Consider the following 57,671-nt stretch of genomic DNA (forward strand, 5'->3'; position numbering starts at 1 on the left):
ACAGGAGTCTGGACTTGACTAGAAAATGATTAATGTTTGTTAATTGTGTGTAATGTAATTATTAAGATTTATAATTTGATTGTAAATTCTATTTACAAGTATATTGAATCATCTTATACTTGGTGTTCTGTCTGATTTGAATTTAGGGGGACGTACGTGTATGAAGTATTATGATGAGGTACCGATAATAAGATCTGTTGCCGCTATGTTAGTTGTGGCGATACATACAATTAATAGTATAGCTTTGTCAGGAGGGACATTTACATCAGATGGCTTAGGTTACGTTAACCAAATAGCAAGGTTAGGAACGCCTATATTTGCTGTAATAAGTGCGTTTTTATTAACAATCTCAGTAGTGAATAAAGGGTTTAATTTAGATTATTTTGTTAAATCACGTTTTAGTAAAATATTTATTCCTTATATCATTTGGACAGTATTTTACTTATTATATAGAGCCTTTTATTTACATAATCTTGAAGATGATGGGAAATTATTGAATTACTTTGTGTATGGAAAAGCAAATTTCCACTTGTATTTTATTTTGACTGTTATTCAGTTTTACTTTTTATTTCCGTTATTACAGAAAATCAAAAAAGGTTGGCCTATTATTATAGTGTATATATTAGCGACAATCGCTAATATCATTTGGATTAGAATGGGGCCAGTTTCATTAGGTGGCGGTGGTGTCGAACGTTTTGTGAATGATAAATTATTCATTATGAATTGGATATCATTCTTTATGTTAGGTATTGTATATGCTAAATTTTACAATGAAATTAGAATCCTCATCTTTAAGCACAAAGCCATATTATCTACTATTTTAGGTATATTATTTATCGATTTCCTATTGAGTATTGATTTGGATCATTTACAAAGTTCAATTACTGTGTCGAATATGATTTATATTCCATTTTTCATTGTGTTTCTAAATTATTTATATGAACATGTTAAAAAGAATCACACCATTTTAAAAACCTTAACCTTAATTGGTAATTATTCTATGGGAATTTATTTAGTGCATTACGTTGCAATTCAATTCGTAAAACGTTTGCCTATAATTGAAGATATAGTGCCACAAAGTAAATTTATGGGCGTATTTATATTAACAGTAGCAGTATCTGTATTGATTGTTTATCTAATAGGTAAAATCCCCTATGGTAACTATATTGTTCCAATTCCAAAGAAAAAAGCAACGCAAACCACAGATGTAGACAAAAAGAAAGTTACTCAAAGCAAAAACACACCTAATTATAATTTATGAGCATATTATAAAATAAAGTCTGAAGCATTGATGATAAATGTTTCAGGCTTTTTTATGCGAAAAAGGGTATGACAATGGTTTTATATTATTGGGGATATATTTAAACTAGAATTATTAAGACGTATGAATTAGGGTACATATATGTTATAAAAATAGATATGTGAAATGTTAATAATGTGATATGATGAGGATTAGTAATTAAGACGATTAAAGCATTCTATGATATAATTTTGTACAGTATTTTTTATCTGGTAGATTATATGATTATAATTTTTAAGAATTAAGTTAAGGTATGGTGAGTTATATATGTCGAATGAAGACAATGTTAGACAAGAAACAAAAAATAAAAAAGAAAAATTGAGACTTAGTTTTCCAGAGACCCGCTTCATGAAATTTATGGGAGGCAAAGATTTATTATTCGCCTTAATCATGCTGATACTCATTGGTATTGCGATATTTATATTTGATCAAGTATCCTATATATTTAAACCATTTATCATTGTATTTAATACGATTGTAGCACCGATTATTGTATCCATCATTCTATACTATTTATTCAATCCATTAGTCAATTTGATGGAACGCTATAATATATCACGTCTTTGGGGCGTTATTATTTTATTCCTAGTTATTATTGGGGTTATCGCGTTAGCAATTAATTTATTGATACCAGTCATTGGTACTCAATTTAAAAGTTTCGGTAATAATTTTCCGCATTATGTAGATAAAGTGAATCAATTTATTGATAATCTTACTAGAAATTCCTTGATTTCTAACTTTTATGGACAAATACAAGAACAATTAGATGCTTTAGCTAACAAGGTACCATCAATGGTTTCTGATTATTTTAATGGTTTCGGTTCAAAAGTGAAAAACTTTGCTGAAGCTATTGTAAATGTAGGGGTAGTCATTGCCACAACACCATTTGTCTTATTCTTTATGTTAAAAGATGGCCATCATTTCAAAGAATATTCTACGAAATTAATGCCACCAAAATTCAGAAAAGATTATCATGATTTATTAGACAAAATGAGTGTACAAGTTGGATCTTATATCCAAGGACAGATTATTGTTTCATTTTGTATCGGTATTTTACTATTTATTGGTTATAGTATTATCGGATTAGATTATAGTTTAATTTTAGCATCTATAGCTGCTGTGACGAGTGTTGTACCATATTTAGGGCCTACAATTGCAATTTCTCCTGCTATCATTATTGCTTTAATTACTTCTCCAATTATGCTCTTGAAATTAATCATAGTATGGACTGCAGTTCAATTTATAGAAGGTCACTTCATATCGCCTAATATTATGGGTAAAACGCTGAAGATCCACCCACTCACAATTATCTTTATCTTATTGAGTGCAGGTAATCTTTTAGGTGTTGTTGGTGTCATCTTAGGTATTCCAGCCTACGCTATATTAAAAGTGTTAGTGTCACATTTATATTCAATGTATAAACGCAGATATAATAAATATTATGGCGATGATGCAGGTGAATATGAAATTACAAACGATGAACAAATACGCTAGAATTTACAACTGAATACTTCATTATTCATCATACATGTAAGAGATTGATAAATGAGTCTGGGACAAAAATAGGTGTCTCGGACTCTTTTTCGTTTTAAAGAAACGATTTTTCATTTTTACGGGCCTAACAATTATGTTAGAAGTTATTATTAAAATTTTATTTCTTATATATTATTATTGTGCTATATTTTTTATTGAGCTTAGATTATTAAAAAGTGAAGTGAAAACATGTCTAAAGAAATGAGAAGTAGATTATTTTCTATTTTAAAAGTTGTGTTTGCGGTGGCCTTATTTAGTATCGTAGTGTTTACTTTATATAAGGAATTGTCGCATATTAATATTAAAGAAACGATTCAGTCGTTTGGAAAAATTAATCGTGTATGGTTAGTCGCCTTATTTGTAATTGGCGGGGCATCCATTGTTGTACTTTCGATGTATGATGTCATATTAGCGAAATCATTAAATTTAAAGATTTCTTTATTAAAAACGATACGTGTTGGGTATATTGTCAATGCGCTTAATGCTGTCGTAGGTTTTGGTGGTTTTATTGGCGCAAGCGTGCGTTTTTTATTTTACAAAAATGCCACCGATGATAAAAGAGCGTTACTGCACACGATTTCTATTGTATTGATTTCTATGTTAACAGGGTTAAGTTTATTATCCATTTTAGTAGTCATCCATGTATTTGATGTATCACATCTATTTACACCATACCCATGGATTAAATGGCTAATGTATGTTGTAGCCTTGTTCTTACCGGTGTTTGTAATTTTTACGATTTTACGACCATTACAAGAAAATCAAAAGTTATTAGGTGTTTATTGTACGATTGTATCAAGTGTTGAATGGCTTGTTGCGGCACTCGTTTTATATATGGCTTTAACAATGGTAGGCGTTCATGTACCAATCTCAATATTTATGGGCATATTTATCATTGCAGCTTTATCAGGACTTATCAGTTTTATACCTGGTGGATTTGGTACATTTGATTTAGTAGTATTACTTGGGCTTAAGCATTTGAATATAGATGAAGAATCTATAGTTTTAGGGTTATTACTTTATCGTTTTGCGTATTATCTATTTCCTGTGCTCGTTGCTTTAATTTTATCTACATTTGAATTTCGTGGTACAGCTAAACACTACTGGGAAGATGCAAGAATACTTGTTCCGGTGAGAGATATGACATCATTATTATCATCTTACCAAAAGGATATTATTGCACGTGCACCCTCGTTTTCAATTGCTATTTTATTAATGTTTACGAGTCTATTATTTTTCTTGAATAATCTAACTATTATCTACGATGGCCTATATGATCCGAATCACTATATCTATTACATTATCGTATCGGTTCACACATGTGCATGCTTATTATTACTTTTAAATGTGGTAGGTGTATATCGCTTATCTAAACGTGCCATCTTATTTTCGATTATTTCTATTATATTAATTTTTATTGTAACAGCCTATACGTATGCTTCATTTATATTACTTAGTTGGCTTGTTGTAATGTTAATTTTATTGTTCATTTTTTACAGAAGAGCACGAGTTATAAAACGTCCATTTAGATATTTAAAATTATGCTTAAGTTTTATAATGGGTGCGCTCGTACTTTATATTAATCATATTGTTATTGCGAGTACGTTTTATACATTAGACATTTATCATATTGAGATAGACACCTCTATTTTGAGATATTATTTCTGGTTTACTATCTTATTGGTAGCGGTTATTGTTGGTCTGATTGTTTGGTGGTTTGAATATCGTTATAGAATATCTAATACACGAGAAGATACTAAAATATGTGCGTCTATTGTAAAACAATACGGTGGTAATTATTTAAGTCATCTCATGTATAGTGGCGATAAAAAATTTTTTATTAATGAAAATGAAGATGCCTTTATAATGTATCGTTATCAACGCAATGCATACATTGTACTTGGAGATCCTATAGGTAATCCCCAATCTTTCTATAGTTTACTAGAGTCTTTCTATCAAGAAGCAGAGTATCTTGGCTATGATATTATTTTTTATCAAGTAACGGATAGAAATATGTCTCTTTATCACAGTTTCGGTAATCAATTCTTTAAATTAGGTGAAGAAGCGGTTATCGATTTGAATGAATTTACGATTTCTGGTAAGAAAAAACGTGGTTTACGGGCAACTTTAAATAAGTTAGATGATTTAAAATATACTTTTGAAGTTATAGAACCTCCATTTACACAAGCTTTAATTACGGATTTGAAAACAATTAGTGATGAATGGCTCGCCGATAAAAAAGAAATGCATTTTTCAGTAGGTAGTTTCAATGAATCGTACTTATCAAAAGCACCCATTGCAATTATAAAAGACAGTGATGGACTTATTATTGCATTTTGTACGTTGATGCCAACTTATTATAAAGGAACGATTTCTGTTGATCTCATACGTTGGAAACCAGATTGCACATTGCCATTAATGGATGGTTTATATTTAAATATGTTGTTATGGTCACAAAAACAAAATTATCAACATTTTAATATGGGAATGGCTACGTTATCGAATGTAGGTCAATTACCTTATTCATTTTATGGAGAACGTATTGCAGGTCGTGTTTTCGAACATTTTAATGGTTTATATAGATTTCAAGGTTTGAGAAAATATAAAGAGAAATTTAATCCAAATTGGGAACCAAGGTTTCTTGTTTATAGAAAACGTCATTCCTTATGGCTTAGTATGATAAAAGTAATGCGTGTCATTAGAAAACATAAATAATATGAATGACAAAACACCCCACATGTGCTCAGCATGTGGGGTGTTTTTAGGAGTTGATAGTGCTTAATGGTTTTGGTGTAATTAATTACTGGAGAAGTTATTAATTACATTAATAAACTAACTATAAAATTTCTAAATATCATTTTGACTCTAACTATGAATTTAACATTACCTTGTTACTTAAGGTATAACCATAATATACCACCAATAGAAAACGCTTTCAACAAGGTATTACCATATTATTTCTTTTCTTTTTAACATATTATCTCTATATATTCTTTTTAAATATTAAAGGTATTATTACACTATGAATCTAATGTTATCTATTCGAAATGATTTTTATTGTAGCTAAATAGCTATCCTAATTATTTATGTTATATCAATAATAACAATTTTAAGCATTATAATTATAGTGTGAAAAAATAATTAAATAACAAGTTTATGAAAATAGACTATTAAATAGTAAAATCTTATGTTAACATGAAAACGGTTACATAAAAGAGGTGAAACATGGCAACGATTAAAGATGTAGCGACTTTAGCAGGATGTTCTGTAGCAACTGTCTCAAGGGCAATTAATAACAATGGTTATGTTAAGGCAAAAACACGACTTCATATAGAAGAAGCAATTGCCGAATTAAACTACCAACCAAATGAAGCAGCACGCACATTATATAAAAGAAAGTCTAAACTAATAGGTTTATTACTGCCGGATATGAGTAATCCTTTTTTTACACTTATCGCTCGTGGCGTTGAAGATGTTGCTTTAGCACATGGTTACCAAGTACTTATTGGTAATAGTGAAAATGATATAAAAAAAGCACAAGACTACTTAGCAACATTCGTATCACACAATTGTACAGGCATGATATCTACAGCATTTAATGAAAATATTATCGAGAACACACTGACTGATCATCACATTCCATTTGTTTTTATAGATCGTATTAATAATGAGCATAATGGGATTTCAACGAATCACTTTAAAGGTGGTCAACTTCAGGCAGAGGTAGTACGAAAAGGTAAGGGTAAAAACGTTTTAATCGTACATGAAAATTTATTAATCGATGCATTTCATCAACGCGTCCAAGGTATTAAGTACATATTAGATCAACAGCGTATCGATTATAAAATGTTAGAAGCAACGTTATTAGATAATGATAAAAAATTTATTGACTTAATTAAGGAACTTAGCATCGACAGTATTATTTGTAGTAATGATTTATTAGCGATAAACGTTTTAGGCATTGTACAAAGATATCATTTTAAAGTTCCAGCAGAAATACAAATTATTGGATATGATAATATTCCATTTTCAGAAATGACCTATCCACAAATTACTACTATAGATCAATCAGCATATCATTTAGGTGAAATTGCCGTTTCCCAACTATTAGGTTTGAATACGGATAATTTAACAAACAACCATAAGCAATTGGCACTTGCAGTTAAACATAGAGGAAGTACACGTAATTAAATGACATTATGTAACGGGTTACATATAAGGAGGTAAATTTTATGTATAAAACAGGGATATTAAATAGCGATATTTCAAAATTACTTAGTGATTTAGGTCATACAGATGAAATTATGATTGCTGATTGTGGTCTTCCAATTCCAAACGGTGTTAAAAAAATAGATTTAGCATTGGATTTTGGTAAACCATCATTCTTAGATGTATTTCATATTGTGAAATCGCATATGGCCATCGAAAAAATGACTTTAGCAAGTGAAATGAAAACTGAAAATGAATCACTTTATAACGTTTTAAAAGAAGAAGAAATTAAATTGACTACTGAATCCCATGAATTATTAAAGCAACATAGTAAGCATGTAAAAGCTATCATTCGTACGGGTGAAGCGAAACCTTATGCGAATGTCATATTAGCTAGTGACGTTTTATTTTAAAGGAGGGATCAATGGATGATTGAAATGAAGAATATTTATAAATCTTTTGGTCAGAATGATGTTCTTAGAGGTGTGGATTTTGATATTGCGGATGCCGAAGTTCATGCATTGATGGGGGAGAATGGTGCCGGCAAAAGTACGTTAATGAAAATTTTAACCGGCGTTTATGAAGCAAATGGTGGACAAATTTTAGAAGATGGTAAACCACTTCAATTTAAAAATACAAAAGACGCTGAGCAACATGGTGTGTCATTTATTCAACAAGAATTAAATATTTGGCCTAATTTAACGGTTTTAGAAAACCTATTTTTAGGTAAAGAACCAACGAAGTTTTTAGGGATAATTGATCATAAAGTGATGAGAAAGCAAGCGTTGGAAATATTTAACAATTTAAATATACAGCTTGATTTGAATCAAATGGCTGGGACGTTATCAGTAGGTATGCGACAAATGTTAGAAATTAGTAAAGCATTAATGCAAGATTCTAAAGTCATTATTATGGACGAACCAACGGCAGCTTTAACGACTAGTGAGATTGAAGTGTTATTCACACAAATTAATAAATTAAAATCTAAAGGTGTTTCATTTATTTATATTTCACATAGAATGGAAGAAATTTTTAATATTGCAGACCGTATTACAGTGATGAGAGACGGCCGGTCTATATTAACTTCGAACACGCAAGAGACCTCTAATGCAAAAATTGTAAAAGCCATGATTGGTAGAGATTTGTATAACCAGTATCCAGAAAGAAATTATAAGCAAGATGAATTAGTGCTGTCAGTTAATCAGTTAAGTTCTACGGTATATGACTTAAATGATGTACATTTTGAGTTACACAAGGGTGAGATTTTAGGATTCAGTGGACTTATGGGTGCTGGTAGATCTGAAATCATGCGCGTGTTATTTGGCCTAGACAAAGGACAAATGCAAGTAACACTTAATGGTAAAACCATTCACATGAATAATCCTAAGACGGCCATAAAGCATGGGTTAGCGTTTATTACTGAAAATAGAAAAGAAGAAGGTTTAGTTTTACAAGATTCTATTATAGAAAATATTTCATTACCTGCATTGAAAAGTTTTTCAAAGGGTGTTTTTTTAACACCAACAGCGATGAACAATTATACAGAACAGATGATTCAGCGTTTGAATATCAAAGGTGGAAAAGATGATATTTGTATGGATTTATCTGGAGGAAATCAACAAAAGGTTGTTTTGGCTAAATGGATTGCTACTGCACCACGCGTTTTGATTTTAGACGAACCAACTAGGGGAATTGACGTTGGCGCAAAACGTGAAATTTATCAATTAATGAATGAACTGACAGAACGTGGTATGTCTATCATTATGATTTCATCAGAATTACCAGAAGTGATAGGAATGAGTGATAGAGTTGCCGTTGTACAAGAAGGTAATATTGCAGGTGTTTTAAATAAAAAAGATCTAACTGAGGAACGTATTATGACATTAGCTACAGGAGGGAATATCAATGAAACAATCTAGCTTATCATTTTCATATTTAGAAAAAATTATTCCATTTATTGGTTTAATATTATTAGTCATTATCGTTAGTGTATTAAATAGTGCATTTTTAGAACCATCTAATCTGTTTAACTTATTGAGACAAGTTTCTATAAATGGATTAATTGCATTTGGTATGACATTTGTAATTTTAACGGGCGGCATAGACTTATCTGTTGGTTCTACACTAGCGTTATCCAGTGCGCTTATAGCTATTTTAATGGTCTCAGGTGTAGATTCTATGATTGCGCTATTAGTAGGCTGTATTTTTGGTGCGATTTTAGGTGCTATTAACGGGCTTTTAATTACGCTTGGTAAGATGGCGCCATTTATAGCGACTTTGGCTACAATGACTGTCTTTAGAGGTTTGACACTGGTTATTACAGATGGCAATCCAATTACTAATTTAAATGGCAGCTATGCCTTTCAATTATTTGGACGAGGTTATTTTTTAGGTATTCCAGTTCCAGCAGTGACAATGTTTATTACTTTCATTATTTTGTATATCATTTTACATAAAACAATATTTGGTAGACAAACTTATGCTATGGGTGGTAATGAAAAGGCAGCTTTTATCTCTGGTATTAAAGTGAATAAATTAAAAATCATGATTTATAGTCTAGCTGGTTTAATGTCTGCAATGGCTGGTGCGATTCTCACATCTCGTTTAAACTCAGCGCAGCCAACTGCAGGTATGTCATATGAATTGGATGCAATCGCTGCTGTTGTATTGGGTGGTACATCTTTAACAGGTGGTAAGGGACGTATACTTGGCACATTAATAGGTGTATTAATTATAGGTGTGTTGAATAATGGACTAAATTTATTAGGGGTTTCTTCATTTTACCAACAAGTAGTTAAAGGAGTTGTCATTATTATTGCAGTACTCATTGATAGAAAGAATAAATAAAGTAGGAGGTTTATCATGAAAAAAATATTTTTAAGTATGATGGCAATGATACTGTTGTTAGCTGGTTGTTCTTTAGAGTCTCCTCTAGAAAAGCAAGATAGTGGTAAATCAGACAAGAAAAAATCAGATATTGTGGTTGGTGTAAGTATTTCTACATTGAATAATCCATTTTTTGTGAAAATTAAAGATGGTATATTAGCTGAGGCGAAGAAACAAGGTATTAAGGTTAAATTTGCAGATGCTCAAGACGATGCAGCAAAGCAATCTAATGATATTGATGATTTAATACAGCAAAATGTAGATTATCTTATCGTGAATCCAACTGACTCAGATGCTATTTCGGGTAGTGTTCAAATTGCGAATGATCAAAATATTCCTGTTATCACATTAGATAGAGAGGTTGCTAAAGGAAAAGTTGCTTCGTTTATTGCTTCAGATAATGTTAAAGGTGGAGAAATGGGCGGCAAGCTCATTGTTGATAAATTTGGTAAAGGTACAAAAGTAGTAGAGCTTGAAGGCATACCAGGTGCTAGTGCAACTCGTGAGCGTGGTAAGGGATTCCACAACGTTGCTGATGATGAGTTAGATGTCGTATCAAAACAAAGTGCCAAATTTAATAGAACAGAAGGTCTAAATGTAACGCAAAATATGATTCAAGCGCATCCTGATATTAAAGCAATATTTGCACAAAATGACGAAATGGCTTTAGGGGCTGTTGAAGCGGTTGGTAATAAAGATATTAAAGTTGTTGGATTTGATGGTAATGAAGATGCAATAAAATCTGTTGAAAACAACAAACTATTTGCAACAGTCGCACAACAACCCAATTTAATGGGAGAAGAAAGTATTAAAACAGTTATGGATTTATTTAATGGTAAAAAAGTTCAAGAAAAAAATAAGATACCTTTAGAAATGAAAAAACAAAAATAGGATTTATGAGAAAAAGCCGGATACAGTGATCATCGTACTGTTTCCGGCTTTTTGTTTATTTATCTGTCTGTTGCTTATAATTTTGACGGTCTTGTTGTTCTTTGGCGTAACGTTCTGGATTTTTTTTATAAAAATCTTGATGTTCTGGCTCTGCTTCATAAAATGTAGCAGCAGGTAATACTTGTGTTGCAATAGCTTTATCTTTATCGATTGTTTCTTTGAGTTGTTCAATATATTCTTCGGCAACATTTTTTTGGTCTTCATTGGTATAGAAGATAGCAGTTTTGTACTGTGCACCTCTATCTTGAAATTGTCCGCCTTCATCTGATGGGTCTATTACTGAAAAGAAAATTTCTAATAATTTATTGTATGAAAACAGTGCTACATCATATTCGATTTCAACAGTTTCCAAATGTCCAGTGTTGCCTGTCTTAACTTGCTCATATGAAGGATTATTCACATGTCCTCCCATATAGCCAGAGGTTACGCTTTCAATACCTTCAAATGTGTCGAAGGGTTTAACCATACACCAAAAGCAACCTCCTGCGAAGTAGGCTTTGTTTATATTCATGCTTAACATCCTTTCCGTATTAGACCTTAGTACCATATATTAAGATATTACTTGATTTTTATACTCTTTTTATATAACTTTAATATATGTTAATTATAGTACATAGAAGTGCAATTTTGAAGATATAAGGTTGATACTAATGAATGAAGACAAACTAAGAAGTAGTAAGAACACACAAGGCAATACTAATCCTCCGCCAATGCGTAGGGGGAAAAAGAAGCGGTTTAGGAAACTACCATTTATTATTTTGATTGGTATTATTATTTTAGCAATTATCATAGGCTATTCCGTACATGGTTATAATTCCGGCATAAAATATGCTAAAGATCATGGTAAAACGTTGAAACAGCATAAATTTAATGGTGCCGTAAAGAATGATGGTAAAATTACGGTTATGGTACTAGGTGCTGATAAAGAACAAGGCGGAATTTCTAGAACGGATTCTATTATGATAGCGCAATACGATTATATTCACAAAAAGATGAAAATGATGTCTGTGATGCGTGACATTTATGCTGATATTCCTGGAAACGGACAGCATAAAATAAATTCTGCATATTCTATCGGTGGACCAGAATTGTTAAGACAAACATTGAAGAAAAATCTTGGCATTGATCCTGAATATTATGCGATCTTAGATTTTACTGGATTTGAAAAAATGATAGATGAACTAGAACCTAATGGTGTGCCAATTGATGTTGAGAAAGATATGTCAAAAAATATTGGCGTGTCATTGAAAAAAGGACATCATCGTCTGAATGGTAAAGAATTATTAGGTTATGCTAGATTTAGACATGATCCAGAAGGCGATTTTGGTCGTGTACGTAGACAACAGCAAGTAATGCAGTCTCTTAAGCAAGAACTCGCAAGTTTGGATACATTACCGAAGTTACCAAAAGTTGCTGGTATTTTAAGAGGTTATTTAAATACGAATATGCCAGATTCTGCATTAATACAATCAGGTTTAAACTTTGGTATCCGTGGTGATAAGAAAGTCGACTCTGTTACATTACCTATTAAAGGTACTTATCAGGATATTCAAACACCAATGGACGGTAGTGCTTTAGAAATTGATAAAGCCAAAAATAAAGCTGAAGTTAAAAAATTCCTTGAAGAAGATTAAGATAGTTTCGACATAAATAAAAAGCGTACGTTACCCTATGGATAGCGTACGCTTTTTTTATATAGAAAATTTTTCATTTGTAATCAGGTGGGTTAGGTGATGAACTTGATTACATTTTTGATCATTAATTCTGTTTTTATTGATCAGATTTTCTCACACCAGCTACGCCATAGTGAGATGCTTTCATTTCTTCTATGACAACTTTTATCGCCTCTTTATTAGCACCTGTTGTTTTTTCTACAGCATTTGTAACCTCAGTTACCAAATTTTTAAGTTGTTCATCTGAACGTCCTTCTAATAACTTTACATTTACGATTGGCATATGTAATTCCTCCTTTAATAATTTAAAGATATTATAGCATGAAAATTCGGAAAATTATAAACATATCAAATCGAAACATTTGTTCTTATCGCTATTGAAATAGAACATTTGTTCGTATATAATAAAATTAATTGAGGGAGGCATGAGATATGTATGATTATAATCTGGTGGAAGAGAGAGATGTATTGTGTATAGATCAAAAAAGTTTTTTTGCTAGCGTTTCTTGCATACAAAAAGGATTAGACCCAATGAAAGAAAAATTAGCTGTTGTTGCTGATACTAAAAGACAAGGTTCAGTTGTGTTAGCAGCAACGGGACCTTTGAAAGCATTAGGTGTAAAAACGGGATCTAGATTATTTGAAATACCACATAGAAATGACATATATATTATTAATCCAAGTATGAGAAAGTATTTAGAAGTTTCTGTAGCAATATCAAAAATTGCATTGCGCTATATTGCTCCTGAAGATTTACATCAGTATAGTGTAGATGAGTTTTTTATGGATGTGACCAATAGTTATCATAGGTTTAGTAGTACGGTTCAATCTTTTTGTCAAAAATTGCAATTTGAAATCAAAGAAGAAACAGGCATCAATTGTTCTATAGGTATAGGATCTAATATGTTATTGAGTAAGATTGCCATGGATGTAGAAGCAAAGCATACTAAAAGTCTAATTGCAGAATGGCGTTATCAAGATGTTCCAAAAAAACTTTGGCCAATCCAACCATTAAGAGAATTTTGGGGAATTAGTAGAAAAATTGAAGCGAAATTGAATAAAAGAGGTATTTTTACGATAGGCGATTTAGCACATTATCCTCACCAATACTTAAAAAGAGATTTAGGTGTTATAGGTGTGGATTTACATTTACATGCGAATGGTATCGATCAAAGTAGAGTGAGAGATAAATATAGAGTAATGAATCCATCTATTTGTAAGAGTCAGATACTGATGCGTGATTATCGTTATGAAGAATCTAAAGTAGTGATGCGAGAATTAATTGAAGATGTGGCGAGTCGTGTTAGAGGGCGAAATCAATTGGCAAGAACAATTCATTTTTCATTTGGTTATAGTGATGAGGGTGGCATAAATAAACAGTATACATTAGAAGAACCGACGAATTTAGAAGACAGTATTTTTAAAGTTGTCGAATATTTTGCTGATAAATTATGTGATCGTACCGCATTGATTCGTACAGTAAGTATTTCATTAACACAGTTTATAGAAGAGACAGATAGACAATTGAATTTGTTTATAGATGAATATGAAAGAAAGAGAAATGAAAAATTAGCTAAAACGATTGATGCATTGCATCGCAAATTTGGACGAGGTATTGTATCTAAAGCTGCTTCTTACACTGAAGCAGGAACAAAACACGGGAGATTAGGGCTTATGGCTGGCCATAAAATGTAAAGTCCCAAATAGCATTCTACTGGGCTTATACATGGAAGGTAGCTCAGGTAAATCTAAAAAATACTGCTTCATCCATTAAACAAGTAGGACAACGAAAATCAAATTTACCAAAAATGATTTCGCTGTCCCACTCATAAAATTTCATATATTAATCAAAATAAGTATCAAAATCACTAAGCGCATCTGCACCATCTTTGCGATCTTGTGGGTTTTTAAAACTAACTCGAAGTGCACCATAAATATCTTCACGAACTTCTAATATTCTCAAGTTGCTTATAGAAATATTATGTAAACTTAGGATATTTGTAACTTTGCTTATCATACCCGGTTTATCCGGAATGTCTACATATAGATCATACTCCACAGATAGTGCACCTTGTTGTTTAAGGGGTAACTGATCACGATAAACTTTAGCATCGTTGAAAAAATCATAAAGTTCATCAGGATTATTGTGTTCGATTATATTAATGACATCAGACATTTGATTTTTCCATTCTTTTAAAATGCGCAATATTGTATTTTTATTTTCAATAGTAATATCACGCCACATAATAGGATTACTACTTGCGATTCTAGTAATATCTCTAAAACCACCAGCTGCAAGCGTCTTAACAAGTGAAGAATCTTCGACATGTTGCGCATTCAAATGAACGAGACTTGAAGCAATGATATGAGGGACGTGACTCACAATACCAGTGACAAAATCATGTTCTTCCGCTGTTGTAGAAATAAATTTAGCACTCGTTGTTTGTAATAAGTGCTGTATTTCCTCAAAAGCAGCATCATTATCAGTTTCATTATGAACTAAAATATAAAAAGCATTTTCAAATAAATGTTTTTTTGCATTTAATACTCCAGATTTATGGCTTCCTGCCATAGGATGGCCACCAACCAAATGAATATCATGATTTAAAAGAAACTGCTCATATTGTTGAATCGTTGACTTTGTACTTCCAGTATCTGTAATAATTACATGTTTTTTTAGTTGATAGTTTGGTAAATCTTGTAAGTATTTAACAGTCTGCTGTACCGGTGTTGCATAAATAATAATGTCAGCATTTTCAACACTAGTTTTATAGTCAGTTGATTGATAATCTATGATACCAATAGACAATGCTTTATCTAATTGTGAAGTATCCGCATCAAAGGCGGTTATTTCGATATCATCATGATAATATCTTAAGTTACTCGCTAAGCTTCCGCCAATAAGGCCTAAGCCAACGAAAAGAATTTGTTTCATTTAACAAACCACCTCTATCAAAATTTTCAGAATAGTAACATTGTATAGTAGCGTATACAATTTCGCAATATGAATTAAAAGTAGAAGTAAAAGTGAATAACTTTATAGAAGGTATGCTAAAGTAAACATATTATGCTTACTAAAATAAACATAGCATGGATTAGGAGAGAAGGCATTGGAAATAAATCATATTTTAATAGCCGGTGACTATAAATCAATTTTCCAAAAATATTTAAAGGATTTAAAGAATTACCAATTAAGTTTTAAGTCAGTTGAATCAATTACAAATGAAGATTTAGATTGGGCAGATGCTTATGTGGGATTTGAGCCATGTGAGCAATTTAAACCATCACAGGTGAAATGGGTGCATACGTTTAATGCAGGCATCAATAACTATTTAGCTATAGACGACTGGCAAACATCGCAAACTTTACTCACAAGAACAATTAGTGATTTTGGAGAAAAAATGAGCGAATATTGTTTGAGCTATATATTAGCTGATTTACAACATCATAAGTTATTTGAAGAACAGCAAGATGAAAACATTTGGCTCAAACAATCACCACAAGCATTGCGAGATCAAACTATAACTATTTTTGGTACTGGAGAAACTGGACAAACCATTGCTAAGATATTTTCATTATTAGGTATGACTGTCTACGGTATTTCTAATAGTGGGAAAGCAAAAGCCTATTTTAAAAAAGTGCTTCCTATCCATAAAGCTAAGACATTAGTTCAGCAAGCAGATTATATTATCAGTACTTTGCCACTAACAACAAAAACAGAAAAATTATTCAATCAAACTATGTTTGAAGCATTTGATCAAGCTTATTTTATCAATGTTGGTAGGGGACAAGTGGTGGATCAAGAAAGTTTAAAATCAGCTTTAAACAAAGGTAACGTCAGACATGCGGTATTAGATGTTTTTGAGTCAGAACCATTACACAAAAACTCTGAATTATGGCAAAGAAATGATATCACTATCACACCTCATATTTCTGCATTAACCGATTTGAATGAAGCTGTCACATGTTTTTATCATACTTTGAAAAATATAGAGCATGGTGAAATACTTGAAAATCAAGTGGATTTAAAAAGAGGCTATTAACAACGAACAAGCTGTACATATAACAAAAGCAATCATAAAGCTGTTTCTAAAAGTAAAATAAAGCTACTATCATCATCTCTATGTAAAGAATAGTAGCTTTATAATTAAAATTTAAGTATGTTTGGCAACATCAATTTAGCATATGGTTTTAAAATGTTATTGTATATTTTTAGATTTAGAATTTATATTTAACCTTTTTTCTAATACAGATATAAAAATAAAATTAACTAAAACAACTAAAAAAATAGTGCCAATATTTCCAAGTAAATGAGGCAAATCAAAATATAGTATTATAATCATCAATAGGATATTTGTATAAACATAAATATAAACATGAGTCATTATTTTTCGTTTAAGTTTATTTGATGCTGAGCCGAAGAATTTGAGAAGGCTTAATAAACCTAAAATTAATAAAAAACTTATTGCAATCATACTAGTGAAAACGTTATATTTTGTTGAGCTTGAAGTCAGAAAGATATTTAATACATATAAAATAAAAAAGATTATAGATATCGTATATCTTAATCTAACTTCCAATTTTAAAAGTTTGTCATTTTTCATAAAGTTTTATACACCCCTAAAGCATAATGATTATTTAATACATATTATTTAGAATTTCAAAATAATATTTAAAAATGTTGTTGTATGCAATGTAACATAAATTTTTAAATTCAACTATGTATTTTAAAAGGGATATAGTATTAATGGTATTATTTTTAAAATTTAAACGTTAGACTATATATATAATATATTTGGAGGGGGATTAGATGTCAGAATCAATTTTTAATACAATTCAAGCATTGACGGCAATAAATAGTCCGTCAGGGTACGCAGAAAAAGCCATTCAATACGTAAAAGGTGAAGCAGAACAATTAGGCTACCCAACAGAAGTGACTAACAAAGGAGCGCTATTAATCACAGCAAAAGGTGAAAATGATGAAGCGCAAAAATGTGTTACAGCACATGTGGATACGCTTGGCGCTATGGTCAAAGAAATTAAGGAGGATGGTCGTTTATCACTAGATTTAATCGGTGGGTTTAGTTATAACGCAATAGAAGGGGAATATTGTGAAATTGAAACTTCGTCAGGACAAATCTATACAGGAACCATTTGTTTACATGAAACAAGTGTACATGTATATCGCAATAATGACGATATCTCGAGAGATATTGAACATATGGAAGTAAGAATAGATGAAAAAGTCTCAACCAAAGAAGAAACTCAAAGTTTAGGTATAGAGGTAGGCGATTTTATAAGTTTTGATCCAAGAACACAGATTACATCATCAGGTTTTATTAAATCACGCCATTTAGATGATAAAGCAAGCGTAGCCATGATTATTGAATTTTTAAAGACTATAAAAAATAAAAATTTAACTTTACCACATACGATTCAATTCTATATATCAAATAATGAAGAAATTGGTTATGGTGCTAATGCGTCTATATCTCCAAAAATAAGTGAATTTATAGCATTTGATATGGGAGCATTAGGAGATGGACAAGCATCGGATGAATACACAGTTTCTATTTGTGCAAAAGACGCATCTGGTCCATATCATAAAGGGTTACGAGAGCAATTGGTTGAATTATGTAAGATAAATCAAATACCGTACAAGGTAGATATTTATCCATATTATAGTTCTGATGCTTCTGCAGCATTAAAAGCGGGTGCTGATATCAAGCATGGTTTATTTGGTGCAGGCATTGAATCCTCTCATGCATTAGAACGGACACATATCGATTCTATAAAGGCAACGCAAGCATTGTTACAGGCTTATTGTCTAGCAGCTATACAGAGCTAAATGTTTATACTAATTGTTTAAAATTATTAGTTGAAAAGGAGAATTTGAGTGGAACAGTCACTACTTTGGTCAAGAAAATTCATACCTGTGTATTTCATAGTAGCAGCGCTACATTTCATATTTTTTAAGATGTATATCCAAACAGACAATTATTCTATTTATTTGATGACTATTTTACTTGTTGGTTTAGGTATTGCTTCTTGTATATATAATTATAGAAATAGGTTATAATTTAAATGAAGTACCAGCTATGTTAATGGAATTAGAATCTTTGATGCCATAAAAACATAGATATATTAAAAAAAGAGCCATTTATGGCTCTTTTTTTGGTTTGAAAAATCATAACAGTCTAGTAAGTGAATTCAACAAAGTTAATGAACAACTTAAACAATAAATAAATTTAAATGAAAACTCAGACATCTTATTGATAATCAATATCAATTACTGCATAATAAAATGATATTGAAAAAATATACTAAAAGGGATGATAGGATGAAAAGATTAATTGTTTTATTTTTAAGTTTATTAATTATTTTGTCTGCTTGTGGTCAAAATAAAGACTCGAATAAAGAAACAAAAACGTTTAAAACGCAATCAGGAAAGAGTATTAAAATACCAAAGCACCCAAAAAGGATAGTAGTTTTAACTTCAAATTTCGGTAATTTTAAAGATTTAGGCGTTACACCTGTGGGTGTTAATAATGATTTTCCAAAATCAAAATATATCAATGAAAAAGGTGCTAAACGTGTAGGTTCAGAAGATGTTGAAGGTGTTGCAAAATTGAAGCCAGACCTAATTTTGACTTATGATGTAAATACTAAAATAAAAAAATATCAAAAAATCGCACCTACAATACCAATAAAATACAATGATTATTCATATAAAGAAATGCATCTTGCAATAGGGAAAATACTAAATAAAGAAAATGAAGCTAAAAAACAAATTAAAGATATGGAGAAACAACTTCAATCTGATGGAAAGGTAATTAAAGATAAAATAGGCTCAAATAAAACTTTTACCGTAATGGAAATCAAACCTAAGCAACTTTCAATTTTTGGTGAAAATTTTGGTAGAGGCACGCCAATAATATATCAAGAATATCAATTACCATTTCCAAAAGGTGTAAAGGGAATGCTTGATAAAGATGGCTTTAAAACAATACCACATGAGCAATATAGCAAATATACTGCTGATTTTATATTAATTCCGACTGAAAAAGGTAACCCTATCAACAATGAATTTACAGAATCATCGCTTTGGAAAAATCAGCCAGCTTATAAAAATAATCATATATATTATTATCCTAAAAATGAGGCTACCTATTCTGATCCTTCATCGCTTAAGAAACTTTCAAATTATTTCAAGGATAGATTGCTAGAGCAAAAATAAACATATGATGATATTGAAGTGACATCTTTGATTATGGAATATAAAATTGTACTAATCAAAGATGTCTATATATTACTTATTAAAGAAAGATAATTTCAATGGCCAAAATGATTTAAATAACGCGTAGGGTGGTTTTTAAACTGAAGAAAACGCTGCTTTATTAGCTTTTTTAATAATAATGAGCCGTTTATAACAATTTAAGGGTAACTGTTGGCATCTCGATGTATATACCATTAAAATAGAATTAACGACTAACTATAAAAAAAGCAATCAAATGTAATATGGGAGTATAAAATCATGAAAAAACCGAGTTTAAGAACGTTATTGTTAACGATATTTTGGATATTAGTTTTACTATATGCGATGTATGTAACATTTGCTGACCATAAATTTCAATATCATCCAATTATCTTTTTATTCTTATTTGCCATGGGTGCAAATTTAATCAAAAAAGTCGCTCCAAAAGATAATTATGAAAAATATCAAAATAATAAAGACAAGCTAGAATAGGCTTACCTAATATGGCTTTGTAATATAATCGATGTATTTTTCAATAGCACGGAAAGTATAAAAATGAAATTAATGATTGACAAATTGATTTTATCCTAGTAGGATTCTAGGTAATTACTTTTTGCAACGAAAGTTGCCATTTGAAAGATAACGTAGCAAATATGTCATGTAGCAAAAAGAAAGCTAATGGTTGATGAAAATTAGCACTGCATATATTGTGAATTGGGCTTTTAAATGTACTAAATTAATAGCAATGAAAGTGAACAATGAATTTGTTAACTAAGGTGGCACCACGGTAACGCGTCCTTACAGTATGTATGCGTTAATGTGGTGTTTTTTTATATTAAATTTGAACTGAATTAGAAAACAAAATGAAGTAAGTTATGGCAGGGTAGTTACAGAAAGTTAGTGGTTGATGCAAACTAACACCCACATATACTGAAATTGGGTTTTGTTGGATTAAAACGAATAAAACAAAGAGCGAGTAGATGATTTTAAATTAATTGTTTATCTACTAATTTTAGGTGGTACCGCGCGTCAGCGTCCTTAACATAGTTTAAGGGCGCTGTTTTTTTATAAGGAGGAAAGTTAAATGAAAGTACAATATCAAAAGTTAAATGCTGAAGTTACCCCAGAAGCATTAGCAAGATTAAGAAAAAATAAAATGATTTTAGAAAGCTCAGATCAATCACAATTAAAAGGACGTTATTCTATAGTGATTTTTGACACTTATGGAGCAATTACTTTGGATAATGATGAAATGACTATTCAAACAGCTACTAACAAAACGATAGAACAGAATCAACCTTATGAAAAAATGCAAGCTTTTATAGATCAATATAAAACTAATATAGAGGATGCAATATTAGAAGATTTACCTTTTATTTCAGGTTTCGTTGGTTCGTGTAGTTTTGATTTGGTAAGACATGCATTTCCTGTTTTAAAAGAAATTGAATTAACAGATCACCCACAACACGACGCAAAATTATATATGGTAGAAGATGTTTATGTTTTTGATCATTACAAAGAACATTTATACGTCATCGCAACGAATTTATTTTCTAATCAAAGTGATGAACAATTGAAAGCACGTGTGCAACGTCGTGTAGAAGAATTACAACGAATTAATATCTATCCTTTACGAAATGAACAAAAAGTAACAGAAAAAAACATAAAATCTAATATGGCAACGGAACAATTTATAGCAACAGTAGAAAAAATGAAGCATCTTATACAACAAGGTGATATGTTCCAAGTTGTGCCATCTATCATATACAGCTATGAACACAATTTTGGACAACAGTTACATCAATTATCTTATCAGTTGTATCAAAATTTAAAACGTCAAAACCCAAGTCCGTATATGTACTACTTGAACATGGATGAACGCATTGTCGTCGGCAGTTCACCTGAGAGTTTTGTAAAAGTTCAAGGTCAAACAGTAGTGACCAATCCTATTGCTGGAACAATAAAAAGAGGAAGCACTCTGGAAGAAGACAATGCAAACGAAACACAATTGAAAAACGATCACAAAGAATTAAGTGAACATCGCATGTTAGTTGATTTAGGAAGAAATGATATTCACAGAGTAAGTGAAAGAGGTACTTCTAAGATACAAAAGTTAATGGCAATTGAGCGTTATGAACATGTTATGCATATTGTAAGTGAAGTAACAGGACAACTTAAGCAAGACTATTCTCCAATGTCTGTGATTGCGAGCTTACTACCTACTGGTACAGTGTCGGGTGCTCCAAAACTAAGAGCCATTCAACGTATCTATGAAGCACAACCACAAAAACGAGGTGTCTATAGTGGCGGTATAGGCTACATCAATTGTAATCATGATTTAGATTTCGCCTTGGCAATACGTACAATGATGATTGATGAAACACATGTAAATGTTGAAGCTGGATGTGGCGTTGTCTATGACTCAATACCTGAAAAAGAACTAGAAGAAACAAAGTTAAAAGCTAAGAGTTTATTGGAGGTGTCACCATGATATTAATCGTTGATAACTATGATTCATTTACCTATAACCTAGTAGATATGATAGCCAAAAATAATGAAGTGATAGTGAAATATCCTGATGATTCGGAGATTTATCATTTAGATGTAGATGGTGTAGTCATATCACCTGGGCCAGGGCACCCATTAGATAAAGAAGATTTAATGAAAATTATAAAGCATTATGAAAATAAACCAATCTTAGGTGTATGTTTAGGTGCTCAAGCATTAACATGCTATCACGGTGGAGATGTTATTCAAAGTGAATTCATCATGCATGGTAAAACGGATCAAATGAGAATCATAAAAGATACAAAGTTGTATAGAAATATTCCAGAATATTCTGAAATAATGAGGTATCATTCACTGATTAGTAATTCAAAAACAATACCTGAAGCATTTATTATAACAGCAGAAACAAAAGATTGTATTCAATCATTTGAACATAGTCAATTGTTACACTTCGGAATTCAATATCATCCTGAATCTTTTGCAACAGCGGATGGTGTACAAATCATCAATAATTTTTTGAATATAGTAAAGGAGGACAAAAGTAATGGAACTACAAGCACAATTAAAACAGTATAAACCATTAAATCAGCAACAAATGAATGAATTTATAGAACTACTTATTGCTGATGATATATCAAACGAAGTAAAAGCAAATTTATTATCATCGTTCTCAGAAAAAGAGATTACTCAAGAAGAATTAACATATATTTCAAAAAGTTTGATTCATTCTATGTATCGACAGCAGCCTTATTATCCGAATGGTATGTGTGTTTGTGGTACAGGGGGAGATAAATCAAATAGCTTTAATATTTCAACGACAGTTTCATTTGTAATTGCTAGCGCAAATATCCCTGTGATTAAACATGGCAATAAGAGTGTTACCTCATCATCAGGTAGTACAGATTTGCTAGAGGCAATGGGTATAAATACAAGTTCTGTTGAAGCAACACCAAGTCAATTGAATCAAGTTGGTTTAGCTTTCTTGAGTGCAACAGATACGTACCCGATTATGAAAAGCATTCAACCTATTAGAAAAATGATGACTAACCCAACAATTTTTAATATAACTGGTCCGATTATTAATCCATTTAAATTAGATTATCAAGTGATGGGTGTATATGAAACATCAAAATTAGAAAAGATTGCTCAAACACTTAAAGATTTAGGCCGTAAAAAAGCAATCGTTGTCTATGGAGCCAATGGCATGGATGAAGCAACGCTTTCTGGTGATAATATGATATACGAAGTAAATGAAAACGAAGCTACTAAAAATTATACTGTAAATCCAAAGGACGTTGGTTTAGCGCATGCACCAAATGAAGCGCTCATTGGTGGTACACCACTTGAAAATTTAGAGATTACCAAAAATATTTTGACGGGTGTTGATCGAAGCGCAAAACGTGATGTAGTGGTGTTTAATGCGGGTATCGCTTTATATGTTGCTGAGAAGGTCAGTTCTATTAAACAAGGTGTAATTGAAGCACAACGCTTAATTGATAATGGCAATGCTATTGCACAATACAACAAAATGGGAGGAATGACATATGACTATATTGGATGAAATCGTGGATTATAAAAGAAATTTAATAAAAGAAGGTTACTATGAAGAGAAATTAAAGACATTAAATGAGGTAGACATTACGCATAAATCTTCGTTTAAGTCGCAATTAGATGAGTCTAACCAATTAGCATTAATCGCAGAGATTAAATCTAAAAGTCCAACATTAGATCAATTACCAAATAGAGATTTAGCACAACAAGTTAAGGATTACGAAGCTAACGGTGCAAATGCAGTCTCAATTCTCACAGATGAGCATTACTTTGGAGGTAGCTATGAAAGATTGCAAGATTTAACATTACAAACGACTTTACCGGTACTATGTAAGGACTTTGTTGTCGATAAAATTCAAATTGATGTAGCAAAAAAAGCCGGAGCATCAATCATATTGTTAATCGTTAATGTATTAACAGATCAACAAATGAAAGATTTATATCAATATGCGACATCACTAAATTTAGAAGTACTAGTAGAAGTACATGATAAAGAAGAATTGGAACGCGCTTACAAATTAAGCCCGCAACTTATTGGTGTAAACAATAGAGATTTGAAACGATTTGTCACAGATGTGTTGCATACAAATGAAATATTAGAAAACAAAAAAGAGGGCTACCATTATATTTCGGAAAGTGGGATTCGGGATGCACAGGATGTAGCGAATGTGGTTGAGTCAGGTATTGATGGTCTGTTAATAGGTGAATCGTTAATGAAATGTGAAGATTTAAGTCAATTTTTACCAGGCTTGAAATTAACTAAGGTGACAAAGTGAAAATAAAATTTTGTGGATTTCGTACGTTAGAAGATGTTGAAAAGGCAAAAGCATTGAATATCGACGCTATGGGCTTTATACATTTTACTGAGAGTAAGCGATTTGTTGATATTCAAACGATTAAACAATTTACAGATATTATACCAAATGATAAGGAAAAAGTGATTATTCTAGTAAATCCTGAACGCGCTACAATAGATAGCATAATTAATCATACAGGTATTACAACAATACAACTTCATGGAAACGAACCTATAAGTACGGTGCAATATATTAGACAACAAAATAGTAACTTAAAAATTATTAAAGCATTACCTGCAGTAAATCAACAAACATTATTAACATCAATAGATGATTACAAGCATTCAGTTGACCAATTTATTATTGATACACCATCACAATCCTATGGTGGTACTGGCAAAACGTATGATTGGAAAATTTTAGATACCATACATGATGTTGATTATTTAATTGCAGGTGGCATTAATTATGAAAATATACAAAAGATAGAAAACTTATCACTTCATCATACTGGTTATGATATTGCAAGTGGCATAGAAACGAATCATAAAAAAGACTTAAATAAAATGTTAGAAATTATAAAACTTTTAAAAGGAGCTCAATAAACTATGATTGAAAATATACAAACAGAAGCAGATGCATTTGGTTTTTTCGGTAATTATGGTGGACAATATGTACCAGAAACATTAATGCCCGCAATACAAGAATTGAAACAAGCTTATCAGGACGCTAAAAATGATCCTCAATTTCAGATAGAACTTGATGATTACTTAAAAGATTACGTAGGTCGTGAAACACCGCTAACATATGCTAAGTCTTATTCGGAATTACTTGGTGGTGCAAAAATCTATTTGAAACGTGAGGATTTAAACCATACGGGTGCACATAAAATTAATAATGCACTTGGTCAAGCACTGTTAGCTAAACGCATGGGAAAAAATAAATTAGTAGCCGAAACTGGAGCGGGGCAACATGGTGTTGCTAGTGCAACTGTAGCTGCCTTATTTGATATGGAACTCGTTGTGTTTATGGGTGAAGAAGATATCAAAAGACAATCATTAAACGTGTTTAGAATGGAACTATTAGGCGCAAAAGTGGAATCAGTCACTGAAGGACAAGGCACATTATCTGATGCAGTCAATAAAGCATTACAGTACTGGGTAAGCCATGTTGATGATAGGCATTATTTGCTAGGCTCTGCACTGGGACCTGATCCTTTTCCTACTATTGTAAGAGACTTTCAAAAAATTATTGGTCAAGAAATTAAAGCACAAGTTCATGAAAAAGAAGGTCAATTACCAGATGCTATTGTCGCATGTGTAGGCGGTGGTTCTAATGCCATCGGGACGTTTTATCCATTTGTAAAGGATGATGTTAAGCTTTACGGTGTTGAGGCAGCGGGCGACGGAATAGATTCAGATAAACACGCGCTTGCTATAAATAAAGGTAAAGAAGGCGTGTTACATGGTACAAAAATGTATTTAATTCAAGATGATGATGGTCAAATACAATTAGCACACTCAATATCTGCAGGATTGGATTATCCTGGCGTTGGTCCAGAGCATTCATATTATCATGACATTGGAAGAGTGAAATATGCTACTGCAAGTGACAAACAAGCGATGGATGCTTTAGTGCGATTTACTAAAGCGGAAGGTATCATACCAGCTATCGAAAGTGCACATGCCTTAAGTTATGTAGAAACATTGGCACCTACGATGCGTAACGATGAAATACTTGTGGTTACAGTATCAGGCCGCGGTGATAAAGATATGGAAACGATCAGAAATTATATGAAACAGGAGGGTGACACGCATGCATAAATTATTTGTACCTTATGTTATGGGCAACAGAGACTTTATTGAAAATGTAAAAACACTAAGTGAAGCAGGTGCAGATATAGTTGAAGTGGGTGTTCCATTTTCAGACCCTGTTGCTGATGGGCCGGTAATCATGAATGCTGGTAATAAAGCAATTCAAGAAGGCGTTAATATACAATATATTTTCGATCAACTTACAGAAAATCAAGATGAGATTCAAAGTAAGTATGTGTTAATGACATATTACAATATCATAAATCATTATGGTGAATCAGCATTTTTGAATGCTTGTGAAGAAGCAGGTGTGTATGGTTTGATCATACCTGATTTGCCTCATGAGTTGGTGCAACAACTTAAAGCGCGTCATCCAGAACGAAAAACAAATATTATTTCATTAATTGCTATGACAACTTCAAATACTAGAAGTCATCAAATAGCTAAGGATGCAGAAGGATTTATTTATACTGTAACGATGAATGCGACTACAGGCGAAGATGGTAAATTTCATCCAGAGCTAAAAAATAGAATTAAAGATATAAAAGCACATACTGAAGTTCCTGTAGTAGCTGGATTTGGTATAAGAACAGCAGCACATGTAAAAGATATTATTGAAGCTTCAGATGGCGTAGTGATAGGTAGTGAAATAGTAAAACGCTTTGAAAATGACGATAAACAAACTACCATTGAGTATTTAAAAACAATAAGAAATGTCTTGAATTAAGCAAAGATTGTCATATATTTTTATGTGTATGCATTAAAAATAAGGGTAATATGATATCAGAGGAAGAGTTAGATAAATAGTATCGTTGGTATTATTTATCGTTCATACCTTTATTTTTAAAAGAGGTGACTTAATTTGAGTAAAAAAGTATTATTCATAATTACGAGTAGAAGTCAATATGATGATGGCACGCCAACTGGACTATGGTTAGAAGAGGCGAGCGAACCTTATAATATATTAACAGAAGCAGGTATTGATGTGGATATCGTGTCGATTGAAGGTGGAGAAATTCCATTAGATCCAAATTCTACACAAAATGATGAATTAAATCAGTATGCTAATTTTGTTGAAAAGTTAAAACAAGTACCAAGTATTGAAAATATTGATGTATCACAGTACGATGCAGTCTATTTACCTGGTGGACATGGTACCGTATTTGATTTTGCACATAACCAACAATTAGCAGATATCCTTGCAGACTTTAAAGAAGAAAAGAAAATTATTTCTTCAGTATGTCACGGACCAAGTGCATTTGTGGGTGCCAAAGATAAACAAGGCAATTTCTTAGTTAAAGGTGTTACATTAACATCATTTACAGATAATGAAGAACGTACGATGGGCTTGGAAGACAAAGTTCCATTTTTAACTCAAACGGAATTGGAAAATCAAGGTGCTAAGTTTGTGACAAAAGATGATTTTACAGAGCATATTGAATCTGATGCCCAATTTATCACTGGTCAAAATCCACAATCAAGTGTAGCAATAGGTAAAGCAATCAGAGATGCTTTATAATTAGAAACTTTTTCTTGAAATAATATAAAACCGGAGAACGAGATAAGTTCTCCGGTTTTATCATGTATTTACAAATAAATTAAGTGAAGATGACAGTAAATATATAATTAAGGTAATAAAACCAAAAGTTATTCATAATTAAATTATAAATCTAACATGTTAAATATGAATAAATGCTTACGCTTTGTTAAAATAAAAGTAGTGATATAATTAAATAATACATAAAACGCAGTGTAATCATTGCATTAGAAAGATTATGTACAGGCTAATGATTTAGTTTTATAAATGAATATTGTATAATAATCTAGATTGAGAATTAAACTCGAAAATAGAACTATAGATAAATAGGAGTATATAAAAAATGAAATTTACGAATTTAACTGCAAAAGAGTTCGGTGCATTTACGGATAAAATGCCGAATAGTCATTTTACGCAAATGGTTGGAAATTATGAATTGAAAATTGCAGAAAGTACAGAAACACACCTAGTAGGAATTAAGAATAATGATAATGAAGTAATTGCAGCATGTTTACTTACAGCTGTGCCTGTTATGAAATTCTTCAAGTATTTTTATTCCAATAGAGGCCCAGTCATAGATTTTGAAAATAAAGAACTCGTGCATTACTTCTTTAACGAATTAGCAAAATATGTAAAAAAACATAATGCCTTATATTTACGAGTAGATCCTTATCTTGCTTATCAATATCGTAATCATGATGGTGAAGTATTAGCAAATGCGGGTCACGATTGGATTTTTGATAAAATGAAACAACTCGGTTATAAGCATGAAGGTTTTTTAACTGGCTTTGACCCAATACTTCAAATAAGATTCCATTCTGTTTTAGATTTAGCTGGAAAAACTGCTAAAGACGTACTTAATGGTATGGATAGTTTACGTAAACGAAATACTAAAAAAGTACAGAAAAATGGTGTGAAAGTAAGATTTTTAGGTGAAGATGAGTTGCCAATATTCCGCTCATTCATGGAAGATACTTCTGAAACAAAGGATTTTGACGATAGAGATGACGATTTTTATTATAATAGGTTAAGGTATTATAAAGATCGTGTGCTTGTCCCATTAGCTTATATGGATTTTGATGAATATATAACAGAATTAAAGGCTGAACGCGAAGTATTAAGTAAAGATATAAATAAAGCAGTTAAGGATATAGAAAAAAGACCAGAAAATAAAAAAGCGTATAATAAAAAAGAAAATTTAGAACAACAACTGATTGCAAACCAACAAAAAATAGATGAAGCCACTGCGTTACAAGAAAAGCATGGTAACGAATTACCGATTTCTGCAGCTTACTTTATTATTAATCCTTATGAAGTCGTTTACTATGCAGGTGGTACATCTAATGAATTTAGACATTTTGCTGGTAGTTATGCAATACAATGGAAGATGATTAATTATGCTATAGATCATAATATAGATAGATATAATTTTTATGGTATTAGTGGTCATTTTACTGAAGATGCAGAAGATGCAGGTGTTGTTAAATTTAAAAAAGGTTTTAATGCAGATGTAGTAGAATATGTTGGTGATTTTATTAAACCGATTAATAAGCCAATGTACAAAATTTATACGACATTGAAAAAAATTAAGGATAAAAAGAAATAAACATAAATAGAAGGGAACTAAGCTAGAATGAAATTTACAGAGTTAACTGTCAAAGAATATGACAATTTTGTACAGAATCCAGCATTAGAGAGTCATTATTTTCAAGTGAAAGAAAATATTGCGACAAGGGAAGAAGATGGATTTCAAGTTGTATTATTAGGCTTAAAAGATGACGATAATCAAGTTATTGCTGCTAGTCTTTTCTCTAAAATTCCTACAATGGGAAGCTATGTTTATTATTCAAATCGCGGTCCAGTTATGGATTATAATGATTTGGGGTTAGTAGATTTCTATTTACGTGAATTAGACACTTATTTGCAACAGCATAATTGTTTATATGTCAAAATGGATCCATATTGGATTTATCAAATATATGATAAGGATATTAATCCATCACCTAATCATGATAAGAATGATGCACTCGTTAATTTATTCAAATCTCATCGTTATATACATCACGGATTTACAACATCGTATGATACATCTAGCCAAGTTAGATGGATGGGCGTATTAAACCTTGATGGTGAAACACCAGCTTCATTAAAAAAACAATTTGATAGCCAAAGAAAACGTAATATAAACAAGGCAATTAATTTTGGCGTGAAGGTAAGGTTACTAACAAGAGATGAATTTGATATTTTCTTAGAATTGTATCGTGAAACAGAAGAACGTACTGGTTTTGTTTCTAAAACGGATGAATACTTTTATAACTTTATAGACAATTACGGTGATAAAGCATTAATCCCATTGGCATACATTGATTTGGATGAATATATTAATCATACTCAAGAAAGCATTAATGAAAAAGAATCACGCCGCGATAAAATGATGCAAAATGAGAATAAATCTGATAAGCAATTGAAGAAAATTGCAGAGCTAGACAAACAGATTGAACATGATAAAAAAGAATTACTTCATGCGAGTGAGTTAAGACTAACTGACGGTGCTGTTTTAAACTTAGCCGCGGGTGTTTATTTTGCAAATGCATATGAAGTGAATTATTTCTCAGGTGGTTCATCAGAAAAATATAATCAATATATGGGACCCTATATGATGCACTGGTATATGATGAATTATTGCTTTGATCATGGCTATGGTCGTTATAATTTCTATGGTCTATCAGGTGACTTTACTGAAAATAGCGAAGATTACGGTGTATATCGCTTTAAACGAGGCTTTAACGTACAAATTGAGGAATTGATTGGTGATTTCTATAAACCAATTAAGAAATCGAAATATTGGTTATTTAATACGTTGAATAATGTTAGAAAGAAAATTAAAAAATAATATTAAAAAGAAAGCATACTGGTTGTAAGCGTATATCAGTATGCTTTCTTTTGTTTAGGATTCGTTATAAAAGGATGGCTTTCCAATATAACGGTAATCTAGTATGTGGCATATTCTATGAGGTTGATTCTAGTTGTTAGCCACATTTTTTAGTATAGCATAAAATTATATAATATCAATATAACAATAGCATAATGATTTAAAAAAGTAAATATAAAAAATATATATATTTACTCGGTGTAAGTAATAAAATAGGTTAAAAAAACCATGTTGTAATTCGACAAATCACAACATGGTTTTTATGGTTTTTGATTTTTATGATTAAGCGCCCTAGTTAAAATATAAAATTTCATTTGCTATATTAAATTAATTCAAAGCATCAATAATATATGTGATACCTATGATAAAGAATACAATACACATAAATATAGCAATAATTACCGCAGCGATTAACGGGTTGAATAATAAAATAATACCAAAAACAATTTCAATTACATTTAGTAAAATTGAAAAAGTATGGAAAGCTTTATTCGACTTTTCAGCTGGTGTTACGGTGAATATATTGAAAATAGCATTAATAATAAACCAAATAGCAAATAAATAAATAATAAAGGTTGTACTCGTTACGACATTAAATAGGATTAACAAACCGATGATTATATTAATTATACCAAGTATAATCAGTAATTTGGAGCCCCTTTGTGTCGCTTTTTTCATTATACGACGGATGAAAATTTCTATAAAACCATTAATAATAAATAAAAGACCAATTAACCAAGTTATAGCAAATAAGTTTTCTTCTGGAAAACTAACGATAAATACGCCAATAACTAAGAAAATAACACCAATGATCAAACTTGACCATTTAATACCTGAAGATCGTTGCATAAATTTCACTCCTAAAATATTCTCTAAACAGTATATACCCAAAAAAAGAAAAGGAACACTAAAAGATTTTAAGATTATCATATTTATATTATGTAAACCTATAATGTAGTTTGAACTTAATAAAAACCATTTATTTAAGGATTACTGAGATTGTGATAGCGATTGGATATCTTATTTAGTAATTATTTTAGTAAGCGTTAAACATAGGCGCTGAGATTTGCATTTCTGAGCATTTTAAAATGATATTGTGGGTACTTTGTTCATGTGATTGCAAATAAGTAACTTAAAATGAAATGGCCATTTGTAGTCATAACAATAAGTGTTGAAATTATCTATAACAAAGAAATGATTTACAAATAGATAACTTAAGTGAGAATCAAATTTAAAACCATGTGTATCATACGTAACATTAAACAGAACAATTAAGTATAAAAATCAGGTAATTCATTATAGTTACTAAGTTAAGGTTAAATGCTATGAAAGCATAATAATTTTCCAGTAAAAATATTTTCTGTATTTTAGTTTACATAATATATATTATAGGAAGTTATGTATATTGAGATATTTTCCAATTTCGGAACCCTTTTTCTTAGTACATGCTTGTACTATCTATATAATTTCTATGCTAATATGAATACATTACATATGCTTCACATTGTTTTAGCTTGATTATAATTTGCTAAATCATTATTGCTCGTTGACTTTCTTTAATATGATAATTATACGTATATTGATAATCTCATATGTGTTATTTCCTGTAGACTTAATCATTAGACTTAATCATTGCATTGGTATGTTAATTCGAAATTGCTATGAACTTCACACAATCATTTAGTATTTCTAAAATCTCTAATTGATAATGATTTTCAATTAATATATAATTAACTTTTATATTAAAGGAGAGATTGTATATGAATAAGTTTATATGTATTGCATTAACCGCCCTTTGTTTTTTATTTTTAGGTGCTTGTAGTCATACCCAAAGTAATAAAGCATCTAAAGAAACAGTTAAAATTGAAACTTCTTATGAGTTTAAAGATAAAAATCAAGATCATAATAAAGGCGAAATTAAGCATGAAGTTGTAGAGGTTCCGGTTAATCCTAAACGCGTTGCAGTAATGGATTACGGTGTGTTAGATGTGATGCAACAATTAAAATTGCAAGACCATATCGTTGCTATTGCTAAGGGTCAAGGTGCTTCATTTTTACCAGACAGCCTAAAAGCATTTAAAAGCAGCCAATACAACAATATTGGCAACCCAGGTCAACCTAATTACGATAAATTAGCAAAATCTAAACCAGATGTTGTTTTTGCTTCTTTCAGGCAAGCACATACTAAAACTTTAGAAGAAATGAAAAAAGCTGTACCAAATGCTAAAATTGTTTTTATTAGTCCTCAAAACGATGATTACATAGCTTCAATTAAGAAAAATACTGAAAATATAGGTAAAATTTTTGACAAGCAAAAAGAAACAAAGGCATTAATTACAGAACTGGATGATAAGGTTGCTGAAACTAAAAAAAGAATTGAAAATGAATCTGTATTATTTCTAAATGTAGATGATAAAGGTATAAAAACCTATGGTACTACTGGTAGATTCGGTGGTTTTTTAAATGAAGATTTAGGCATTAAACATGCTGATAAAAAAATGAAACCGAACTCAAGTGGTATACTTATTTCAAATGAATATTTAAATGAAATGAATCCAGACAAATTATTTGTCATTGATCGAACTAAACATGGAAATGTAAAAAGTGAAAGTATGCCGCAAGCGTTACAGAATGATGTTATAAAAAATTCAAAGGCAATTAAAAATAATGACGTTACATTATTTGAAGCAAACAGTTGGTTTTTCGGTGAAGGTGGTATCAAATTAACCATCGACCAACTTGAACAAATACAGAAAGCATTTAAATAATCTTCCCCACTATCCTATTTAGTGGCAATAATAAAAGGCATTGTAATGTAACCCACTACAATGGCTTTTATTATATCTATCTTTTTTCTCGATAGTTCTCAATTTCATCTTTAGGAATACCACCACGTTTACGAATTTCTTTTTTCGCTTTTTTCTCGCGACGGCTTCGTCTCCAATTGCGTGTGAAATACCAAATTAAGAAACTAATAATTAAACTGATTACAGCCATAAATGCCGCAAATCCTAATAATGGTTCATATGTAATATCTTCAAAATTAGGAATCAAGAAAGCAGCTATTCCTAATACGACGATTGTTAATACAGCTGGGACAAACCATTTATTTAAAGCTAGATTACAGAAAATAGTTACTAATATCACAGCAACTACTGAAATCCATAAATAATTAGGCATATCAAATATTGTCATGTGTTGCACTCCTTACATATCTTTTGTTTATAATTTTAACTTAATGATTAAGATTATACTACAATTTACCACAATCTTATTCGGACTATAGTAGTATGTACTAATCTTTTGTTTTAAAGACAAAAGATTCCATACATTTCATCTAATTACCTTCCCTGTTTCAATGATAATTAAACTTGCAATTGTGCTTTGTTATCGTCTTTCATGTATAATCAATATGAAACCTAAATTATGTGAAGGAGTGATTAAATGACTGGAACATTACAGTTTAGAAGTGATGTCCCTAAAGACGAAACTTGGGATATTACTGAATTATTTAGTTCTGATGAAGCATTTTATCAAGTGTTAGATGAAACTTTAGAAGCAGCCAAAGCATTTAATAAACAATATACAGAACGTTTGAATCATGCTGAAATGATTGAAGTTGCACTCAATGCATATTCTGATATATTAATTCAATTGGATAGAATGGCAAATTACGCCGAATTGAATTTAAGTGTCGATACGGCTAATGAACAAGCACAAACATTGAGTGCTAAATTTTCAACTTCCTATGGAAAGATAGCAAGTGAATTATCATTTGTTGTTTCAGAGATTATCGAACTTTCAGATACGACATTAGATGAATTAATTAAAACATCACAATATCCACATTTTTTAACAAAAATTAAAGCTAAAAAAGCATATAAATTATCTCCAGAAGTTGAAAAAGTTTTAGCTAGTTTATCCCCTACTTTTGACGGTGCTTTTGATTTATATGGAACAACTAAAATGCTAGATATTGACTTTGAATCATTTGAGCACAATAATCAAAATTATCCTTTAGATTATGCAACATTTGAAAATGAATACGAAGATAATCCGGATAGAGGTTTTAGAGAAACAAGCTTTAAATATTTTAGTGATGCGCTACGTAAATATCAGCATACAACAGCAGCAACTTATAATTTACAAGTTCAACAAGAAAAAATTGAAGCTGATTTAAGGGGCTACGAGTCGGTTATTGATTACTTATTACAAGACCAAGAAGTTACACGTGATATGTTTGATCGACAAATTGATGTAATTATGAGTGATTTAGCGCCTATTATGCAAAAATATGCTAAGTTAATCAAACGCGTGCACGGTCTTGATGTTATGGGCTTTGAAGATTTAAAAGTATCTATTGATCCAAATTATGAGCCAGAGATTTCCATAGAGGACTCAAAACAATATATCTATGGTGCATTAGATGTACTTGGACAAGATTATTTGAAGATGGTCGAAGCTGCATATGAAGAAAGATGGATTGATTTTGCACAAAACAAAGGTAAAGATACAGGCGCTTATTGTGCAAGTCCTTATGCTTCACATTCTTATGTATTTATTTCTTGGACAGGTAAAATGACTGAAACATTTGTCTTAGCGCATGAGTTGGGTCATGCTGGCCATTTTACATTAGCGCAAAAACACCAAAATTATTTGGAATCAGAAGCATCAATGTATTTTGTTGAAGCACCTTCTACAATGAATGAGATGTTGATGTCTAACTATTTATTTAAAAATAGTGATGATCCGAAGTTTAAACGTTGGGTAATTGGTTCAATTATTTCTAGAACGTATTATCATAATATGGTTACACATTTACTAGAAGCAGCCTATCAAAGAGAAGTTTACACAAAAGTCGACAATGGTGAGTCGTTAACAGCACCTGTGTTAAATCAAATTATGTTAGATGTTTATAGTCAATTTTTTGGAGATAGTGTGAAATTAACTGAAGGTACAGAATTGACTTGGATGAGACAACCACACTATTATATAGGGTTATATTCTTATACTTATTCTGCAGGATTAACTATTGGTACAGTTATGTCACAACGTATTCAAACTGAAGGCCAACCTGCCGTCGATGCATGGTTAGAAACATTAAAAGCTGGTGGCAGTAAATCACCAGTTGAATTAGCTGACATTGCAGGTATTGATATTCGAACAGATGCGCCATTGAAATCAACCATTGGTTATATTGGCAAGCTTGTTGACGAATTAGAAATGCTGACAGACGAAATTGAAGCAGAACAATAAAAGAAAAGCGCAGTGAGTAGAAAATCAATTTCACACTCACTGCGCTTTTCTTTGTTATTTATTGTAAGATTCGTAACGATTACCAGTAATAAAGAAATATATATTTTCAGCAATATTCGTAATGTGATCTCCGATGCGTTCTAAATGACGTGCTGCTAGATGCGCTTGTCCGGCAACAAAAGGATCATTATCAATGAGATAGGTAGTGTTAACAATATTTTTATATAGATCATCAATATCCTCATCGCGTTCAATGATTTCTTTAATAAGTGTGATATCATTGTTTCTAACCGCATCATTTAAATCTTTTAACATTAACAATGCTAATTTACCCATTGTGTTGAGCCTTGTTAGCACATATTTATCTATAATCTTTGCTCTTAATCTAATTTCAGCAATATTAGCAGCGTTATCTCCTATACGTTCAAAATCAGAAGCAATTTTTAATGCTGCCATCATCAATCTTAAATCAGTAGCAATTGGTTGCTGTTTAGTAATCAGCATAATAACTTTTTCATTAATTTCAGTTTCAAGTTCATTAATATTTTTATCTTTTGCAATAGATTCTCTTGCATAGTTTCTATCTTCTTCACTTAACGACATTAATGCAAATTCAATATTATGATATACATGAAGACCAAGCCGACGCAGATCTTTCATTAAATCATCGAGTTGGCCTTCGTATTTTTGTCTGATTATAGCCATAGATTAATCAACCGAAACGACCTGAGATATAATCTTCAGTTTGTTTATCAGAAGGATTAGAGAAGATTTTATCTGTATCATCGTATTCGTTTACATAGCCGTTAAGGAAGAATGCTGTTTTATCTGATACACGTGCTGCTTGTTGCATGTTATGTGTAACGATAATAATTGAATATTTTTCTTTTAATTCTTGTACTAATTCTTCAACTTTTAATGTTGAAATTGGATCTAATGCAGATGTTGGCTCATCCATTAAAATAACATCTGGTTCAATTGCTAATGTACGTGCAATACATACACGTTGTTGTTGACCACCTGATAAGCTATAGGCATTTGTATCTAAGCGGTCTTTTAACTCATCCCAAATTGCAGCGCCACGTAAAGATTTTTCAACAATTTCATCTAAAACTTTTTTGTTTTTAATGCCATGGATTTTTGGACCATACGTAATATTATCGTAAATTGATTTAGGGAATGGATTTGGTTGTTGGAATACCATACCTACATTTGTTCTTAATTTTTCTACTGAATGTTTGTCGTCAAAAATATTTTTATCACGATATAAAATTTTACCTGCAGTTTTAACAGATGGTACAAGTTCTACCATACGGTTTAAAGCCTTGATATATGTTGATTTACCACAACCTGATGGTCCTATAATAGCAGTGACATTATTTTCTAGAATGTCTAGGTTAATATTTTTAAGTGCGTGATTCTCGCCATACCATAAGTCTAAATTTTTTGTAGAATAGACAATTTTCTTTTCACTATCTGGAATTTTGTTCTCTTTATGATTCGATTCAATTGTTGCAATAGGTTTATCATTGCGATCTGTATGTGCTTGTAAGTCATCATTTTTATCAATTATTTGTTTATTAGCCATAATTAAAACTCCTTTTTTATATAAGGCTAGCCAGACTATAGATTTAATATCCATAGTATATTCCCAGTAGACTAGCCTTGGTTAAATACACTTTATATTTGAGTACGATTAGAATTTTTTACTGTATTTGTTTCTTAAGAAAATAGCAATTGCGTTCATCAATAATAAGATGACGAGCAATACGATAATGCCTGCTGATGCGACGTTTTGGAATTCTGCTTGTGGTAATTTCGCCCAGTTGTATATAGCCATTGGTAAAGCTTGGAACTGATCAAAGATACTTGATGGTAATTGTAATAATACTGTCGGGATACCAATTAGAATTAAAGGTGCCGTTTCACCTAACGCACGTGATAGTGCCAAGATAAATCCAGTTAAAATACCAGGGATTGCAGCTGGTAAGACTACACGGCGTATTGTTTGCCATTTATTACCACCTAATCCATATGATGCTTCTCTTACTGAATTAGGTACTGCTCTGATTGCTTCCTGACTCGCAACAATAATTACTGGTAAGATAAGCAGTGACATCGTGAGTGCGGCAGCTAATATGGAATTACCTAGTGCTAATGATTCGATACCCATACCTCTTACAAAAATTGTTAAGCCTAGTAAACCGAATACGACTGATGGTACACCAGCTAAATTCGAGATACTTACTTTTATGAAACTTGTGAATGCATTATCTTTTGCATATTCTTCCAAATAAATTGCTGTACCTACGCCTAAAATAATAGAAATAGGAATAATTGTAATCATCAACCATACAGTACCAATCAAGGCGCCTTTGATGCCGGCCATTGATGGTGTTGAAGATGAGAAGCTCGTAAAGAATGAAGGAGTTAAATGTCCAACACCTTTAATTAAAGTATCAATAATTAATGCCGCTAAGACGAGTAAGCCGATCATTGTACATGCAAAGAATGCCCACTTATTAAGTTTATTTATCGACAATCTCCCAGAGAGTTTCTTTTCAACGGTGTTTTGATCGACAAGTGCTTTACTATTGTTGTTAACTTCAGCCATTTTAATACTCCTCTCTGAAACGTTTCGTAATCCAATGTGAAATTAAGTTCATAATTAATGTGAATAAGAATAATGTAAAACCTACTGCATAAATACTGTAATAAATATCTGAACCGAATGTCGCATCACCTGTTGCTACTTGCACGATATAACCAGTCATTGTTTGAATAGATCCTGTTAAATCTAATGATGAAGACGGTGTACTACCTGCAGCTAATGATACAATCATCGTTTCACCGATTGCACGAGAAATTGCTAATACAATTGAAGCCATGATACCTGATGTTGCAGCAGGTAAAACAACCTTAGTTGCAACTTCAAATTTAGTAGCGCCTAAGCCTAAAGCACCCTCGCGCATTTTATTTGGTACGGATGACATAGCATCTTCACTCATACTTGAAATTAAAGGTATAATCATGACACCTACTACAATTCCGGGACTGATAGAGTTGAAACTACCTAGTTCTGGAAAGACAGAACGTAGTATAGGCGTTACGAATGTAAGTGCAAAGAAACCAAATACAATTGTTGGAATACCTGATAAGATTTCTAGTATAGGTTTGATAATGCTTCTTGCTCTACTTGAAGCATATTCACTTAAGTAAAGTGCAGCACCTAAACCAATTGGTACAGCTACAATAGTCGCGATAACTGTAATTTTCAATGTACCTAGAATCAATGCCCAAATACCATATTTAGGTGTTGATGAAAATGGATTCCAGTCCATTGTTAGGAAAAAGTCTGCAAATGAAACTCGTGTAAAGAATGTAATTGTTTCAGTTAAAAGTGTCACGATAATTCCGATAGTTGCTAAAATAGAAAAAACTGCAATGATTCCTAAAATGACCGGTGCAATTTTATCGCTTGTACCATTCTTTTTAGCGTTGTTTTTTTCAATCATTTCACTTACGGAAAGATTATTATTCGCCATGTGAATTCCTTCCTTCTTGTAAACTCCCAATTATTTAAAAAAGTTGGGTCTGGAAAAATGACAAAGTAGCGTACGAATCTAACTTTGCCCCATTCCAGAATCCCAACCCTAAACGATCTTACTATAATTATTTACTGTCTTTGTCGTCGTCTTTTTTACTATCTTTACCAATGATGTCATCTAATTTAGATTGTTGTTCTGTGTAGTCTTTCTTAGGTAATGCAACAAATCCTGCATCTTCAGCTGATTTACCTTTGTCTTCAAGAACAAATTTCATGAAGTCTTGGAATCCTTTGTTATCTTTTAATTTTTTCTCGTTAGTGTAGATATACAATGGTCTACTCAATGCATATGAACCATCTTGGATAGTTTTCTTAGTTGGTTCAGTTGTTTTACCTGAATCATCTTTAACTTTAACTTCTTTTAATTTATCTTTATTTTGTTCATAGAAGTTATAACCGAAGTAACCAATACCTTGTTCATTTTTTTGAACAGATTGTACAATTACATTTGTATCAGCATTTTTCTCTGCTTTGATATCCCCTTTGTCCATAACTTCTTCAGTGAAGAAATCGTAAGTACCATGTGATTGGTCAGGTGAGTAAGCTTTGATCTCTTTAGATGGCCATTTTGGATTTACATCTTTCCAAGTTTTAGCTTTACCTGAGTAAATTTCTTTAAGTTGTTCTTTAGTAAGTTCGTCAACGAAATCATTATCTTTATTGACTGTGATTGTTACACCGTCTTGAGCAATTTTGAATTCATCGTATTTAATACCTTTGTCATCCAATTTTTTCTTTTCTTCATCTTTTATTGGTCTAGATGCATTTGAAAAATCAGTGCTACCTGAGATGAATTTTTCAAATCCCCCACCTGTACCTGAAGTACCTGATGATACTGTTACATCTTTATTATCTTTAGCAAATTTTTCGTTAAGTTTTTCAATGATTGGACCTACTGTTGATGAGCCATCGCCTTTAACTTCTCCTTCGCCTTTACCTGAATCAGCGTTACCTCCGCCGCCACAAGCACCTAATAAAAGTGAAGCACCGATTGCTGTAGTACCAATTAATTGCCATTTTTTCATTGAAACATCCTCCTAATAAGTGAATAACCCAAAAGTTATATGTATTTCTTACAGTATCTATACTACACACCTTTTATTAAATACAAATATAGATAATGTAAATGTTTTGTTAAGGAATTATTGTTGTTGTTTACAATATTTATATTTGTAATGTTAGGTGATCACTTTGGTTCAAAAATCGCTTTAAATCAACGTTATACTCCTCTTTTAATATTACAGAAGTTTTGAATTTGTAATGTTAAAATACAAAAAAACCTAAAAATAACTACAAAAAAGTAGTATTTTTAGGTTTTAATATTGATTGCTGTATGATGTTTTACTGAATCAATGAATAGCAATTGTAATAAAGTGCTTAAATAATGAAGTGTGATTTAAATTTCATTAATTCAATCGTTCACTGCTTTATAATAGAAGAAACTATTTTTCGATTCTTGCCCAACCTTTTTGGGTTAAGGCAATTTTACCACTTTCGATCGTGATAATTTTATTTTTATAAAGATGGCCTATTGCTCTCTTGAATGAGCCTTTACTCATATTAAATATTTCTTTGATTGCTTCTGGACTAGATTTGTCTGAAAAAGGTAACTCCCCATCATATTCAACTAATAAGTCAAATATGTGTTGGCCATCATCATCTAATCGCTCATGTGCTAAGGGTAAGAATGAGCCATTTAGTTCCCCTTTTTCATTATGACCAATGATACGAACGCTAACATTTTCACCTAATCGAGGTTCTTCTTTACGTTCTGTTTCATGAACGAATATTTTATAACCATCTTTAGATAGTAAGAAACTGCCAATTCTTAGTAAACGATAAGGTCTTGCTTCTATCACTTGGTTTTGCTTCTCGTCATCGAACACAGGTGTATACATTTGTTCAACGATTGTTTCTGTCGCTAATCGAGCAAACATGTTGTTATCTCTGTCGATACGTAAAGTAACAAATAGTTCATCACCTTGTACTGGCCAAACATCTTTAACTTTCGGAAGATCTTCCCAAGGAATCAGTACTTCTCGTGGTAACCCAACATCTACGTGTGCACCATCTCTATCAGTTTTTAAAACTTTTACAAAATCATATTTATTCGTAGTAATGTCAGGCATATTTTGAGTAGCGAATAATGCACCTGATCTATTAGGATATACAAAAAAGCTATATTCTTCACCTATTTGTAATTCATCTTCATCATTAATTTCAGATTGGTTTAATTTAACTTCTTCACCATTGGGTCCTTTTAATTTGTAAGTGGAACTTTCTAAACCTACAACTTCAAGGAATTCTATTGAACCTACAATATCTTTTTCATCTTGGGCCATACTTTTCTCCTTCGTTCATAAAATTTATTCTTCTATATTATAACATGCTATAGGAAAACAAGCATCAGTCTAGCGCGAAAGGTCGAAAGTGCAAGATAAGTGTGTTATAATTTGTGCGGTAGATTAACGAAAAGGAGTAAATGCATGTTACAAGTTACTGATGTAAGTTTACGATTTGGCGATCGTAAGCTATTTGAAGATGTAAATATTAAATTTACAGATGGCAATTGCTATGGTTTGATAGGTGCAAATGGTGCAGGTAAATCAACGTTCTTGAAAATTTTATCTGGAGAATTAGATGCACAAACTGGTCATGTTTCAATGGGGAAAAATGAACGTTTAGCAGTATTAAAACAAGATCATTTTGCATTTGAAGATGAACGTGTTATAGATGTTGTTATTAAAGGTCACGAACGTTTGTATGCTGTTATGAAAGAAAAAGATGAGATCTATATGAAACCTGATTTCAGCGATGAAGATGGTATTAGAGCAGCAGAATTAGAAGGCGAATTTGCAGAAATGGATGGATGGAATGCAGAAGCAGATGCTGGTTCCCTACTATCTGGTCTTGGTATAAAAGCAGATTTACAAGATAAAACAATGTCAGAATTAGAAAATAATCAAAAAGTTAAAGTCTTATTGGCTCAAAGTCTTTTTGGTAAACCAGACGTATTGCTACTAGATGAGCCTACCAATGGTTTAGATATCCCTGCAATTAGTTGGTTAGAAGATTTCTTAATTAATTTTGAAAATACAGTTATTGTAGTTTCTCATGACAGACACTTTTTAAATAACGTATGTACTCACATTGCCGATTTAGATTATGGGAAAATTAAAGTTTACGTTGGTAACTATGATTTTTGGTATCAATCTAGTGAATTAGCAATGAAAATGGCACAAGATCAAAATAAGAAAAAAGAAGAAAAAATCAAAGAATTACAAGATTTCGTTGCGCGTTTCTCTGCAAATGCTTCAAAATCAAAACAAGCAACAAGTCGTAAGAAACAACTTGAAAAAATCGAACTCGATGATATTCAACCTTCATCGCGTCGTTACCCATTTGTTAAATTCACTCCAGAACGTGAAATTGGGAATGACTTATTGTTTGTAGAAAACCTTTCAAAAACAATTGATGGTGTTAAAGTTCTAGACAATATTTCATTTACAATGGATCCTAATGATAAAGCTGTATTAATTGGAGATAGTGAATTTGCTAAATCAACATTATTGAAAATCTTAGCTGGTGAGATGGAACCAGATGAAGGTTCAGTAAGATGGGGTGTCACAACTTCACGTAGTTACTTCCCTAAAGATAACTCTGACTACTTTGAAGGTGTAGACATGAATCTAGTAGATTGGTTACGTCAGTATGCACCGGAAGACGAACAAACTGAAACATTCTTACGTGGCTTCTTAGGACGTATGCTATTTAGTGGTGAAGAAGTTAAGAAAAAAGCAAGTGTGCTTTCAGGTGGAGAAAAAGTACGTTGTATGCTAAGTAAAATGATGCTATCAAGTGCAAACGTGCTATTGTTAGACGAACCAACAAACCATTTAGATTTAGAAAGTATTACTGCGGTAAATGATGGATTAAAGAACTTCAAAGGTTCAATCATCTTTACGTCATATGATTTTGAATTTATTAACACAATCGCGAACCGTGTTATTGATTTAAATCCTGCTGGTGCAGTTTCAAAAGAGATTTCTTATGAAGCCTATTTAGAAGAAACTGGTGTATTAGCTAAATAATTGTAATCATATTTAAGCGTCTAAGACATAAATAAATGTTTTAGACGCTTTTTTCATATCATAACCTAATTATTGTAGTTATGACATCACATTTTTGAAAATAGACTTTTGTCACGTTTTTTTATTCCCCTACTTTAAAAAGAGGTATAGGCCGATTGCTTTAAAAAGCATTTTCACAATTATATAATCATAATTAATTAACTGTAGGAGGAATGTTTAAATGAAAAATTTAAATATGATTGACGGTCAAGTATTACCTCAAATTGGATTTGGTACATATAAGCTTAATGGTGCGCATGGTGCACACGCAATAACGAATGCATTAAATCAAGGATATCGCTTGTTAGATACAGCATATAATTATGAAAACGAAGGTACTGTGGGCAAAGCGATTGACAATAGTCATGTGACAAGAGATCAAGTTATCATTACTTCAAAATTACCAGGTCGTTATCAAGATTATGATGCAGCTATGGTTGCGATTCAAGAATCAATCTATCGTTTAGGTGTTGAGTATTTAGATTTATACTTAATCCACTGGCCTAATCCTAAACAAGGCAAGTATGTAGAAGCATGGCAAGCAATGATAGATGCGCAAAAAGCTGGCTTGATAAAATCTATTGGTGTTTGTAATTTCTTACCAGAACATATTGAAAATTTAGAAAAAGAAACAGGTGTGTTGCCTGTAGTTAATCAAATTGAACTGCATCCCTATTTTAATCAGCAGGACATGATTGAATATCATAATCAAAAAGGCATCATTACACAAGCCTGGAGTCCTTTAGGTCGTGCATCTGAGGTGATTAAGGATAAAGATATTGCTGTTATAGCAGAAAAATATAATAAAACAATCCCTCAAATCATTTTAAAATGGCATGTACAAAATGGTATTGTCCCTATTCCTAAATCAACATCGATTGCGCGACAAATTCAAAATAAAGATATATTTGATTTTACTTTAGAACAACAAGATATTGATAAAATTAATAGTCTGACACAGCAAGATGGCCGACTAAAAGGTCAAGATCCGGCATCGTACGAGGAATTTTAAAAGAATCATCATTTTGTGTTTTAAAAAAGCAACACCTCAAAAAGATATCATTTTACACTCTTGAGGTAAAAAACACTCCTTAAATGTCATATTTTTCAGTAAATTTAAAAAATTAAAGAAAAGCGGTTTACAGTACATGTAAGCCTATGTATAATGTGAAACATAAACAAAAATTTAATAAGGTTTTGATGAGGCGCATCAATCATTAGTAAAGATTAGAAGAATCTGACTGCTAGCAGCTAATTTTGAAAGGGTGAGATGCCGAAACGGTTATAATAGCAGCTTATAACATGTTGGACTTTATGGTTAAGAGCTAAGAGTCTGTCATTATTTTAAGATAATGGAGTGCATCACTTGTATATATAATATAGAACAGGTTCGCATTTCGGACTTGTTCTTTTTTTATATAACTGTGATTCTCCCCTATTCAACGAGGAGGATATGAATTTGGAAAGAAGTGTTTTGAAATTTGGTGGTTCTTCAGTTAGTGATTTTACTAAAATTAAAAATATAGCTGAGATGTTAAGTTTGAGAATTGCACAAGGAGAACAACTTATTGTCGTAGTAAGTGCTATGGGTAAAACGACCGATGAGTTAATGGCAAATGTATCTACATTAACCACTAGTCCAAAGGATCAAGAATTAGCGCTATTACTCACAACTGGTGAACAACAAACCGTTTCATACTTATCGATGGTTTTGAATGACATTGGCGTTCGAGCTAAAGCTATGACAGGTTATCAAGCTGGTATCAAAACGGTTGGGCACCATTTGAAAAGTCGTATAGCTGAAATTAATCCTGAAACATTTGAACAAGCATTTGAAGAAAATGACGTGCTTGTTGTGGCTGGTTTCCAAGGTGTTAATGATGATTTAGAAGTAACGACTTTAGGACGTGGAGGTTCTGATACGACTGCTGTTGCATTAGCTGCGAGTAATCATACGCCTTGTGAAATTTATACAGATGTGGATGGTGTTTATGCTACAGATCCTCGCCTATATAAAGATGCGAAGCGACTCGATTATGTATCGTATGAAGAAATGATGGAAATGAGTGCTTTAGGTGCAGGCGTATTAGAAACAAGAAGTGTTGAATTAGCAAATAATTATAACATTCCCCTATATTTAGGTAGAACTTTATCAAATGTGAAAGGAACATGGATTATGCCACAAACAGAAATTTTAGAAAAGAAAGCCGTCACAGGTGTTGCATTAGATACACATATGATGCATGTTACAATTAGTTACCCCTTACCAGATAATAAATTACTCACAAAATTATTCAGTCAATTAGAAGATGGTTCTGTAAATGTAGATATGATATCTCAAATTGTTAATTTAGAAGGCTTACAAATGTCTTTTACAATTAAAGATACGGATGTTGCACAAATTTCATCTATACTGGAAACTTTAAAAGAAGACTTTAGTGCCTTGGACTTCAGAATTAATGAAGAATACGTTAAAATTTCTTTAATAGGTTCAGGTATGAGAGATATGTCTGGTGTAGCTTCAAAAGCATTTATTACTTTAATTGAAAATGATATCTCATTTTATCAAACGACAACATCGGAAATTAGTATTTCATGTGTCATCGATGCTGAAAACGGTGAACGTGCTGTACAGACTTTATATCAAGCTTTTGATATCTGAATTTTCAAAACTTTTTAAAATCAACTAATAAAAAATGGAGTGTTTTGTATATGACTAGATTAGCTATTGCAGGTGCAACAGGATTAGTAGGAAGAAAAATGTTAGAAACAGTAGATAGAAAAGGCATTGCCTTTGATGAGTTAGTATTATTCTCTTCAGCGCGATCAGCGGGAGAACAAATTGAATTTCAAGGTAAAACATACACAGTACGTGAATTGACTGATGAAGCAGCTAGCGAACCTTTTGATTATGTATTAATGAGTGCGGGTGGTAGTACAAGTGAACATTATTCCCCTATTTTCGAACAAGCAGGAGCTATCGTGATTGACAACTCTAGTCAATGGAGAATGACTGAAGGTATTGATTTAATAGTACCAGAAGTGAATGAACCTAAATTAGATAGAAAAATCATTGCCAATCCAAACTGTTCTACGATTCAATCTGTCGTGCCACTTAAACCATTACAAGAAGCATTTGGATTAAAACGTGTTGCATATACAACTTATCAAGCAGTATCTGGTTCAGGAGTGAAAGGTAAACAAGATTTAGCTGAAGGAGCAAATGGTAAAGCGCCAGAGGCATACCCTCACCCTATTTATAATAATGTGTTACCACATATAGATACTTTTCTCGAAGATGGGTATACAAAAGAAGAACAAAAAATGATTGATGAAACACGTAAAATTTTACAAGATGATCATTTAAAGGTAACAGCTACTTGCGTCCGTGTACCTGTACAAGACAGTCATAGTGTACACATGAGTGTAACATTAGAAAAAGAAGCAACAGTTTCAGCCATTCAAGAGTTATTTGAAAAAGATGATCGTGTTGTACTTGTAGATAATCCTCAAAACAATGAATATCCATTAGCAATTCATTCAACTGGTAGAGATGAAATCTTTGTTGGACGCATTCGTCGTGACGATAGCTTAGACAATACTTTCCATGTATGGTGTACTTCTGACAACTTATTAAAAGGTGCAGCATTAAATGCAGTACAAATACTTGAACAAGTTATGAGCTTGAAAGGAGTAAAATAATATGGGACATATATTTGAAGGTGTAGGTGTTGCACTAGCAACGCCATTTACACACAATGAAGTTGACTTTGATGCATTGAGAAGACATGTGAAATATTTACTAGATAATAATGCCAAATCAATCGTAGTCAATGGTACTACAGCTGAGAATCCAACATTAACTGATGAAGAGAAGGATCAAATTTTAGAAGTCGTTGTCAATGTTGTTGATGGTCGTGTGCCTGTCATTGCAGGTACTGGTACGAATAATACTCAAAAGTCTATTCAAGCTTCTGTGCGTGCAAGAGAAATTGGTGCTGATGCGATTATGCTTATTACACCATACTATAACAAGACAAATCAAAGAGGTTTAATTGCCCACTTTACAACAATTGCAGATGCAGTGAAATTGCCTGTTGTATTATATAATGTACCGTCACGTACTAATATGACAATCGATGCAGAAACAGTGGAAACTTTAAGTGAAAATGAGTATATCGTTGCATTAAAAGATGCGACAAATGATTTTGATTACTTAGAAGACTTAAAACAACGCCTTAATTTAGATGAGTTTGCTTTATATAGTGGCAACGACGATAATATTGTTGATTATTTCAATCAAGGTGGTCACGGTGTTATCTCGGTGGTTGCCAATGTTATTCCAAATGCTTTCCAATCTTTATATGATGCAAAACAAAATGACGAAAACATACAGTCTCAATTCCAGCCTATTCAAACGTTATTAGATGCGTTAGCAGTAGATGTTAACCCTATTCCTGTAAAAGCATTAACAGCAGTTGAAGGATTTGGTAACTATGAAGTACGCTTACCACTTGTTACACTTGAAGACAGTGATCGCCAAAAATTAGAACAAGCTTACGAACAATTTAAAGCAGGTGGAAATTCATGAAGATTTTATTAATTGGATATGGTGCTATGAATCAACGCGTAGCAAGGTTAGCAGAAGAGAAAAATCACGAAATCGTTGGGGTTATTGTGAGAAACAGTGAAAAGCACTATCCCTACCCTACTTTTGAACATATTTCAGAGGCTACAGAAGCGGATGTTGCTATTGACTTTTCAAATCCTGAACTACTCTTACCATTATTAGAAGAAGACTTTAATTTACCAGTTGTCATTGCTACAACGGGTGAGAAAGAACAAATCATAGATAAATTAAAAGCGTTGAGTACAGATATGCCAGTGTTTTTCAGTGCGAATATGAGTTATGGTGTACATGCACTTACAAAAATCTTAGAAGCAGCTGTACCGCTCTTGCAAGATTTTGATATTGAACTTACAGAAGCACATCATAATAAAAAAGTTGATGCACCGAGTGGTACATTAGTGAAATTATATGATGTTATTGAGTCTTTACGTGAGACTACAACGCCTGTATATGATAGACATGAAACGACTGAAAAACGTACCCAAGATGAAATAGGTATTCATTCTATTCGTGGCGGCACGATTGTTGGAGAACATGATGTGCTTTTTGCAGGTACGGATGAAACAATTGAAATTACACACCGCGCACAATCTAAAGATATATTTGCCAACGGTGCGATTGGCGCAGCAGAAAAACTAGTACAAAATAAAAATGGTTATTATACATTTGATAACTTATAAACCCTAAGGAGCGAATTTAATTATGATACAACATTTAACGGCAGAAGAAATTATTCAATATATAAGTGATGCAAAAAAATCTACACCATTAAAAGTCTACATCAATGGTGATTTTGAAAACATTACTTTCCCATGTGATTTTAAAGTATTTGGTTCATCTGATTCCAAAGTTATTTTTTGTGAAGCAGATGATTGGAAACCATTTTATGAGTCTAATCAATCAGTTATTGATGAAATTGAAGTTGAAATGGATCGACGCAACTCAGCTATTCCATTGAAAGATTTAACAAATACGAATGCACGTATTGAACCTGGTGCATTTATTCGTGAACAAGCCATTATTGAAGATGGTGCTGTAATCATGATGGGTGCAACAATTAATATTGGTGCTGTTGTTGGAGAAGGCACAATGGTTGATATGAATGCTACATTAGGCGGACGTGCTACAACAGGTAAAAATGTACATGTCGGTGCTGGTTCAGTTTTAGCTGGTGTAATCGAACCACCAAGTGCTTCACCTGTTATTATTGAAGATGACGTACTTATTGGTGCTAATGCAGTCATTCTTGAAGGTGTGCGTGTCGGTGCCGGTGCCATTGTCGCTGCTGGTGCCATTGTTACTCAAGATGTACCCGCAGGCGCAGTTGTAGCTGGTACGCCAGCAAAAGTGATTAAACAAACAACTGAAGTCGAAGATTCAAAACGTGAAATCGTTTCGGCACTAAGAAAATTAAACGACTAGAGTACTAAGTATATAAACTTATACAAGTTATATATTACCGTATGTATTTTACACAAAATGATACGGAATTATTTTGTTGAATATAGGAGGTTTAGACGAGACAATATTTATTTTACTATGATGTCTCCCCTTATCTATTGCTAAGTGTTAAACTACGCTTTGTTTCGATAAGTTTGTCTATCCTCCTATTTTTATAAATTAAATACATAATACATAGCAAACTAACAATTATGCTTATTTAGTGTAATTAATATAATAATTTAAAGGATTTGATATCGATGACTGAGTTGGAATTTGTAACAGAACATAGACGTTATTTACATAAGCATCCAGAATTAAGTTTACATGAATATGAAACAACAAAGTATATTGCGCATTTTTTAGATGATTTAGGTGTGCCATATGAGCGTCCATTAGATACAGGCGTTATCGCCTATTTATCTGGAAATAGTACACATACGATTGCATATCGTGCTGATATAGATGCATTACCGATTTACGAAGAAAATGACGTATCCTACCGAAGTGAAGTAGATCATGTTATGCATGCTTGTGGACATGATGGCCATACAACTGCCCTTATGCTATTTGTTAAACGATGTAAAAATTTAGCTGATAAGGGCGAACTTCCTCAAAATATCGTCTTCATATTTCAACCTGCAGAAGAAACTGGAGGTGGCGCGAATCGTTTAATACGTGCTGGTGCATTTGAAAAATATCCTATTGAAGCAGTTTTTGGTATACATGTCATGCCATTTGAAAATGAAGGCCGTGTTGTGATTAGAGATGAAGAAATTACAGCAAGTGCTACAGAGTATAGATTCTATTTGCATGGTCTTTCAAGTCATGTTGCTGATAAAGAGCAAGGGCATTCATGCGGTGAGGCATTACAACATGTATTGACTCAAGTAGGACAGATACAGCAATATCATTTAAATGGATTGAAACGAAACATTGTCCATATGGGACATTTTGAAGCTGGTGAAGCCATAAATACGGTTCCAAGTAACGGCTATTTAGAAGGTACTATTAGAACATATGATGTGAAAGATTTAGAGATTGTAAAACAGCAAATGACGAAAATTAGTGAAAGCGTTAAATTATTATTTAATGTCGAGTGTGAAGTGAAATTTGAAGAAGGTTACCCTCCTACTTTTAATGATCCTCAATTACGCAAACATGTTGAAAATGGATTAGTAAATGCTGAGTTTGAAGTGATTGATAAACCTATACCTTACTTATTTGGTGAAGACTTTAGTTTCTATAGTCAAATTGCACCAAGCTATTTTGTATTTGTTGGAGTTCGAGATGAAGCAAAAGGATACGTGACTGGTTTACACACTTCTCATTTAAACTTTAATGAATCTATATTAATACGTATTGCAGATTACTATGAACAAATACTCAAATCTTATAGTGAGGTACAATCGCAATGACAGCCACATGGTCAGTAAACCGACAATTATTTAAAGAAAACGCTAAAAATGTTAAACAAGATAACCAAATAATGGCAGTAGTAAAAAATAATGCGTACCATTATGGACTTGAATTTGCAGTAGAACAGTTTTTAGATATAGGGATAAATACATTTAGTACCACATCACTTAAAGAAGCAATTCGAATTCGCAAATTAGCGCCAAATGCTACTATATTTTTGATGAATGCAGTTTATGAATTTGATAAGATACGTGAGAATCAGATTCAAATGACTTTGCCTTCCCTTTCTTTTTATTATGAAAATATTAACGAATTATATGACATACAAGTTCACTTGGAATATGAAAATTTATTACATCGTTCAGGTTTAAAGACACTTGATGAAATTAAAGAAGTCATTCACCATCATAATCAGAATAAAAATGAACATAAAATGCACATTAGTGGTTTGTGGACGCATTTTGGATACGCAGATGAATTTGATGTTCCAGATTATAATATAGAGCGTGCCGCGTGGTTAGAGATTGTAGATACGCTACTTGATGAAGGATATGAATTTGAGATGATACATGCACAGAATAGTGCAAGCTACTATCGTGAGCAAGGTGTATTACCTAACCATACGCATGCGCGTATTGGTATTGCATTGTATGGTTCTAGACCCTATAGTACAATCAATGAATCAGACATACAGCAATCGCTAACAGTTAAAGGTAATGTCATACAAGTGCGTGAAGTCAATGCGGGAGAATTTTGTGGTTACAGTTTTGCTTTTGAAGCGACAAAAAATAACACAAAATTGGCAGTCGTTGATGTTGGTTATGGTGATGGTATACTCAAAGCAAGAGCACAACATGAGGCTTTGATAAATCATAAGCGCTACCCTATTCGTGCGCTTATGATGAGTCATATGTTTGTAGAAGTTGATGACAGTGTCAATGCACAAGATGAAGTGATACTATATAATAACCATATACGTGTCGATGAATTTACTTTTAAAGGCGTTGGCGCTAATTCAGAACAATTAAGTGCAATGAATCACGACTCATTAATAAAGGAGTATAGATAAATTATGGTAGTAGAATATAATAGCAATGGCGAACTTACAATGGGAGGCACAAGTCTAAAAACGATAGCGCAAAGTTTTGGGACCCCTACTTTTGTATATGATGAAGTACAAATTAGAAACCAAATGAGACGTTATCATGAAGCGTTCAAACAAAGTGGATTAGCATACAATATTTCATATGCATCAAAAGCATTCACATGTTTACAAATGGTTAAATTAGTACAAGAAGAAGGACTTGAATTAGATGTAGTGTCTGAAGGAGAATTATATACAGCATTAGAAGCTGGTTTCGATCCAAAACATATTCATTTTCACGGTAACAACAAAACAAAACATGAAATTCAATATGCTTTAGAAAGCAAAGTTGGTTACATTGTTATTGATTCATTAGAGGAAATCGATCTGATTGAGCGATATGCAAGTGAAGAAATTGATGTTGTTTTAAGATTGAATCCTGGCGTTGAAGCCCATACGCATGAATTTATACAAACAGGCCAAGAAGATAGTAAATTTGGCTTATCAATTAAGCACGGCTTAGCTATTCAAGGTATTGAAAAAGTGCGAGATACTCAAAAATTAAACCTCAAAGGTGTTCATTTCCATGTTGGATCTCAAATTGAAGGCACAGAGGCTATGGTTGAAACTGCTAATATTGTGATTAATTGGTTGAAAGCAAATGATATCAAAGTTGATTTAATTAACTTAGGCGGTGGCTTTAGCATTAAATATGTTGAGGGTGATGTAAGTTTCCCTATCGAAGAAGGCATCGCAGAGATTACTGCTGCTATTAAATCAATTGCCGAAGATGCAGATTATCCGGTACCAGAGATTGGTATCGAACCAGGTCGTTCAATTGTTGGTGAAGCAGGTATTACTTTATATGAAGTTGGAACAATCAAGGAAATTCCTCAGGTCAATAAGTATGTTTCCATTGATGGTGGTATGAGCGACCATATTAGAACAGCGCTTTATGATGCAAAATACGAGGCCTTATTAGTTAATAGAAATGATCCTAAAGACGAAACAGTAACAATCGCTGGTAAGTTATGTGAATCTGGCGATATTATCATAAAAGATGCCCAATTACCAAGCACAGTGAAGCGTGGAGATTATCTAGCGATACTTTCAACTGGTGCATACCATTATTCTATGGCATCTAATTATAATCAAATGCAGAAACCGTCTGTGTTTTTCTTAAAAGATGGTAAAGCAAGAGAAGTTATTAAACGTCAATCATTACGTCAATTAATTATCAATGATACTAAATAATCCAAAGGTGGCTGTGTCTCTGAAAAGGCGCTCAGTCACCTTTTATTGTCCTATAGTGTAGATATATGCATTAAGATATTAGATAAAGTATATAGTGGTATACATGCAGTTTCGCATGCATTAAGAGCCCCTAATCTCATAAAGAGATAAGGGATAAAGTGGTATACATGCGGTTTCGCATGCATTAAGAGCCCCTAATCTCATAAAGAGATAAGGGATAAAGTGGTATACATGCAGTTTCGCATGCATTAAGAGCCCCTAATCTCATAAAGAGATAAGGGGCTCTATAAAAAAAAGAACCTTTAACAAGGTTCTTTAGATAAGTCAATATTGCATCTATATTATAGTTTTACAACGTTTGCAGCTTGAGGACCGCGGTCGCCTTCAACTACTTCAAATTCAACTGATTGACCTTCTTCTAATGATTTATAACCTTCTTGGTTAATTGCTGAGAAGTGTACGAATACGTCGTTTTCTCCTTCAACTTCGATAAAACCAAAACCTTTTTCAGCGTTAAACCATTTTACTGTACCTTGTTTCATAAATGTGAAACCTCCAAGACTAATATTCATTCAATATGCGTTATTCGCATATTACAAAAAATACAATGACACAGTATTATAAAAAATTACTCGTACAATATTCTTTGCAATATGGAATAAAACAATTGCTTGACTAATATTATAAAGCATTTTTTAGTAAATTGCAAGACTAATATGAATAAACTGTTTATTCAATATTAGGTAAATTATAATAAACTTCATTATTATTTAAAACAATATAACTATAGAATATTTGTAAATCTTCATCACAATCTTCACAAAATCCTAATTCACAATTATTATAAAATGCATGTATATTGTATTTGCCGACTAAGTAATTATCATAGTGGCGTTTACTTTTTAAAATTAAAGCATTATAAAAAGCCATCATTGCTTCATAAGTCTCGAAATTATGCTGTTCCACGATTTGATCAGTCCAGTCACTAAATAACCACCAGCCTTCATAATCAGCTCGAATTTTTGCAACTGTCCACATTTTATTTCACCCTTTCACAATTAGTCTAAAATGAATTTTTGGTATTATAATGCATACCTTTTAGACTTATAGTGCAAATTGGATATACATATGTATGTTGTATGATACATTCACTCTAAATAAAAATCCCCCATGTTTATAAATAGAATATGAATAAGACTAAATATAGAATTCATTATTTAAATTCAGAGACGTACAATTTTTGCCTATGTGTAATATTCTAACGAGTTAAGCGACAAAATCAAGTTATCTGTCTCATACTTTTGGCCTATATACAACTGGATTATAAACGTAAATATTAGTTTTGTAGAGTGAAATTTCGTATAATGTTATTAAGAGGTGATTTTATGCAACGTAAACATATTAAAGTATTTGGAATGGTACAAGGCGTAGGTTTTCGTTATTATACAGAAAAAATAGCACAAAAACACAATATAGTTGGTACTGTTGAAAATATTGATAATTATGTTGATATTTATGCTCAAGGTAATGAGCCATCCTTAACTGAATTTATTAACGCTGTTACAGAAGGTGCCTCTCCAGCATCACATGTTGAAGATTACACAATAGAAGCATTAGATTATGATCAATCATTGAAAAAATTTAGAACGATATAAAGGAAGATGAATTTTGAGATATAATATTTCTCGTATTTTTGGGACAATTATTGCTTTACCAGCAGCAGTTATTGCTTGGTTTGCTAGTATCTTTGCATTAGATATATATTTTATTTTCGATGTGTTAGTAGCTGCTGCAACATTTATTGTATTTTACTTTCCTACCCAACGTTTAACTTCTAGAAAGTATCTAAGAGAAATTGGTTTGTCTCGTCGAGATTATCATTTTGTAAATGGTCAATTAAATAATGCTCAGGATAAAATTAGAAGAATATTTAAAACATTTGTGAATGTTAGATCGATTAAAGATTTTAAACAAGTCAACGAGATATATCGTTTATCCCGTGCAATATATTTTGCTGTTAAACAGCGACCAGGGTCATTTTTCAAGGTGGAGAGTTTCTTTTACTCTCATATAGATAATGCTTTAAATTTAATTGAAGCTTATACGAGATTATCTAAATCACCTAAAAAATCTAAAGAAGAAAAACAAAAATTAGAACAAACGCGCATCACATTAGATGAAGTGAAACGAACTTTGGTTGCTGATTTAAGAAGGATTAATGACGAAGATTATAGCCAGCTAGATATTGAAATGGAATTGAATAAAATTGAGCAGAAACGCAACAAATAAATAGATAATTAAAGGCAGAATGGAGTGGAATTTTATGGCTAGAGAGCAAGACTCAATTAATTCGCATCCATTGGATAAGTATATTGATGAAAACTCAGCAAATGGGTCTGAAATTATAAAAAGTTCAAGTCAGTTTTCTCATGAAGATCAACAAAAAATTGATAAATTGAGCAAACAAATTAAACCAATGGATAATGATGGTTTGTTAAATTATGGTACCGAAGCGCAATCGAATATGTCACAATTCTCACACCGAATTTTAAATGAAGTCAAAACTACAGATGTGGGACCTGTAGGTGACTCATTAAACGGATTAATGAGTAAATTAAAATCGGTCAATCCAGAAGAATTAAATCCGGAAAACCAATCCAAGCTGAAGCGTATTTTTAAACGAACAAAGGCATCAGTTAATGAGATATTTTCAAAAATGCAATCTGTCGGTTCACAAATTGATCGTATCTCAATTGAACTAGATAAACATAAAAACAATTTAAAAAAAGATATAGATATGTTGGATGAATTGTATGATATGAATAAAGACTATTTTGATGAGTTATCATTATATATAGAAGCTGCTAAACACAAGCAATACGTTTTGCAACAAGATGAAATCCCTAAATTGAGAGAACAAGCGAAATCTACGGGAAATCAAATGGATGTGCAAGCTGCTTCTGATATGGAACAATTTGTTGATCGTTTAGATAAGCGTATTTATGATTTACAACTATCAAGACAAATTGCTATACAAACTGCCCCACAAATACGAATGATACAAAATGTGAATCAAGCACTTGCAGAAAAAATTCAAAGTTCAATATTAACGAGTATTCCATTATGGAAGAATCAAATGTCTATCGCACTGACATTAATGAGACAACGTAATGCGGTTTCTGCTCAAAAAGCAGTTACGGATACTACAAATGATTTATTACTAAAAAATTCCGAGCTGTTGAAACAAAATGCTCTAGCAACTGCTACTGAAAATGAGCGCGGAGTTGTGGATATTGAAACATTGAAAACAACGCAAAAAGATATCATTGAAACGATTGAACAAACGTTACAAATTCAAGAACAAGGCCGTACGAAACGTAAACAGGCTGAATCAGAATTAAATGAACTTGAAACAGAATTACAAAATCAATTGTTAGATATGAAAGAAAATAAATAATTAAGTATATAAAAACACGGAATTACTGTGATAAGTAATTCCGTGTTTTTTAGTGCTTATTATCTGAAGATCTTTCTTCTAAAATGTTATCTTTAGTATGATCTTGTTTATTTTCAGTAGTGATTTTTTGTTCAACAGCTAATTTATGCGCAATTTTTGGTGCTGTCCATATAGCCGGTAACATAATGATTGATATGGGAACGGCGGTGATGATGATAAATGATTGAATAGCGTTAATACTACCCTCACCAATATTTATCAAGATAATAGAAATAACACCCATAATGACTACCCAGAAGAGCCTAATCATTTTAGGTGGATCTCCCTCTCCAGTTACTGACATAGATATTGAGAATGACATCGTATCCGCAGTTGTGATTACGAAAATTAAAGTTAGTAATAATAATACAATGACCAGTGCAGTACCTAATGGTAGATGTGATGCGAT

55 protein-coding genes and 1 riboswitch (1 of these 56 running past the window's edge) are annotated in these 57,671 nt (G+C 32.0%); of the genes, 40 read left to right on the forward strand and 15 right to left on the reverse strand.

The features are described 5' to 3' along the window. Window positions 1-160 precede the first annotated feature (160 nt). From KA893_RS00005 to KA893_RS00040, 8 genes are all read left to right on the forward strand, one after another. A complete protein-coding gene (locus KA893_RS00005; RefSeq protein ID WP_194440729.1) occupies window positions 161-1,261 on the forward strand; it encodes an acyltransferase in 1,101 nt (366 codons plus the stop codon). 306 nt (window positions 1,262-1,567) lie between these two features. After that, window positions 1,568-2,794: an AI-2E family transporter gene (locus KA893_RS00010; protein ID WP_002483364.1), complete on the forward strand. Its 1,227-nt coding sequence runs from the start codon at window positions 1,568-1,570 to the stop codon at window positions 2,792-2,794. 228 nt (window positions 2,795-3,022) lie between these two features. Further along, window positions 3,023-5,548 (forward strand): bifunctional lysylphosphatidylglycerol flippase/synthetase MprF, encoded by a 2,526-nt coding sequence (gene mprF / locus KA893_RS00015; RefSeq protein ID WP_075339761.1) that lies wholly within the window; start codon window positions 3,023-3,025, stop codon window positions 5,546-5,548. Window positions 5,549-6,058: 510 nt separating this feature from the next. Next, window positions 6,059-7,024 (forward strand): LacI family DNA-binding transcriptional regulator, encoded by a 966-nt coding sequence (locus KA893_RS00020; protein ID WP_069821963.1) that lies wholly within the window; start codon window positions 6,059-6,061, stop codon window positions 7,022-7,024. Window positions 7,025-7,065: 41 nt separating this feature from the next. Next, window positions 7,066-7,455 carry a D-ribose pyranase gene (gene rbsD, locus KA893_RS00025; RefSeq protein WP_002483361.1) on the forward strand — a complete coding sequence of 130 codons (390 nt, stop codon included), beginning with the start codon at window positions 7,066-7,068 and terminating at the stop codon, window positions 7,453-7,455. Between the two features lie 15 nt (window positions 7,456-7,470). Continuing rightward, window positions 7,471-8,961 carry a sugar ABC transporter ATP-binding protein gene (locus KA893_RS00030; protein ID WP_194375695.1) on the forward strand — a complete coding sequence of 497 codons (1,491 nt, stop codon included), beginning with the start codon at window positions 7,471-7,473 and terminating at the stop codon, window positions 8,959-8,961. After that, complete coding sequence (locus tag KA893_RS00035) at window positions 8,948-9,889, forward strand: ABC transporter permease (protein ID WP_115340610.1); 942 nt, start codon at window positions 8,948-8,950, stop codon at window positions 9,887-9,889. Before KA893_RS00030 ends, KA893_RS00035 begins: the two co-directional genes overlap by 14 nt. A gap of 15 nt (window positions 9,890-9,904) precedes the next feature. Beyond that, entirely contained in the window at window positions 9,905-10,819 is a 915-nt protein-coding gene (locus KA893_RS00040) for a substrate-binding domain-containing protein (protein ID WP_115340609.1), read from the forward strand. A 55-nt stretch (window positions 10,820-10,874) separates the two neighbouring features. On the opposite strand, the gene msrA is transcribed toward KA893_RS00040, so the two are convergent. Further along, window positions 10,875-11,390: a peptide-methionine (S)-S-oxide reductase MsrA gene (gene msrA, locus KA893_RS00045; protein WP_069838005.1), complete on the reverse strand. Its 516-nt coding sequence runs from the start codon at window positions 11,388-11,390 to the stop codon at window positions 10,875-10,877. A gap of 139 nt (window positions 11,391-11,529) precedes the next feature. Between msrA and KA893_RS00050 the strand changes: the two genes are divergently transcribed. Next, window positions 11,530-12,513, forward strand: coding sequence for an LCP family protein (locus tag KA893_RS00050; protein ID WP_037538458.1), 984 nt, complete (start codon window positions 11,530-11,532; stop codon window positions 12,511-12,513). A gap of 136 nt (window positions 12,514-12,649) precedes the next feature. On the opposite strand, the gene KA893_RS00055 is transcribed toward KA893_RS00050, so the two are convergent. Then, window positions 12,650-12,835, reverse strand: coding sequence for a 2-hydroxymuconate tautomerase (locus KA893_RS00055; protein WP_002483355.1), 186 nt, complete (start codon window positions 12,833-12,835; stop codon window positions 12,650-12,652). Between the two features lie 149 nt (window positions 12,836-12,984). On the opposite strand from KA893_RS00055, the gene KA893_RS00060 reads away from it, so the two are divergent. Beyond that, window positions 12,985-14,247: a Y-family DNA polymerase gene (locus KA893_RS00060; protein ID WP_002483354.1), complete on the forward strand. Its 1,263-nt coding sequence runs from the start codon at window positions 12,985-12,987 to the stop codon at window positions 14,245-14,247. A 148-nt stretch (window positions 14,248-14,395) separates the two neighbouring features. Here the strand turns inward: KA893_RS00060 and KA893_RS00065 are convergent, their stop codons facing one another. After that, window positions 14,396-15,487 (reverse strand): prephenate dehydrogenase, encoded by a 1,092-nt coding sequence (locus KA893_RS00065; protein WP_002483353.1) that lies wholly within the window; start codon window positions 15,485-15,487, stop codon window positions 14,396-14,398. 175 nt (window positions 15,488-15,662) lie between these two features. On the opposite strand from KA893_RS00065, the gene KA893_RS00070 reads away from it, so the two are divergent. Further along, window positions 15,663-16,595 (forward strand): D-2-hydroxyacid dehydrogenase, encoded by a 933-nt coding sequence (locus KA893_RS00070; protein ID WP_069838003.1) that lies wholly within the window; start codon window positions 15,663-15,665, stop codon window positions 16,593-16,595. 156 nt (window positions 16,596-16,751) lie between these two features. Here KA893_RS00070 and KA893_RS00075 read toward each other — a convergent pair whose 3' ends face one another. Then, the gene (locus KA893_RS00075; protein WP_069821970.1) at window positions 16,752-17,156 is read right to left on the reverse strand and encodes a hypothetical protein; all 405 of its coding nucleotides are present in this window, start codon (window positions 17,154-17,156) and stop codon (window positions 16,752-16,754) included. Between the two features lie 206 nt (window positions 17,157-17,362). On the opposite strand from KA893_RS00075, the gene KA893_RS00080 reads away from it, so the two are divergent. The 14 genes from KA893_RS00080 to KA893_RS00140 all read left to right on the forward strand — a co-directional run bounded on the left by KA893_RS00080 (window position 17,363) and on the right by KA893_RS00140 (window position 30,907). Beyond that, window positions 17,363-18,400: a M42 family metallopeptidase gene (locus KA893_RS00080; protein WP_069821971.1), complete on the forward strand. Its 1,038-nt coding sequence runs from the start codon at window positions 17,363-17,365 to the stop codon at window positions 18,398-18,400. A gap of 48 nt (window positions 18,401-18,448) precedes the next feature. Beyond that, window positions 18,449-18,631, forward strand: coding sequence for a hypothetical protein (locus KA893_RS13905; RefSeq protein ID WP_075339762.1), 183 nt, complete (start codon window positions 18,449-18,451; stop codon window positions 18,629-18,631). Between the two features lie 261 nt (window positions 18,632-18,892). Next, the gene (locus KA893_RS00085) at window positions 18,893-19,789 is read left to right on the forward strand and encodes an ABC transporter substrate-binding protein (protein WP_069821972.1); all 897 of its coding nucleotides are present in this window, start codon (window positions 18,893-18,895) and stop codon (window positions 19,787-19,789) included. Window positions 19,790-20,086: 297 nt separating this feature from the next. Further along, window positions 20,087-20,299, forward strand: coding sequence for a hypothetical protein (locus tag KA893_RS00090; protein WP_069821973.1), 213 nt, complete (start codon window positions 20,087-20,089; stop codon window positions 20,297-20,299). 592 nt (window positions 20,300-20,891) lie between these two features. Then, window positions 20,892-22,298 (forward strand): anthranilate synthase component I, encoded by a 1,407-nt coding sequence (locus KA893_RS00095; RefSeq protein WP_069825871.1) that lies wholly within the window; start codon window positions 20,892-20,894, stop codon window positions 22,296-22,298. After that, the gene (locus KA893_RS00100) at window positions 22,295-22,891 is read left to right on the forward strand and encodes an anthranilate synthase component II (protein ID WP_041080522.1); all 597 of its coding nucleotides are present in this window, start codon (window positions 22,295-22,297) and stop codon (window positions 22,889-22,891) included. Before KA893_RS00095 ends, KA893_RS00100 begins: the two co-directional genes overlap by 4 nt. Next, on the forward strand, window positions 22,860-23,876 hold the full coding sequence (trpD, locus tag KA893_RS00105; protein ID WP_069838002.1) for an anthranilate phosphoribosyltransferase: 1,017 nt from the start codon (window positions 22,860-22,862) through the stop codon (window positions 23,874-23,876). The genes KA893_RS00100 and trpD overlap by 32 nt, the downstream gene beginning before the upstream one ends. Next, window positions 23,860-24,642 (forward strand): indole-3-glycerol phosphate synthase TrpC, encoded by a 783-nt coding sequence (gene trpC, locus KA893_RS00110; RefSeq protein ID WP_194375696.1) that lies wholly within the window; start codon window positions 23,860-23,862, stop codon window positions 24,640-24,642. The genes trpD and trpC overlap by 17 nt, the downstream gene beginning before the upstream one ends. Continuing rightward, window positions 24,639-25,268, forward strand: coding sequence for a phosphoribosylanthranilate isomerase (locus KA893_RS00115; protein ID WP_002483344.1), 630 nt, complete (start codon window positions 24,639-24,641; stop codon window positions 25,266-25,268). Before trpC ends, KA893_RS00115 begins: the two co-directional genes overlap by 4 nt. Window positions 25,269-25,271: 3 nt before the next feature. Continuing rightward, the gene (gene trpB, locus KA893_RS00120) at window positions 25,272-26,486 is read left to right on the forward strand and encodes a tryptophan synthase subunit beta (protein WP_210125487.1); all 1,215 of its coding nucleotides are present in this window, start codon (window positions 25,272-25,274) and stop codon (window positions 26,484-26,486) included. Further along, window positions 26,479-27,204, forward strand: a complete 726-nt coding sequence (gene trpA, locus KA893_RS00125) for a tryptophan synthase subunit alpha (protein WP_041080527.1) — start codon at window positions 26,479-26,481, stop codon at window positions 27,202-27,204. The genes trpB and trpA overlap by 8 nt, the downstream gene beginning before the upstream one ends. Window positions 27,205-27,339: 135 nt before the next feature. Then, a complete protein-coding gene (locus tag KA893_RS00130) occupies window positions 27,340-27,996 on the forward strand; it encodes a type 1 glutamine amidotransferase domain-containing protein (RefSeq protein WP_002483341.1) in 657 nt (218 codons plus the stop codon). A 361-nt stretch (window positions 27,997-28,357) separates the two neighbouring features. After that, complete coding sequence (locus KA893_RS00135) at window positions 28,358-29,620, forward strand: aminoacyltransferase (protein WP_002483340.1); 1,263 nt, start codon at window positions 28,358-28,360, stop codon at window positions 29,618-29,620. Window positions 29,621-29,647: 27 nt separating this feature from the next. Further along, the gene (locus KA893_RS00140; RefSeq protein WP_041080529.1) at window positions 29,648-30,907 is read left to right on the forward strand and encodes an aminoacyltransferase; all 1,260 of its coding nucleotides are present in this window, start codon (window positions 29,648-29,650) and stop codon (window positions 30,905-30,907) included. Window positions 30,908-31,273: 366 nt separating this feature from the next. Here the strand turns inward: KA893_RS00140 and KA893_RS00145 are convergent, their stop codons facing one another. Further along, complete coding sequence (locus KA893_RS00145; RefSeq protein ID WP_041080531.1) at window positions 31,274-31,795, reverse strand: HdeD family acid-resistance protein; 522 nt, start codon at window positions 31,793-31,795, stop codon at window positions 31,274-31,276. A gap of 911 nt (window positions 31,796-32,706) precedes the next feature. On the opposite strand from KA893_RS00145, the gene KA893_RS00150 reads away from it, so the two are divergent. Next, a complete protein-coding gene (locus KA893_RS00150; RefSeq protein ID WP_041080532.1) occupies window positions 32,707-33,714 on the forward strand; it encodes a siderophore ABC transporter substrate-binding protein in 1,008 nt (335 codons plus the stop codon). A gap of 76 nt (window positions 33,715-33,790) precedes the next feature. Here KA893_RS00150 and KA893_RS00155 read toward each other — a convergent pair whose 3' ends face one another. Then, entirely contained in the window at window positions 33,791-34,141 is a 351-nt protein-coding gene (locus KA893_RS00155; protein ID WP_011303144.1) for a membrane protein, read from the reverse strand. A 249-nt stretch (window positions 34,142-34,390) separates the two neighbouring features. Here KA893_RS00155 and pepF point away from each other — a divergent pair, with 249 nt between their 5' ends. After that, entirely contained in the window at window positions 34,391-36,202 is a 1,812-nt protein-coding gene (pepF, locus tag KA893_RS00160) for an oligoendopeptidase F (protein ID WP_194375697.1), read from the forward strand. A 54-nt stretch (window positions 36,203-36,256) separates the two neighbouring features. On the opposite strand, the gene phoU is transcribed toward pepF, so the two are convergent. From phoU to cvfB, 6 genes are all read right to left on the reverse strand, one after another. Beyond that, window positions 36,257-36,907 (reverse strand): phosphate signaling complex protein PhoU, encoded by a 651-nt coding sequence (gene phoU, locus KA893_RS00165; protein ID WP_002483334.1) that lies wholly within the window; start codon window positions 36,905-36,907, stop codon window positions 36,257-36,259. Between the two features lie 7 nt (window positions 36,908-36,914). Next, entirely contained in the window at window positions 36,915-37,790 is an 876-nt protein-coding gene (pstB, locus tag KA893_RS00170) for a phosphate ABC transporter ATP-binding protein PstB (RefSeq protein ID WP_011303141.1), read from the reverse strand. A gap of 108 nt (window positions 37,791-37,898) precedes the next feature. Next, window positions 37,899-38,816: a phosphate ABC transporter permease PstA gene (pstA, locus tag KA893_RS00175; RefSeq protein WP_011303140.1), complete on the reverse strand. Its 918-nt coding sequence runs from the start codon at window positions 38,814-38,816 to the stop codon at window positions 37,899-37,901. Window position 38,817: 1 nt separating this feature from the next. Then, entirely contained in the window at window positions 38,818-39,747 is a 930-nt protein-coding gene (gene pstC, locus KA893_RS00180) for a phosphate ABC transporter permease subunit PstC (RefSeq protein ID WP_069838000.1), read from the reverse strand. A 127-nt stretch (window positions 39,748-39,874) separates the two neighbouring features. Further along, complete coding sequence (locus tag KA893_RS00185) at window positions 39,875-40,834, reverse strand: PstS family phosphate ABC transporter substrate-binding protein (protein WP_210125489.1); 960 nt, start codon at window positions 40,832-40,834, stop codon at window positions 39,875-39,877. Between the two features lie 417 nt (window positions 40,835-41,251). Next, on the reverse strand, window positions 41,252-42,151 hold the full coding sequence (gene cvfB, locus KA893_RS00190; protein ID WP_069821978.1) for an RNA-binding virulence regulatory protein CvfB: 900 nt from the start codon (window positions 42,149-42,151) through the stop codon (window positions 41,252-41,254). 144 nt (window positions 42,152-42,295) lie between these two features. Between cvfB and KA893_RS00195 the strand changes: the two genes are divergently transcribed. The 10 genes from KA893_RS00195 to lysA all read left to right on the forward strand — a co-directional run bounded on the left by KA893_RS00195 (window position 42,296) and on the right by lysA (window position 53,766). Beyond that, entirely contained in the window at window positions 42,296-43,900 is a 1,605-nt protein-coding gene (locus tag KA893_RS00195) for an ABC-F family ATP-binding cassette domain-containing protein (protein ID WP_002483328.1), read from the forward strand. A 220-nt stretch (window positions 43,901-44,120) separates the two neighbouring features. After that, on the forward strand, window positions 44,121-44,951 hold the full coding sequence (locus tag KA893_RS00200; protein ID WP_002483327.1) for an aldo/keto reductase: 831 nt from the start codon (window positions 44,121-44,123) through the stop codon (window positions 44,949-44,951). A gap of 180 nt (window positions 44,952-45,131) precedes the next feature. Beyond that, window positions 45,132-45,310: riboswitch (Lysine riboswitch) on the forward strand. An 82-nt stretch (window positions 45,311-45,392) separates the two neighbouring features. Next, the gene (locus tag KA893_RS00205) at window positions 45,393-46,601 is read left to right on the forward strand and encodes an aspartate kinase (protein ID WP_164548945.1); all 1,209 of its coding nucleotides are present in this window, start codon (window positions 45,393-45,395) and stop codon (window positions 46,599-46,601) included. 50 nt (window positions 46,602-46,651) lie between these two features. Next, the gene (locus KA893_RS00210) at window positions 46,652-47,641 is read left to right on the forward strand and encodes an aspartate-semialdehyde dehydrogenase (RefSeq protein ID WP_002483325.1); all 990 of its coding nucleotides are present in this window, start codon (window positions 46,652-46,654) and stop codon (window positions 47,639-47,641) included. 1 nt (window position 47,642) lies between these two features. After that, complete coding sequence (gene dapA, locus KA893_RS00215; protein WP_002483324.1) at window positions 47,643-48,530, forward strand: 4-hydroxy-tetrahydrodipicolinate synthase; 888 nt, start codon at window positions 47,643-47,645, stop codon at window positions 48,528-48,530. Beyond that, window positions 48,527-49,249 (forward strand): 4-hydroxy-tetrahydrodipicolinate reductase, encoded by a 723-nt coding sequence (dapB, locus tag KA893_RS00220; protein ID WP_002483323.1) that lies wholly within the window; start codon window positions 48,527-48,529, stop codon window positions 49,247-49,249. The genes dapA and dapB overlap by 4 nt, the downstream gene beginning before the upstream one ends. 22 nt (window positions 49,250-49,271) lie before the next feature. After that, on the forward strand, window positions 49,272-49,991 hold the full coding sequence (gene dapD, locus KA893_RS00225; RefSeq protein WP_210125490.1) for a 2,3,4,5-tetrahydropyridine-2,6-dicarboxylate N-acetyltransferase: 720 nt from the start codon (window positions 49,272-49,274) through the stop codon (window positions 49,989-49,991). Window positions 49,992-50,269: 278 nt separating this feature from the next. Further along, on the forward strand, window positions 50,270-51,427 hold the full coding sequence (locus tag KA893_RS00230; protein ID WP_210125491.1) for a M20 metallopeptidase family protein: 1,158 nt from the start codon (window positions 50,270-50,272) through the stop codon (window positions 51,425-51,427). Next, entirely contained in the window at window positions 51,424-52,497 is a 1,074-nt protein-coding gene (locus KA893_RS00235) for an alanine racemase (protein ID WP_069821982.1), read from the forward strand. Before KA893_RS00230 ends, KA893_RS00235 begins: the two co-directional genes overlap by 4 nt. A 3-nt stretch (window positions 52,498-52,500) precedes the next feature. After that, entirely contained in the window at window positions 52,501-53,766 is a 1,266-nt protein-coding gene (gene lysA, locus KA893_RS00240; protein WP_069821983.1) for a diaminopimelate decarboxylase, read from the forward strand. 341 nt (window positions 53,767-54,107) lie between these two features. Here lysA and cspA read toward each other — a convergent pair whose 3' ends face one another. Together cspA and msaA are read right to left on the reverse strand one after the other, a co-directional pair. Further along, the gene (gene cspA / locus KA893_RS00245) at window positions 54,108-54,308 is read right to left on the reverse strand and encodes a cold shock protein CspA (RefSeq protein ID WP_001831260.1); all 201 of its coding nucleotides are present in this window, start codon (window positions 54,306-54,308) and stop codon (window positions 54,108-54,110) included. Window positions 54,309-54,495: 187 nt separating this feature from the next. After that, the gene (gene msaA, locus KA893_RS00250) at window positions 54,496-54,804 is read right to left on the reverse strand and encodes a regulatory protein MsaA (RefSeq protein WP_002483318.1); all 309 of its coding nucleotides are present in this window, start codon (window positions 54,802-54,804) and stop codon (window positions 54,496-54,498) included. 347 nt (window positions 54,805-55,151) lie between these two features. Between msaA and KA893_RS00255 the strand changes: the two genes are divergently transcribed. Genes KA893_RS00255 through KA893_RS00265 form a run of 3 tightly spaced genes read left to right on the forward strand, consistent with a single transcriptional unit; the run spans window position 55,152 to window position 57,223 of the window. Further along, entirely contained in the window at window positions 55,152-55,421 is a 270-nt protein-coding gene (locus KA893_RS00255) for an acylphosphatase (RefSeq protein ID WP_037538434.1), read from the forward strand. Window positions 55,422-55,434: 13 nt separating this feature from the next. Further along, entirely contained in the window at window positions 55,435-56,055 is a 621-nt protein-coding gene (locus tag KA893_RS00260; protein WP_002483316.1) for a 5-bromo-4-chloroindolyl phosphate hydrolysis family protein, read from the forward strand. A 34-nt stretch (window positions 56,056-56,089) separates the two neighbouring features. Next, window positions 56,090-57,223: a toxic anion resistance protein gene (locus KA893_RS00265; protein WP_002483315.1), complete on the forward strand. Its 1,134-nt coding sequence runs from the start codon at window positions 56,090-56,092 to the stop codon at window positions 57,221-57,223. 49 nt (window positions 57,224-57,272) lie between these two features. Here the strand turns inward: KA893_RS00265 and KA893_RS00270 are convergent, their stop codons facing one another. Further along, on the reverse strand, window positions 57,273-57,671 hold the 3' portion of the coding sequence (locus KA893_RS00270) for a BCCT family transporter (protein ID WP_069821984.1). Its footprint extends 1,233 nt past the window's final position; the window shows 399 of its 1,632 coding nt (coding positions 1,234-1,632); its start codon lies beyond the right edge, outside the window; the stop codon is at window positions 57,273-57,275.

Source organism: Staphylococcus sp. GDY8P126P (assembly GCF_017891965.1).
In the GTDB taxonomy this organism is placed as follows: domain Bacteria; phylum Bacillota; class Bacilli; order Staphylococcales; family Staphylococcaceae; genus Staphylococcus; species Staphylococcus saprophyticus.

Coding starts and splice junctions, on each gene's coding strand:
- KA893_RS00005 (WP_194440729.1), top strand. CDS start 161: ATGAAGTATTATGATGAGGTACCGATAATAAGATCTGTTGCCGCTATG.
- KA893_RS00010 (WP_002483364.1), top strand. CDS start 1,568: ATGTCGAATGAAGACAATGTTAGACAAGAAACAAAAAATAAAAAAGAA.
- mprF (WP_075339761.1), top strand. CDS start 3,023: ATGTCTAAAGAAATGAGAAGTAGATTATTTTCTATTTTAAAAGTTGTG.
- KA893_RS00020 (WP_069821963.1), top strand. CDS start 6,059: ATGGCAACGATTAAAGATGTAGCGACTTTAGCAGGATGTTCTGTAGCA.
- rbsD (WP_002483361.1), top strand. CDS start 7,066: ATGTATAAAACAGGGATATTAAATAGCGATATTTCAAAATTACTTAGT.
- KA893_RS00030 (WP_194375695.1), top strand. CDS start 7,471: ATGATTGAAATGAAGAATATTTATAAATCTTTTGGTCAGAATGATGTT.
- KA893_RS00035 (WP_115340610.1), top strand. CDS start 8,948: ATGAAACAATCTAGCTTATCATTTTCATATTTAGAAAAAATTATTCCA.
- KA893_RS00040 (WP_115340609.1), top strand. CDS start 9,905: ATGAAAAAAATATTTTTAAGTATGATGGCAATGATACTGTTGTTAGCT.
- msrA (WP_069838005.1), bottom strand. CDS start 11,390: ATGAATATAAACAAAGCCTACTTCGCAGGAGGTTGCTTTTGGTGTATG.
- KA893_RS00050 (WP_037538458.1), top strand. CDS start 11,530: ATGAATGAAGACAAACTAAGAAGTAGTAAGAACACACAAGGCAATACT.
- KA893_RS00055 (WP_002483355.1), bottom strand. CDS start 12,835: ATGCCAATCGTAAATGTAAAGTTATTAGAAGGACGTTCAGATGAACAA.
- KA893_RS00060 (WP_002483354.1), top strand. CDS start 12,985: ATGTATGATTATAATCTGGTGGAAGAGAGAGATGTATTGTGTATAGAT.
- KA893_RS00065 (WP_002483353.1), bottom strand. CDS start 15,487: ATGAAACAAATTCTTTTCGTTGGCTTAGGCCTTATTGGCGGAAGCTTA.
- KA893_RS00075 (WP_069821970.1), bottom strand. CDS start 17,156: ATGAAAAATGACAAACTTTTAAAATTGGAAGTTAGATTAAGATATACG.
- KA893_RS00080 (WP_069821971.1), top strand. CDS start 17,363: ATGTCAGAATCAATTTTTAATACAATTCAAGCATTGACGGCAATAAAT.
- KA893_RS00085 (WP_069821972.1), top strand. CDS start 18,893: ATGAAAAGATTAATTGTTTTATTTTTAAGTTTATTAATTATTTTGTCT.
- KA893_RS00090 (WP_069821973.1), top strand. CDS start 20,087: ATGAAAAAACCGAGTTTAAGAACGTTATTGTTAACGATATTTTGGATA.
- KA893_RS00095 (WP_069825871.1), top strand. CDS start 20,892: ATGAAAGTACAATATCAAAAGTTAAATGCTGAAGTTACCCCAGAAGCA.
- KA893_RS00100 (WP_041080522.1), top strand. CDS start 22,295: ATGATATTAATCGTTGATAACTATGATTCATTTACCTATAACCTAGTA.
- trpD (WP_069838002.1), top strand. CDS start 22,860: ATGGAACTACAAGCACAATTAAAACAGTATAAACCATTAAATCAGCAA.
- trpC (WP_194375696.1), top strand. CDS start 23,860: ATGACTATATTGGATGAAATCGTGGATTATAAAAGAAATTTAATAAAA.
- trpB (WP_210125487.1), top strand. CDS start 25,272: ATGATTGAAAATATACAAACAGAAGCAGATGCATTTGGTTTTTTCGGT.
- trpA (WP_041080527.1), top strand. CDS start 26,479: ATGCATAAATTATTTGTACCTTATGTTATGGGCAACAGAGACTTTATT.
- KA893_RS00135 (WP_002483340.1), top strand. CDS start 28,358: ATGAAATTTACGAATTTAACTGCAAAAGAGTTCGGTGCATTTACGGAT.
- KA893_RS00140 (WP_041080529.1), top strand. CDS start 29,648: ATGAAATTTACAGAGTTAACTGTCAAAGAATATGACAATTTTGTACAG.
- KA893_RS00145 (WP_041080531.1), bottom strand. CDS start 31,795: ATGCAACGATCTTCAGGTATTAAATGGTCAAGTTTGATCATTGGTGTT.
- KA893_RS00150 (WP_041080532.1), top strand. CDS start 32,707: ATGAATAAGTTTATATGTATTGCATTAACCGCCCTTTGTTTTTTATTT.
- KA893_RS00155 (WP_011303144.1), bottom strand. CDS start 34,141: ATGACAATATTTGATATGCCTAATTATTTATGGATTTCAGTAGTTGCT.
- pepF (WP_194375697.1), top strand. CDS start 34,391: ATGACTGGAACATTACAGTTTAGAAGTGATGTCCCTAAAGACGAAACT.
- phoU (WP_002483334.1), bottom strand. CDS start 36,907: ATGGCTATAATCAGACAAAAATACGAAGGCCAACTCGATGATTTAATG.
- pstB (WP_011303141.1), bottom strand. CDS start 37,790: ATGGCTAATAAACAAATAATTGATAAAAATGATGACTTACAAGCACAT.
- pstA (WP_011303140.1), bottom strand. CDS start 38,816: ATGGCTGAAGTTAACAACAATAGTAAAGCACTTGTCGATCAAAACACC.
- pstC (WP_069838000.1), bottom strand. CDS start 39,747: ATGGCGAATAATAATCTTTCCGTAAGTGAAATGATTGAAAAAAACAAC.
- KA893_RS00185 (WP_210125489.1), bottom strand. CDS start 40,834: ATGAAAAAATGGCAATTAATTGGTACTACAGCAATCGGTGCTTCACTT.
- cvfB (WP_069821978.1), bottom strand. CDS start 42,151: ATGGCCCAAGATGAAAAAGATATTGTAGGTTCAATAGAATTCCTTGAA.
- KA893_RS00195 (WP_002483328.1), top strand. CDS start 42,296: ATGTTACAAGTTACTGATGTAAGTTTACGATTTGGCGATCGTAAGCTA.
- KA893_RS00200 (WP_002483327.1), top strand. CDS start 44,121: ATGAAAAATTTAAATATGATTGACGGTCAAGTATTACCTCAAATTGGA.
- KA893_RS00205 (WP_164548945.1), top strand. CDS start 45,393: ATGAATTTGGAAAGAAGTGTTTTGAAATTTGGTGGTTCTTCAGTTAGT.
- KA893_RS00210 (WP_002483325.1), top strand. CDS start 46,652: ATGACTAGATTAGCTATTGCAGGTGCAACAGGATTAGTAGGAAGAAAA.
- dapA (WP_002483324.1), top strand. CDS start 47,643: ATGGGACATATATTTGAAGGTGTAGGTGTTGCACTAGCAACGCCATTT.
- dapB (WP_002483323.1), top strand. CDS start 48,527: ATGAAGATTTTATTAATTGGATATGGTGCTATGAATCAACGCGTAGCA.
- dapD (WP_210125490.1), top strand. CDS start 49,272: ATGATACAACATTTAACGGCAGAAGAAATTATTCAATATATAAGTGAT.
- KA893_RS00230 (WP_210125491.1), top strand. CDS start 50,270: ATGACTGAGTTGGAATTTGTAACAGAACATAGACGTTATTTACATAAG.
- KA893_RS00235 (WP_069821982.1), top strand. CDS start 51,424: ATGACAGCCACATGGTCAGTAAACCGACAATTATTTAAAGAAAACGCT.
- lysA (WP_069821983.1), top strand. CDS start 52,501: ATGGTAGTAGAATATAATAGCAATGGCGAACTTACAATGGGAGGCACA.
- cspA (WP_001831260.1), bottom strand. CDS start 54,308: ATGAAACAAGGTACAGTAAAATGGTTTAACGCTGAAAAAGGTTTTGGT.
- msaA (WP_002483318.1), bottom strand. CDS start 54,804: ATGTGGACAGTTGCAAAAATTCGAGCTGATTATGAAGGCTGGTGGTTA.
- KA893_RS00255 (WP_037538434.1), top strand. CDS start 55,152: ATGCAACGTAAACATATTAAAGTATTTGGAATGGTACAAGGCGTAGGT.
- KA893_RS00265 (WP_002483315.1), top strand. CDS start 56,090: ATGGCTAGAGAGCAAGACTCAATTAATTCGCATCCATTGGATAAGTAT.